The sequence below is a fragment of the Methylotetracoccus oryzae genome, assembly GCF_006175985.1.
In the GTDB taxonomy this organism is placed as follows: Bacteria; Pseudomonadota; Gammaproteobacteria; order Methylococcales; family Methylococcaceae; genus Methylotetracoccus; species Methylotetracoccus oryzae.
Genome location: NZ_SRSH01000007.1, coordinates 57672 through 115342 on the forward strand (window position 1 = coordinate 57672; position 57671 = coordinate 115342).

The 57671-nt window shown below is 62.6% G+C and carries 45 protein-coding genes and 1 tRNA gene (2 of these 46 cut by a window edge); 19 read left to right on the forward strand and 27 right to left on the reverse strand.

Features of this window, described 5'->3' with window-relative positions; genetic code table 11:
* The 5 genes from BWR02_RS08595 to queG all read right to left on the reverse strand — a co-directional run.
* Positions 1 to 821 carry the 5' end (the start) of an Hsp70 family protein gene (locus BWR02_RS08595; RefSeq protein WP_139557344.1) on the reverse strand. It extends 1984 nt beyond the left edge of the window, so the window shows 821 of its 2805 coding nt (coding positions 1-821); the start codon lies at positions 819 to 821; its stop codon lies beyond the left edge, outside the window.
* A 37-nt stretch (positions 822 to 858) separates the two neighbouring features.
* Positions 859 to 2739 (reverse strand): Hsp70 family protein, encoded by a 1881-nt coding sequence (locus BWR02_RS08600; RefSeq protein WP_139557345.1) that lies wholly within the window; start codon positions 2737 to 2739, stop codon positions 859 to 861.
* A complete protein-coding gene (locus BWR02_RS08605; RefSeq protein WP_139557346.1) occupies positions 2736 to 3359 on the reverse strand; it encodes a DUF2760 domain-containing protein in 624 nt (207 codons plus the stop codon). Before BWR02_RS08605 ends, BWR02_RS08600 begins: the two co-directional genes overlap by 4 nt.
* Before the next feature lie 73 nt (positions 3360 to 3432).
* Complete coding sequence (locus tag BWR02_RS08610; protein WP_139557347.1) at positions 3433 to 3741, reverse strand: hypothetical protein; 309 nt, start codon at positions 3739 to 3741, stop codon at positions 3433 to 3435.
* A 215-nt stretch (positions 3742 to 3956) separates the two neighbouring features.
* Positions 3957 to 5078: a tRNA epoxyqueuosine(34) reductase QueG gene (queG, locus tag BWR02_RS08615; protein WP_139557348.1), complete on the reverse strand. Its 1122-nt coding sequence runs from the start codon at positions 5076 to 5078 to the stop codon at positions 3957 to 3959.
* A gap of 117 nt (positions 5079 to 5195) precedes the next feature.
* On the opposite strand from queG, the gene BWR02_RS08620 reads away from it, so the two are divergent.
* The 5 genes from BWR02_RS08620 (at position 5196) to bstC (ending at position 12136) form a co-directional block, all read left to right on the forward strand.
* Positions 5196 to 6671: an NAD(P)H-hydrate dehydratase gene (locus tag BWR02_RS08620; RefSeq protein ID WP_139557349.1), complete on the forward strand. Its 1476-nt coding sequence runs from the start codon at positions 5196 to 5198 to the stop codon at positions 6669 to 6671.
* Positions 6668 to 7141 (forward strand): tRNA (adenosine(37)-N6)-threonylcarbamoyltransferase complex ATPase subunit type 1 TsaE, encoded by a 474-nt coding sequence (tsaE, locus tag BWR02_RS08625; protein ID WP_139557350.1) that lies wholly within the window; start codon positions 6668 to 6670, stop codon positions 7139 to 7141. Before BWR02_RS08620 ends, tsaE begins: the two co-directional genes overlap by 4 nt.
* Positions 7142 to 7807: 666 nt before the next feature.
* Complete coding sequence (gene bstA, locus BWR02_RS08630) at positions 7808 to 10498, forward strand: sterol transporter cytoplasmic membrane protein BstA (RefSeq protein ID WP_139557351.1); 2691 nt, start codon at positions 7808 to 7810, stop codon at positions 10496 to 10498.
* Positions 10495 to 11328 (forward strand): sterol transporter periplasmic substrate-binding protein BstB, encoded by an 834-nt coding sequence (gene bstB / locus BWR02_RS08635; RefSeq protein ID WP_139557352.1) that lies wholly within the window; start codon positions 10495 to 10497, stop codon positions 11326 to 11328. The genes bstA and bstB overlap by 4 nt, the downstream gene beginning before the upstream one ends.
* Before the next feature lie 4 nt (positions 11329 to 11332).
* Complete coding sequence (gene bstC, locus BWR02_RS08640) at positions 11333 to 12136, forward strand: sterol transporter outer membrane protein BstC (RefSeq protein ID WP_236102054.1); 804 nt, start codon at positions 11333 to 11335, stop codon at positions 12134 to 12136.
* Between the two features lie 264 nt (positions 12137 to 12400).
* Here bstC and cysK read toward each other — a convergent pair whose 3' ends face one another.
* The gene (cysK, locus tag BWR02_RS08645) at positions 12401 to 13321 is read right to left on the reverse strand and encodes a cysteine synthase A (RefSeq protein WP_139557353.1); all 921 of its coding nucleotides are present in this window, start codon (positions 13319 to 13321) and stop codon (positions 12401 to 12403) included.
* 591 nt (positions 13322 to 13912) lie between these two features.
* Between cysK and BWR02_RS08650 the strand changes: the two genes are divergently transcribed.
* The gene (locus tag BWR02_RS08650) at positions 13913 to 15520 is read left to right on the forward strand and encodes a right-handed parallel beta-helix repeat-containing protein (RefSeq protein WP_162560079.1); all 1608 of its coding nucleotides are present in this window, start codon (positions 13913 to 13915) and stop codon (positions 15518 to 15520) included.
* Positions 15521 to 15901: 381 nt separating this feature from the next.
* Here BWR02_RS08650 and BWR02_RS08655 read toward each other — a convergent pair whose 3' ends face one another.
* Both BWR02_RS08655 and BWR02_RS08660 read right to left on the reverse strand, forming a co-directional pair.
* Complete coding sequence (locus tag BWR02_RS08655) at positions 15902 to 16684, reverse strand: class I SAM-dependent methyltransferase (protein ID WP_139557355.1); 783 nt, start codon at positions 16682 to 16684, stop codon at positions 15902 to 15904.
* 214 nt (positions 16685 to 16898) lie between these two features.
* Positions 16899 to 18551, reverse strand: coding sequence for an alginate export family protein (locus BWR02_RS08660; protein ID WP_139557356.1), 1653 nt, complete (start codon positions 18549 to 18551; stop codon positions 16899 to 16901).
* Between the two features lie 357 nt (positions 18552 to 18908).
* On the opposite strand from BWR02_RS08660, the gene modA reads away from it, so the two are divergent.
* The 4 genes from modA (at position 18909) to modE (ending at position 22334) form a co-directional block, all read left to right on the forward strand.
* A complete protein-coding gene (gene modA / locus BWR02_RS08665; protein WP_456237928.1) occupies positions 18909 to 19655 on the forward strand; it encodes a molybdate ABC transporter substrate-binding protein in 747 nt (248 codons plus the stop codon).
* Positions 19656 to 19679: 24 nt separating this feature from the next.
* Positions 19680 to 20351 (forward strand): molybdate ABC transporter permease subunit, encoded by a 672-nt coding sequence (modB, locus tag BWR02_RS08670; RefSeq protein ID WP_139557357.1) that lies wholly within the window; start codon positions 19680 to 19682, stop codon positions 20349 to 20351.
* A gap of 28 nt (positions 20352 to 20379) precedes the next feature.
* On the forward strand, positions 20380 to 21450 hold the full coding sequence (modC, locus tag BWR02_RS08675; protein WP_201276213.1) for a molybdenum ABC transporter ATP-binding protein: 1071 nt from the start codon (positions 20380 to 20382) through the stop codon (positions 21448 to 21450).
* Between the two features lie 68 nt (positions 21451 to 21518).
* Positions 21519 to 22334, forward strand: a complete 816-nt coding sequence (modE, locus tag BWR02_RS08680; protein ID WP_139557359.1) for a molybdenum-dependent transcriptional regulator ModE — start codon at positions 21519 to 21521, stop codon at positions 22332 to 22334.
* Between the two features lie 150 nt (positions 22335 to 22484).
* Here the strand turns inward: modE and BWR02_RS08685 are convergent, their stop codons facing one another.
* Positions 22485 to 23243 carry a hypothetical protein gene (locus BWR02_RS08685; protein WP_139557360.1) on the reverse strand — a complete coding sequence of 253 codons (759 nt, stop codon included), beginning with the start codon at positions 23241 to 23243 and terminating at the stop codon, positions 22485 to 22487.
* Positions 23244 to 23832: 589 nt separating this feature from the next.
* Here BWR02_RS08685 and BWR02_RS08690 point away from each other — a divergent pair.
* Together BWR02_RS08690 and BWR02_RS08695 are read left to right on the forward strand one after the other, a co-directional pair.
* Positions 23833 to 24309: a hypothetical protein gene (locus BWR02_RS08690; RefSeq protein WP_139557361.1), complete on the forward strand. Its 477-nt coding sequence runs from the start codon at positions 23833 to 23835 to the stop codon at positions 24307 to 24309.
* A 148-nt stretch (positions 24310 to 24457) separates the two neighbouring features.
* The gene (locus BWR02_RS08695) at positions 24458 to 25060 is read left to right on the forward strand and encodes a peroxiredoxin (protein WP_139557362.1); all 603 of its coding nucleotides are present in this window, start codon (positions 24458 to 24460) and stop codon (positions 25058 to 25060) included.
* Between the two features lie 105 nt (positions 25061 to 25165).
* Here BWR02_RS08695 and BWR02_RS08700 read toward each other — a convergent pair whose 3' ends face one another.
* The 3 genes from BWR02_RS08700 to BWR02_RS08710 all read right to left on the reverse strand — a co-directional run bounded on the left by BWR02_RS08700 (position 25166) and on the right by BWR02_RS08710 (position 28006).
* Complete coding sequence (locus tag BWR02_RS08700) at positions 25166 to 25450, reverse strand: hypothetical protein (protein ID WP_139557363.1); 285 nt, start codon at positions 25448 to 25450, stop codon at positions 25166 to 25168.
* Between the two features lie 97 nt (positions 25451 to 25547).
* Positions 25548 to 26582 (reverse strand): M14 family metallopeptidase, encoded by a 1035-nt coding sequence (locus BWR02_RS08705; RefSeq protein WP_201276204.1) that lies wholly within the window; start codon positions 26580 to 26582, stop codon positions 25548 to 25550.
* Positions 26579 to 28006, reverse strand: a complete 1428-nt coding sequence (locus tag BWR02_RS08710; RefSeq protein ID WP_139557364.1) for a glutamate-cysteine ligase family protein — start codon at positions 28004 to 28006, stop codon at positions 26579 to 26581. The genes BWR02_RS08705 and BWR02_RS08710 overlap by 4 nt, the downstream gene beginning before the upstream one ends.
* Before the next feature lie 223 nt (positions 28007 to 28229).
* On the opposite strand from BWR02_RS08710, the gene BWR02_RS08715 reads away from it, so the two are divergent.
* Positions 28230 to 28303 (forward strand) — tRNA-Gly (locus BWR02_RS08715).
* A gap of 232 nt (positions 28304 to 28535) precedes the next feature.
* Here BWR02_RS08715 and BWR02_RS08720 read toward each other — a convergent pair.
* The gene (locus BWR02_RS08720; RefSeq protein WP_139557365.1) at positions 28536 to 30116 is read right to left on the reverse strand and encodes an OpgD/OpgG family glucan biosynthesis protein; all 1581 of its coding nucleotides are present in this window, start codon (positions 30114 to 30116) and stop codon (positions 28536 to 28538) included.
* Between the two features lie 281 nt (positions 30117 to 30397).
* Between BWR02_RS08720 and BWR02_RS08725 the strand changes: the two genes are divergently transcribed.
* From BWR02_RS08725 to BWR02_RS08750, 6 genes are all read left to right on the forward strand, one after another.
* Positions 30398 to 31180 (forward strand): ABC transporter ATP-binding protein, encoded by a 783-nt coding sequence (locus tag BWR02_RS08725; RefSeq protein ID WP_139557366.1) that lies wholly within the window; start codon positions 30398 to 30400, stop codon positions 31178 to 31180.
* A complete protein-coding gene (locus BWR02_RS08730; RefSeq protein WP_139557367.1) occupies positions 31177 to 31962 on the forward strand; it encodes an ABC transporter permease in 786 nt (261 codons plus the stop codon). The genes BWR02_RS08725 and BWR02_RS08730 overlap by 4 nt, the downstream gene beginning before the upstream one ends.
* Positions 31963 to 31967: 5 nt before the next feature.
* Positions 31968 to 32933, forward strand: a complete 966-nt coding sequence (locus tag BWR02_RS08735; RefSeq protein WP_201276205.1) for an ABC transporter substrate-binding protein — start codon at positions 31968 to 31970, stop codon at positions 32931 to 32933.
* A gap of 567 nt (positions 32934 to 33500) precedes the next feature.
* Entirely contained in the window at positions 33501 to 34622 is a 1122-nt protein-coding gene (locus tag BWR02_RS08740) for a hypothetical protein (protein ID WP_236102056.1), read from the forward strand.
* Between the two features lie 798 nt (positions 34623 to 35420).
* Positions 35421 to 36893, forward strand: coding sequence for a glycogen synthase (locus BWR02_RS08745; RefSeq protein WP_201276206.1), 1473 nt, complete (start codon positions 35421 to 35423; stop codon positions 36891 to 36893).
* 19 nt (positions 36894 to 36912) lie between these two features.
* Positions 36913 to 38172: an alpha-amylase family glycosyl hydrolase gene (locus BWR02_RS08750; protein ID WP_139557369.1), complete on the forward strand. Its 1260-nt coding sequence runs from the start codon at positions 36913 to 36915 to the stop codon at positions 38170 to 38172.
* A 62-nt stretch (positions 38173 to 38234) separates the two neighbouring features.
* Here BWR02_RS08750 and phoU read toward each other — a convergent pair whose 3' ends face one another.
* From phoU to rplK, 14 genes are all read right to left on the reverse strand, one after another.
* The gene (phoU, locus tag BWR02_RS08755; protein ID WP_139557370.1) at positions 38235 to 38930 is read right to left on the reverse strand and encodes a phosphate signaling complex protein PhoU; all 696 of its coding nucleotides are present in this window, start codon (positions 38928 to 38930) and stop codon (positions 38235 to 38237) included.
* A 20-nt stretch (positions 38931 to 38950) separates the two neighbouring features.
* Positions 38951 to 39697, reverse strand: coding sequence for a phosphate ABC transporter ATP-binding protein PstB (gene pstB, locus BWR02_RS08760; protein WP_236102079.1), 747 nt, complete (start codon positions 39695 to 39697; stop codon positions 38951 to 38953).
* Between the two features lie 172 nt (positions 39698 to 39869).
* Positions 39870 to 41174, reverse strand: coding sequence for a phosphate ABC transporter permease PstA (gene pstA / locus BWR02_RS08765; RefSeq protein WP_139557371.1), 1305 nt, complete (start codon positions 41172 to 41174; stop codon positions 39870 to 39872).
* Complete coding sequence (pstC, locus tag BWR02_RS08770) at positions 41167 to 42546, reverse strand: phosphate ABC transporter permease subunit PstC (protein WP_139557372.1); 1380 nt, start codon at positions 42544 to 42546, stop codon at positions 41167 to 41169. The genes pstA and pstC overlap by 8 nt, the downstream gene beginning before the upstream one ends.
* Before the next feature lie 257 nt (positions 42547 to 42803).
* Complete coding sequence (locus tag BWR02_RS08775) at positions 42804 to 43757, reverse strand: alpha-L-glutamate ligase-like protein (RefSeq protein WP_139557373.1); 954 nt, start codon at positions 43755 to 43757, stop codon at positions 42804 to 42806.
* Entirely contained in the window at positions 43754 to 45292 is a 1539-nt protein-coding gene (locus BWR02_RS08780; protein WP_139557374.1) for an inactive transglutaminase family protein, read from the reverse strand. Before BWR02_RS08780 ends, BWR02_RS08775 begins: the two co-directional genes overlap by 4 nt.
* 50 nt (positions 45293 to 45342) lie before the next feature.
* Positions 45343 to 45927: an ATP-dependent zinc protease family protein gene (locus tag BWR02_RS08785; protein ID WP_328591511.1), complete on the reverse strand. Its 585-nt coding sequence runs from the start codon at positions 45925 to 45927 to the stop codon at positions 45343 to 45345.
* A 99-nt stretch (positions 45928 to 46026) separates the two neighbouring features.
* Positions 46027 to 46644 carry a c-type cytochrome gene (locus BWR02_RS08790; protein ID WP_139557375.1) on the reverse strand — a complete coding sequence of 206 codons (618 nt, stop codon included), beginning with the start codon at positions 46642 to 46644 and terminating at the stop codon, positions 46027 to 46029.
* Positions 46645 to 46940: 296 nt separating this feature from the next.
* Positions 46941 to 51305 carry a DNA-directed RNA polymerase subunit beta' gene (gene rpoC, locus BWR02_RS08795; protein WP_201276207.1) on the reverse strand — a complete coding sequence of 1455 codons (4365 nt, stop codon included), beginning with the start codon at positions 51303 to 51305 and terminating at the stop codon, positions 46941 to 46943.
* Positions 51306 to 51536: 231 nt separating this feature from the next.
* On the reverse strand, positions 51537 to 55613 hold the full coding sequence (gene rpoB, locus BWR02_RS08800; protein ID WP_139557376.1) for a DNA-directed RNA polymerase subunit beta: 4077 nt from the start codon (positions 55611 to 55613) through the stop codon (positions 51537 to 51539).
* Between the two features lie 185 nt (positions 55614 to 55798).
* Positions 55799 to 56179: a 50S ribosomal protein L7/L12 gene (gene rplL, locus BWR02_RS08805; protein ID WP_139557377.1), complete on the reverse strand. Its 381-nt coding sequence runs from the start codon at positions 56177 to 56179 to the stop codon at positions 55799 to 55801.
* A gap of 43 nt (positions 56180 to 56222) precedes the next feature.
* A complete protein-coding gene (gene rplJ, locus BWR02_RS08810; protein WP_139557378.1) occupies positions 56223 to 56750 on the reverse strand; it encodes a 50S ribosomal protein L10 in 528 nt (175 codons plus the stop codon).
* 212 nt (positions 56751 to 56962) lie between these two features.
* A complete protein-coding gene (gene rplA, locus BWR02_RS08815; RefSeq protein ID WP_139557379.1) occupies positions 56963 to 57658 on the reverse strand; it encodes a 50S ribosomal protein L1 in 696 nt (231 codons plus the stop codon).
* A protein-coding gene (gene rplK, locus BWR02_RS08820) for a 50S ribosomal protein L11 (protein ID WP_139557380.1) crosses the window boundary here: on the reverse strand, positions 57658 to 57671 show its end. The gene runs 418 nt beyond the window's last position; only the last 14 of its 432 coding nucleotides appear in the window; its start codon lies beyond the right edge, outside the window; the stop codon is at positions 57658 to 57660. Before rplK ends, rplA begins: the two co-directional genes overlap by 1 nt.

The following is a 57671-nucleotide window of genomic DNA, read 5'->3' on the forward strand; positions in this document are numbered from 1 at the left end:
TCGATGTTGTCTCCGCCGAGCATCAAGTGGTCGCCGACGCCGATCCGCGTCAAGGTCGGCTCGGATCCTTGGTGATCGACACGGATCAGGCTGAAATCCGTGGTACCGCCCCCGACGTCGCAGACCAGAATGACGCGCACACCTTCGAGCTGGCGGACCAGTTCGGAGCGGTGGACCCAGAGCCAGTCATAACAGGCGGCCTGGGGTTCCTCCAGCAGGCGAACCCTCGGCAATCCGGCCAACCGAGCGGCTTCCAGCGTCAAGGCTCGCGCGCCCTCGTCGAACGAGGCAGGGATGGTCACGATCAGATCCTGGTGCTCGAGTGCATGCTCCGGGTAACGGAGGTTCCATGCGTGACGCACATGGCGCAGATAGCTCGCGCTCGCAGCAACAGGAGAAACCTTGTCGACATCCGGCGCGGCGCCCCAGGGCAGGATGGCTGCCGTGCGATCGACGGATGGGTGAGACAGCCAGCTCTTGGCACTGGCGACCCGGCGGCCATGGCTCCTGCCACCCAGCCTGCGGGCCCATTCGCCCAACACAGCGGTGTCGGCCGCTTCAGCTGGATCCTGGTGCCAGGGCAGTCTCACGTCAGCAGCCGGCAGTTCCCCTTCTGCCGGGTGATAGCGGACCGAGGGCAGACAGTCGCGAGCGGCCACCTCTCCGGGCCCCACCAACTGTTCGACACGGAAGAGTTCGATGCTCTCCTCGGCGCCCTGCACCATGTCCGTGAACGCGACAACGGTATTGCTCGTGCCGAGGTCGATGCCGACCCGATAGCGCGCCGCGCCTCCGGTGGGGGATGATGGCAGATGACTCATGCCGTTGTTCCGGCAATCCGCTCAGTCCAAGCCAACGTCAGGCGAGCGCGCGTTCCGCCTCCGGCACGGCTCCCGCCGCACCGTCGCTGGCTCGGACATCGAACTCGACCTTCCATCGCTGTTCACTGTCCCGCGCCACCGCTTCCAATTGCAAGGTGCCGACCTCAGTCACCTTGGCCGCCAGACAGACCGGCACGACCTGCCCCGCAGCATATTGCTCGGCCTGCAAACTGACCTCGATCTCCTGCAACTCATCCAGTTCGTCCTGGTGCCAGTCTTCCAGCCTTGTTCCGACCGGATCATCGCGACGTACCGTCGATGCGAAGAAGCGGAAACGCACCGGCTCGCCCACGATCAACCCGAACTCATGCGGAGGTAATTCGGCCTCCGTGCCCTCCTCCATACCGAAGGGCGCGATGCACAGGGCCTGCATCGGCGGCGGGAACCCGGGCACCGCCGGCATCGCACTTTCGACGCCGACATAATACGCGGCAGCGATGCCGCCACGGATCCGCACCCCTTGTCCTTGACGCACGTAACCGTAATATGCAGCGCCGCGCGCAACGGCCAGATCCAGATCGGCGCCCTGCAGCAGTCGCGCCGGCGGAGCCGACTCTTCGTTCAGCCACGAACCCAGGACCTCCAGCAGCCGCTGACTCAGCTGCTCCGCCTTGAATACGCCGCCGTTCAGCAGCAGCGCCGTGGGGCGGATCATCCGTGCGTCCTCCGGCAGATCGAAGCCCGCCAGTTCGCTCGCCGCACTGACCTGACGTGCCAGAAAAGCCGCGAGATGACAGGTGATACGGGCATCCTTTGCATAGGGCAGACCCAGCGTGGTCAAGCCGGTGCGGGACTGCGCGGCAGGCCTGGCATCGATTGCCACCTTGGGGAAAAAGCCATCCATCAATGTGCGAGTCACGTCATCCCGCGTCAGCGCCGTGCGCAGCGACCCACCGATCAGTGACGAGCCCCGACTGGGGACGACGACTGGCACCTCCTGGACCTCGGAGTCGGCAAGGAGTGTCTCCTTGGCATCGCGACAACCGTGGGTCAGCGCCTGAATCTGCCACGGCTCCAGGCGTTTGCCTTCCGCCTCCAGCTTCATCTTCAGGGCATAGGCCAGCGCCAGATCCATGTTGTCGCCGCCGAGCAGGATATGGTCGCCGATCGCGACGCGGTTCAGCAGCAGGTTGCCGTCCTCTTCGGTCACGGCAATCAGCGACAGGTCGGTCGTGCCGCCGCCGACATCCACCACGAGGATGATATCGCCCGGTTTGACCTGCTCGCGCCAGCGTCCTTCACTGCGCTGTATCCAGCTGTACAGAGCGGATTGCGGCTCTTCCAACAATACCGCCTGCCGCAGCCCCACGGCATGCGCGGCCTCCACGGTCAATTCGCGTGCCGCGGGATCGAAGGAGGCCGGGACAGTGATGACGAGTTCCTGTTCACTCAGCGGCGACTCGGGGAAACGCGCATCCCAGGAATCACGCAGATGCCGCAGATAGAGCCTGGAGGCTTCCAGCGGCGACACGCGCGTCACCTCTTCCGGAGCCTGGATCGGCAAGATTGCGGCCCGGCAGTCCACGCCGCTGTGGCAGAGCCAACTCTTCGCGCTCGCAATCAGGCGGATCGGCGTCTTGCTTCCAAGGGTTCGTGCCAACTCGCCGACGATGGCCCGATCATCGTTACCCCAGGGCAGTTCCAGATCTTCGGGCCGCACTTCGGCCTCGTGCGCCTGGTACAAAAAGGACGGCAATTGCGGCCGCTCGGCAACCACACCCGGCGAGGTAAGTTGCGGGATTTCCAGAACTTCCAGCGCTGCCTGTTCGCCTTCGCAGGCCCCCAGCTCGACGTAACTCAGCACACTGTTCGTCGTGCCGAGATCGATGCCGACCGAAAAACGGCTGGAGTCGCTCACAGCTCCACCTCCGCCGGCGCGATGATCCGCGTGTCATGGCTTTCGACAAGCTTCGGCAACTTGACCTGTACCGCTCGCCAGCCACGATGCACCAGCGTCCCGCTGAAAGGTGCCTGCCCGACGATATTGCCCGTGAGGCGCACGCTGGCGGCGTCGAAGCCCTTGGGCAAGGTGACCCGGCTGCTCTCGGCCTCCCTGCGCACCGGTTCGAGTTCGAAGTGCTGATGAATCACCTTGCGACACCCTTCATGCACGATGCGTGCAGCGGCGCCGATCTCGGCATCGGAATAGCTCGTGACGTTCTCCTGCACGAAATCGATGAAGCGCGCCTCATTCTGCAGCAGGCTGAGCAACTGCAAGGCCGAATCGGGTGCCGCTTCGCGCAAGGGTGACGGAACCGCCTCCACCGAGGTCTCACGGGCTTCGGGAACGTTCGGGGTCGCTACGGCTGCAGGAGGGGCGGCGCCGACGGATTCGGCGACCCGACCACGCCGCAGCAAGGCGACGATACCCGCCGTCAGCAGCAGAACCTGGAAGATCAGCAAAACCAGAACCAGGGCGGCCAGCAGGGCGTGACCGGCGTCAAGGGTGGTCGGCCAAATACTCGTATCTAGATGCATGGTGTCGTGTTTTTGTTGGACTTAGAGAGGGCAACTGTGAAAGGAACGAGCCACGACTCGTTCGAACACGCCTTCAGGGCTGCTTCGCGGCGTCCCGCGTCGCCTGTCGCATGGCCTGCGCACCCATGACCTCGCGCAACACAGCCTGAGCTGCGCGCGAACGCTGCTGGCGCATATAGCGGTCGATGATGCCATCGGGAACCTTTTCCGCGACCAAGGCCGTCCTGATGGGGGCTAAACGATCTTCGCACGCCCGCAGTATGCCGTCGGCGACGGCCCGCGAATCGGCCTCGCTGCTGATCGACGCCTGCAGTTGCTCCCCAAGACAGCGGTCGTACGCGACCTTGGCGTCCTGCGTAGCCTGCATGGTTTTGTCGGACAAGGTGGAGGGCTCCCATTCGCCCCCGGCGGCGGCGCCGGAGCTAACCAGAACGCTCACTATGGCAAGAAGGATGCGGCAATGAGATGACATATTCATGGTATGGGGATGCCTGGGCGTGGTTTCAACAAAGCGCCCGATTTTACGACACTTTGCTCAGCACAACAGAAATGGCCATCACCCGTATCCCCAGCCTAAGGCGCCGTCCGCCTGCGCAGTCACGCGCCCTCCGCGGCATCGGACACACCCTCGCTCGTCTGGCTCGCGCGTTCCCGCTGGCGAGCAAGCGCCCAGCCGACATGCTCGCGGACCAGCGCGGAAGAATGGTCCCGGCGACTTTCGAGCGCGGCGACCACCGCCTCCGAGCGCGGCGCGTTGCCCAGGGCAATGGCCACGTTCCGCAACCAGCAAACATATCCGATGCGCCGGATCGCCGAGCCCTCGGTCATAGCGAGAAAGGCCGCCTCGTCCCAGGAGAAAACCTGAACCAGCGCGGCACTATCCAGTCCATGCCGCGGATGGAAGTCACGTTCGCGCGTCAACTGGGCGTAGCGGTTCCACGGACATACCAGCTGGCAGTCGTCGCAGCCATAGATCCGGTTGCCGATCGCGGCGCGAAACTGCTCGGGAATCGAACCGCGTAATTCGATCGTCAGATAGGAAATACAGCGCCGTGCGTCCAGGCGGTAAGGGGCGATGATGGCCTGAGTCGGGCAGATTTCGATGCACGCAGCGCAGCTCCCACAGTGATTTTGCACCGGGGAGTCGGGCGGCAGCGGCAAGTCGGTGTAAATTTCGCCGAGAAAGAACCACGAGCCGGCGTGGCGGTTGATCAGGTTCGTGTGCTTGCCGATCCAGCCCAGACCAGCCCGCTCGGCCAGCGCCTTCTCCAGCACCGGTGCGCTGTCGACGAACGCGCGATGTCCGAAGGGACCGACCTCGCCCTCGATACGCGCGGCCAGCTTCGCAAGCCGCGAACGCACGACCTTGTGGTAGTCCCGCCCCAGCGCATAGCGGGAAATGAAAGCCCGCGCCGCATCCTCGAGCACGGCGCCGCTGCGCTCTCGCGGCTCGGGCAGGTAGTCCATTCGCCCGCTGACGATACGCAAGGTGCCCGGAATGAGTTCGCCCGGGCGGCTGCGGCGCGTGCCATGACGGGCCATGTAAGCCATCTCTCCGTGGCAGCCCGCATCCAGCCAGCGCATCAGATGCTCCTCATGCGCCAGCAGATCGACATCCGCGATGCCGATCTGCTGGAAACCGAGTTCCCGGCCCCAGTCCTTGATGCGCCGGGCGAGCTGCGAATAATCCGGAGACCCTGTCCCGCTGGTCGTCCTCATGACGCTTTCCGAATCTTCCACCGCACCGATTTGCCCTCGCTTCATGCCCTCGGCGAGAATAGCAGAAGCTGCCCGACGGTCCCGCAGCGAGTCCGACCGTTTTCGATGTTCACTGCGATGCACGCTGTCCTGCCCAACGATCTGTATACAGCCGATCAGGTCCGCGCCATGGACCGCCACGCGATCGAAGACATCGGCATCCCAGGCCTCACATTGATGGAACGCGCCGGTGCGGCGGCCTTCGCGACCCTGCGCCAACGCTGGCCAGCGGCCAAGTTCCTGTCGATCGTGTGCGGCGGTGGCAACAACGGCGGCGACGGCTACGTGATCGCGCGTCTGGCGCTGGAAGCGGGACTCGACCCCCGCGTCTACGCCCTACGTCCGCCCGAGTCGCTCCGCGGCGATGCCCGACTCGCCTTCCAGGCGTATCGGGATGCCGGCGGCTCCTGGCTGGACTACGTGCCGATGCACCTCGAACACGCCGAGGTCATCGTCGACGCCCTGTTCGGAACCGGGCTCGACCGCGAGGTTGGCGGCAGCGATGCGGCCGTCATACGCGCCATCAACGGCACTTCGGCTGGCGTTCTGGCGGTGGATATCCCGTCAGGATTGCACGCGGACAGCGGTGCCGTGCTGGGCAGCGCCGTGGAGGCCGATGTTACCGTGACATTCATCGGACTGAAACGCGGCCTGTTTACCGCTGCGGGTCCGGCGCAGTGCGGCTCGGTCATCTTCGATGATCTGGACACACCCGCGACCGTCCGTCGGTCCACCCCGCCTTCCGCGCGGCTGATCCGAAGCGAGGACTGCCGGCTGCCACGCCGGACCGCGACTGCGCACAAAGGTCATTGTGGTCATGTGCTGGTGATCGGCGGCGACGCCGGCTACGGCGGCGCCGCATACCTGGCCGCTTCGGCTGCGGCGCGCGTTGGCTCCGGCCTGATCTCCGTGGCGACCCATCCGGCTCACGCACCCACGCTCAATGCGACCCGGCCCGAACTGATGTGCCGCGGAATACGCGAGGTGGCCGACCTTGAGCCACTGCTGGCCCGTGCCACCGTCCTCGCGTTGGGCCCCGGGCTGGGGCAAAGGGAGTGGTCTGTTGACCTGTTCCGGACTGCACTGGGCACAGGGCTCCCATTGGTCGTCGACGCCGATGCCCTGAATCTGCTGGCACTGCAACCGCGGCGCCGCGAGGACTGGGTATTGACGCCGCATCCGGGCGAAGCGGCTCGGCTGCTTGGGACCAGCACCGAAGCGGTCGCACGCGACCGCTTCGCTGCGATCACGGAACTACAGGCCCGTTACGGAGGTGTCGTGGTGCTGAAGGGCGCCGGGTCGCTGATCAGGGGCCCTGACGGACTGGTGCAGGTCTGCACTGCCGGCAACCCCGGCATGGCCAGCGGCGGCATGGGCGACGTGCTGACTGGCGTCATCGCCGGTTTGATGGCGCAGGGGCTCGACACGCTGGCTGCCGCGGGCTGCGGAGTGCAATGGCATGCGGAAGCGGGGGACCTCGCGGCAATCGATGGCGAGCGCGGCTTGTTGGCCGGCGATCTGCTGGGTCCGTTGCGACGGCTGGTCAACCAGTGAGACTTTTTCTGCCGGACGAGGCCGCGACACTCGCCCTGGGTCGCCGGCTGTTCGAATTCCTGAAACCGGGTTCACTGGTGTTCCTGCGCGGAACCCTGGGTGCCGGGAAGACGACTCTGGTGCGCGGCCTGCTCCGCGCAGCCGGCCATCAAGGGGCCGTGAAGAGTCCGACCTTCACGCTGGTCGAGGAGTATGCCCTGCCCGGTCTGACCCTCTATCACTTCGACCTGTACCGCCTGACGTCCCCGGACGAACTCGAATGGTTCGGCTTTCGCGACTATCTGCGCAGCGACTCGCTGTGCCTGATCGAATGGCCGGAACGGGGCGGCGACACCCTGCCCGCACCGGACTTCTCCATCGAGCTGGAGCTCGATCTTCCGGGGAGGGCGGCGACCATCGAAACCGCTCCCGGTGGCGATCCGGAGTTGCTGTCGGAGATCGGCTCAGCCGCACCCCCCGGAATTTCCTGAACGCTACCCACAGAACGGTTCCCTAAGGACAGGCGCGGGCGAACCGGACGGCCCCTGTACCGAATCAGGCCGTCCCGCACGGACTTGGCGCCGCTCGCGCGACCGCCCGCATTGAGCCGGCTGGCGAGATCACACTGGTGGCGACTTGCCATCGCGATCGTCCACGCAGCGAAGAGACGGCCGCGATAGGCGATCAGAACCCCTGTCCAAAGCGCGACTTCGTCTGTCGGGCACACCGCTCCTGCCCAGGCTTTCGATCCCGTGTTGACTTGGGCTGTCGTGCTATGCGAAGGTCCGCGCCACGAGTGGTATACGTAGCGATCAGGTTCAGGCGATCGGATGGGCGCCTCACGCATCTGCCTGCGTCTGAGAGGGCTGCCGCCGCATCGCCTGAGCCAACAGAGCCAGCCGGGCAACCACCGTCTCGCGAGGCGCTCTGCCGGTGTTTTGCGCGCTTCCAGTTGACGCCAGAGATAGCGCCCCAACACTCTCAATCGCTCCCGTCATCGCGATGGCACGTAGCCCACGTCGATGTTCCTCGCGACCAGACCGATCAAGCGGCGAAGCCACCGTCAAACCGTCACCGCTCTAAGACCAAGGTTTCCAAGCCTCGCCGTCTATAAGCGCAACGCATTTCCCGAATCCGAAGGCCCAAGGACCTGACCGATGAGCCAACGTGTGGCCAAGATTGCAGTTGCCAGCGCAAAGCACCCGCGCTGGGTTCTGGCGCTGGCCTTGGCCATTTCGGTCCTTGCCGCCTGGGCGACCGTCCAACTACCCGTATATACCTCCCGTCAGGCGCTGCTACCCCAGGATAACGAGGTCGCCCGGCGTTTGGACAACTTTCTGGTCAAGTTCGGCGCCGCCTCCGACCTCATCGTGGTACTGGATAACGCTCCCCGCGAGGAACTCGAATCCTTCGCGAACGAACTCGCCGCGAAACTGCGCCAGGAGCCCGAAATCAGGCAAGTCACGGAACGACTCGATATCCGATTTTTTATGGAACGCGCCTATTTGCTCGCTCCAGTTGAAACGTTCGACCAAGTCGATACCTACCTGAGGACCGGCGCGCCCGTCACGCTGCCTGGTCTCCCCGTCGCACTGAAACGGGCCCTGGACTGGATCGAGGCTCACCCTCCGGTGTCCGGAATCGACCTTGCCACGGCCGAACAGAGCGTGGCAGGGTTTGGTCTCTTCCTGAACGAGTGGCAGCGGTGGCTCGAAGCGGACACCGCCCCTGCCGGCCTGGACTGGAAACAGCTGCTCGCGACTCAGGGGGCCAGGGGAATGGGCGACGGCTATTTCGCTTCCCGTGACGGACGGATGCTCTTTCTGTTCGTGCATCCGGAGAACCCTTCGGGCGCGTTCGAGGCACGCAGGCCGTTTATCGAAAAGGTCAGGGCCGTGGCGGGCGAACTCAGCGGTCAAGCCAAGGCTGCGGGGCGCACTGCGCCGACCGTGGGGCTCACCGGCCTCCCGGCCGTTGAATACGAGGAATACCTCGACATCGAGCACGACATCGCGCTGGTGATATGGACCGCCGCGGGCTTGATCGGCGCGCTGATCGTGTTGGTCCTCCGCAGCTTCCGCTGGGCACTGGCGATTTTCGTACCCATGGGGCTGGGGGCACTGTGGAGCCTGGGGCTGGCGTTCCTCACGGTCGGGCATCTGACGATCATCACCTCCAGTTTCCTCGCCATCCTGTTCGGCCTGGGTGCCGACTACGGCATCTTCACTTCGTCCCGCATTGCCGAGGAACGCCGAGCCGGAAGGCCTCTGACGGAGGCTATCGGCCTGGGGATCGGTTCGTCCTTCACGACGGTGCTGACCGCAGGCGGCGCTTCCTTGCTGATCTTTAGCGTGCTCGCCACCCTGGACTTTCCGGGTTTCTCCGAATTGGGCCTGATCGCGGCCGGGGGCGTCCTGCTGATCCTGATTAGCACCTGGATGATTCAGCCGGCGCTCTATGCTCTGCTACCGCCCCGGCTGACGGAGTTGTCATGGCGCGCCGCCGGGCCGACCCAGCGGCGCGGTTCCTTCCCGCTGCCGGTCGCGGCCATCCTGGTACTTTTGGCTTTGGGCAGCGCCTTGGCTGGCGCGGCCAAAGGATTCTCCATTCCTTTCGATTACGATGTGCTCGCTCTGCTTCCCAAGGATTCGGAAGCGGCGCAATATCAACGGCGGATGCTCGCCGAGAGCGACTACCAGGCAGAAGTGGTGATCTTTACTGCCAAGGATCTGACCGAGGCGCAGCGGATCACCGACCAGGCACGGCGGCTGGAAAGCATCGCCACGGTGCAATCGCTGGCCAACCTGTTTCCCCCTGATGGCGACGAACGCCTGCGCAAGGCGCGGCGCCTGGGTGAAGAGACGGTTCGCCGCGACTACGCGGGGCAGCTGGCGAAACTGGACCATGCCGGCCTGAACAGCGCCAATTTCGATCTGCTGCGGACGCTGCTCGCTCGCCTTCCCCACTTCATCGACGACGCCGAGGAACAGGCTTTCTCCGCCGGGCACTCCGAACTGGTCAAGGGCTTGGAAAAAGTGCGCGGGCAGATCGGGGACCTTCGAGAGAGAATCGACCGCGATCCAGGACATGCCCGCGAGCGCACCCAGGGCTTCTATCGAGCCTTGCTGCAGGCAGGCCTGACGGGGACGGAACTCGTCAAACAATGGCGAACGGCCGAACCGCTCACACCAGATCTGCTACCTCCGGCTCTGCGGGACCGCTTCTTCGCGGCCGACGGCACCGTCGCGGTGTACGCGTTTCCGAAGGAAACTGTGTATGATCCCGCGAAGTTGGATCGCCTCATCACGGACGTCTACGGGGTCTCACCCGACGCCACCGGCTTTCCGACCACACACCAGGTGTTTTCCCGATCCGTCGTCGAAAGCTTTGCCCGGGGCACCGTTCTGGCTGTGGCGGTGTGTCTGATCTGGCTGATTCTGATCTTGCGCGATGTGCGCGGCGTAGTGCTGGCCGCGCTTCCGCTGGTCATAGGTGGGGGCTGGATGTTGGGCCTGATGTGGCTGGGTGGACTGCGGTACAACTATGCCAACATCATCGCTCTGCCCCTGGTCATCGCGCTGGCAGTGGACTACGGGGTCTGGTTCAGCCATCGTTGGAGAGATCTGAAAGGCCACACCCCACTGCAGGTTACGCTGATCGCCGGGAAGGTCATCGCGCTCGCGGCCGGTACCGAACTGGCCGGCCTGGGCGCTATCAGCCTCGCCCGCTATCGCGGAATTTCCACGCTGGGTATCGCCATAACGATCGGGCTCGTGTGCTGCCTCGCGGCAACGCTGCTTGTCGCCCCAGCCATCGGCCAACTGATTGATCGAAAAAGGAACTCATGACTCGCAAGCTTTCTTTGCTGTGCCTTCTAGCCGGATGGCTATCCTACGCGGCCGCCGGACAACCACCGATCGTCGTGTGTTACCCCGGCGGGCCGGTCAGTGAGGACGAGGCAAATGCCGCGATGGAATCCATGCTGCGGGTGGTCGAAAAAGCGGGCCAGTGGCCAGAGCATAGCCTGACCAGTGTGTTCACGTCCCGGGTGGACGAATGCCGAAAGCTGCTGGCTGCGAAGAAGCCGCGCTTTACGATCACCTCCCTCGGCCAGTTCCTGGAGCAGCGGAGGACGCACCATCTGGTGCCGCTGGTCCAGCCCCGTATCAGGGGCGCCACCTTCGAACGCTACCAGGTCATCACCCTCAAGAGTGGGCCGGACAGCCTCGACAAGCTTGCCGGGAAGTCATTGGGGGGCACAGTTCTGGAGGAGCCGGAATTCGTCAGGAAAATCGTGTTCGCCGGGAAACTCGACCCGCAGAACACCTTCGATCTGAAACCCTCGCGACAGGCCCTGCGCGCCCTGCGCGCCCTGGACAAGGGAGAGTTGGATGCAGTGCTCCTGAATGGGCAGCAGTCGGCCGCACTGACCGCGCTCGAACTGAAGAACCCGATCGCCCCGGTGTTTACCTCGGCCGATATCCCGCTGATGGGAATGTCGGCCAACAGCATCACGACCACACCCGAGGAACGCCAGCGCTTTGCGAAAGCCCTGCAGGGTATGTGCAGCGACCCTGACGGCAAGAAGCTCTGCTCCCTGTTTGGCGTGGAAGCCTTCGTCCCGGCGGACCCGGCCGCCTTCAAGCCGCTGATCGAACGCTGGGATCAGGGGAAATAGACTCTTGCGCAACCCTTACCGCATGATTGCCCTGCCGCTCCTTGCGGGATTGGCCGGCTGTCCGCAACCAGACCACAGCCTCGTACGGTTCGAAAAGCTGTCGGATTGTCCCGCACAGACGACCGCGGGCCTCTCCGCCCGACAAAACGAGTTGGGCCCCCGCAGCACCACTCACGCCTTGGAGTGCTCGCTCGCGTCGCTGCGCCGCACCGGTGATCAAGCCTTGCTGCACACTTCGCTCGGCAGCCGAATAGCGCTACACCTCGCCGAGCGCAGCACCGAGCCGGAAGTGCGAGAAAACCTCGCCGCAGAAGGGGTGCGCTTCGCCGAGACCGCGCTCGCGCTGGGCGCGGACGGGGACGCCGCCGTGCACTACTACCTGGCAGCCAACCTGGGCCTGGTAGTCCGCGGCCACGCTGCCCTGGCGGCGGACAGCCTGCCGCGGCTGGAAGCGGAGATCAAGCGGAGTGCAGCTCTCGACCCCGGTCTGGACGACGGGGGCCCGCTGCGGCTACTCGGTATGCTTTATCTGAAGGCCCCTCCGTGGCCCACGGGTATCGGCGACGGGGACAAGGCGCTGCAGTTGCTGCGCCAGGCCGCGGAGCGCTATCCGCGTCATCCCCTGAACCACCTGTTCTATGCCGAGGCGCTCTGGGAGTCGGAACAGGATGAGGCCGAAGATCTCGCCAGAAACGAACTGGTCATCGGGAGGCAGCGGCTCGCCGAAGGCGACTGGGGCTACAGCAAGGAACCGTGGCTGAAGGAGTTTGCCCGTTTCGAGAACGAGATCAGCCCATCATCGACGTGACTACCCTATTCCAGGCTGTTTGACGCCCTTTACGCATTTGGCGAGGCGCTGGCCGGAACGGGGTCCGGTTTTCGGCAAGCGCCTCAGTGCACTTTTGGCTGTGGCCGGAGGAACTCCAACGGCTTGGTTGCGCAGAGGGCCATCCCAGGACACCGCAGGACCGATGCCTGTGAACCTCGGCCCCGTGCGGTGGAAAGCTGCAGCGTGAGATCGGAACCTGCGGCACGCGGCGATGGAAACCTCCCTGACCGGTAGGGCTCTTGATCAGGTCGCCGGCAAGAAACCCTCGATCGACAGGTAGCGTTCGCCGGTATCGTAGTTGAAACCCAGGATGCGGCCGCCGGCAGGGATTTCCGGCAGCTTTTGTGCGATCGCGGCCAGCGTCGCGCCGCTGGAGATCCCGACAAGCAGCCCTTCCTCCCTCGCCGAGCGGCGCGCCATTTCGCGCGAGGCCTCCGCCTCGACCTGAATCACTCCATCGAGCAACTCGGTGTGCAGGTTTTTCGGAACGAAACCCGCGCCGATTCCCTGGATCGGGTGCGGCGACGGTTGGCCGCCGCTGATCACCGGGCTGTCTTTCGGCTCGACGGCAAAAACCTTCAGATGCGGCCAACGCTGCTTCAATACCTGGGCACAGCCGGTGATGTGACCACCGGTCCCGACCCCGGTGATCAACACGTCCACGCCCTCCGGGAAGTCCCGGGCAATCTCCTCTGCCGTCGTCTCCACATGCACTGCAATATTCGCGGCGTTTTCAAACTGCTGCGGCATCCAGGCGTCCGGCAGCGACGCGACGAGTTCCTCCGCACGGGCGATCGAACCCTTCATGCCCTTCTCGCGAGGTGTCAGCTCGAAGCCGGCACCATAGGCCAACATCAGCCGCCGCCGCTCGACACTCATGCTGTCCGGCATCACGAGGATCAGCTTATAACCCTTGACCGCCGCGACCATCGCCAACCCGATACCGGTATTTCCCGAGGTCGGTTCGACGATCGTCCCCCCGGGCTTCAACGCGCCGGAAGCCTCCGCTGCTTCGACCATGGACAGCGCAATCCTGTCCTTGATCGAACCACCGGGATTGCTGCGCTCGGACTTGATCCAGACCTCATGGGAGGCCCCGAAAAGGCGGTTGATGCGGATATGCGGCGTGTCGCCGATGGTGGCCAGGACATTCTCAGCTTTCATCACGGACTCTCCATGGATCTGCCAACGCGCAGCGTACCAGACTGGGCTTACCACCGAACAGGCTAGTGGCCCCTACGCAAGCCAGTTCGATCGCCGGCCGGAGCCATCGGGAACAACGGCCTGGCTCCGGCCGCCATCACCCGTCGGCTTGGCACCCAGCCGGTTGCCACCGCACGCGGGAGCGCAGGCTGGCCACCGTCGGCGGCAGTGGCAGCGCCGTTCGTCGTCCGCACCCAGCCCCATCGGATGCGGGCTGCTTGACCCAGGGCTTGTGTGATGAAGGTCACGATCACGTCAGGCAGATGTATCCGAGCGCAACAGGCGCAGAGGATCGCGGCCAACCGCTTGCGTGGCACACCATCGCGAAGCCGACCGAGCACTACCTAACATCAGGATGCGGTTGTGCGCCGCGGACATCAGCGTTAACTTATGGATAAGGGTCCACCAACGGACCTCAATTCTTTCCTCATGCGTCGTGTCGCTACACCGCCTTATGGCCGCTCCGGGCGAGCGGATGGCGCCATCTACCGTGTGTCGTTGCCTCCCGTTACACGAACACGGTCCCTTGCGGAAGCATCAATGACCAATGTTATGACCCTATCTCCTCGCGGTAAATTTGTCCTTAATCCGCTAACCTCGGCCCTTTTGGTCGTTCTATCGAGTCCCGCCGACGCCCAGTCGGGCCTCGTGGTCGATGGCCGCAAATGCACACTCGCGGAGGCGATCACCGCCGCCAACACCGACACCGCGACGGGGGAATGCCCCGCGGGCCACGGCGCCGATACCCTGCAATTGACGGCGGCCACCTACCGTCTCGCGGCGGCGCTACCACCCATCACGTCGACCATCACCTTGTTCGGCGACCCGGATCATGACCGCCAGAATGCCGTGATCGAGCCCGAGCCCGGCGGCCATTCGCTTCCGTTTTCGCTGCTGGTTGTAGGGCCGGGCGGCGACCTGACGGTCAAGCGCATAAATCTCCAGAACGCTGGAGTCCATGGCATCGTCGTGGATTATCAGGCTCTCAACCCCGACGACTGGTTTCCGTACTCCGGTACCGACGCGCGGCTGCAACTGGTGCAGAGCAAGGTATCCGGAAACGCCCGGAGCGGAGTCCTGGTTGCCAACTACGCGCGGGCCGAGATCAGACATTCGACCATTTCGGGCAATGACCGCGGCATCAGTTGCGATGGATATGCGGCCCAGTGCACCATCGACAACAGCGTCATCTCCGGCAATACCTCGTTCGGGATCTATAATCGCGGGTCCGTCAAGCTCAACGGAAGCAGCGTGATCGGGAACGGGGTCGGCCTGCGGGGCGAGGCTTTTCGAGGCGATCGCACGATCATCACGAACTCGACGATCGCGAATAACCTCGGGTCTGGTCTGGAACTCACACGGGAGCCGCGCGCTTCACTTTCCAACTCCACCGTATCCGGCAACGGCGGCATGGGCGTCGACGCGAGCGGTGTCTTCGACTATGGCGGCGAGACCCTGGCATTCGAAAGCAGCACGATCTCCGGCAATAGGGCCGGCGGGGTCCGCGTCGGAAAGCCCGGGCAAGGAGTGTACGGTTTGTCGTTGCGCAATTCTGTCATCGCCGGTAACCCGGGAGGCGACACAGATTGTCGCAACGCCTACGTCACTTTCCTGAGCGGCGCGGTGATCGGTGACGGCAGTTGCAATGCGGCTGCAGCGGGCGCCTCCGTAGGAGACCCGGAACTCGGGCCCTTGCTGGACAATGGAGGAAACACCCGCACGCTGGCATTGGCGGATGACAGTCTGGCCCTCCACGCCGGCGATGGAGCGGAATGCGCCGGCACCGATCAACGGAACGCGTTGCGTCCTCGAGATCCCGCCTGCGATAGCGGCGCGTTCGAACGCATCTCAGCGGTCGCTCCGGCGATTAAGCCCACACTGGAATTTTTCGATGCCGAGGTCAAGGCCGGCCGTTTGGTCGGCGCCCGAGCCCCGGGAAAACCGTATCGCGTGCAGGCCGTCCGGAATCAGCTTTTGCTCGTGGGAGACTTCACGCTAAGGGGCGAAAATCCGAGCGCGTGCGCCCAAATCGCGCGCACGCTGCATCGAGTGGACCAGGATGGGATTGGGCCCGACGGTAACGACTATGTCACCGGACCCTCATCACCTGAGTTGGTTAGCCGCTTGGCCGCATTGCGCTTAGACCTGGGCTGCAAGTAGCGATTTTCCGGGCGATGGCTCGGTAGGCAACAAGGATCCGCCGTAGCCGACCTGCTAGTCATTGCGCTTCGGCGACTCATGTTGTTATTCGGCGCTCGGCCGCCGAAAACCGCACTGTCGTTGCCCGTTCGGGAATGAGCCCGATCACCGAACTTGGCGGGTCTTGTTCGGATAGGCGTTCTTGCGGGGGCCGGGCGGACTGTCCAATCGTGGCCCTGTTTGGGTGCCGCACCGCCCCCCCCCTTTAAAGTGAACCCGGTGCCGCGGGCACGTCCCATCATGCTCGCGACCCGCACTGTCTGCGGCCCGTTGCACCCCCGGCGCAGCACGACAACCAGAACCCGCAGAGGATCTCCGGCGGCGGCCGCATGCCTTCGTCCCTTAATCCCGCTGTGCCAGTAGCACGATCTGTTCGGTGCGCAACACGGCCTCCCGATAGACCGCCAGCAAGGCGGCGGGCGGTTCTGCGGCACACTGCGTCGTGTAACGCCTCAAGATTCGGAAGCCACCTTGGACCAACAGGGACTCGAGTTGGTCTGCCGTGATCCGGTTCAAAGTGTTGAACGTCGACCACAAGCGTTTGAATTCATCTGAAGTGGGGCAACTCCGGTGGAGCTTCATGCGGTAGATGTTCGACTGATTCGTCAGGTGCCCCCAGGGCTCGGAGATCTTGTGGGACAGGTGGGAGCCTTCCGCCGAGTAGTAAAGTGGGGCAATCTGGACGAAAAGGAAACCGCCGGCCTTGAGCGCGGTCCGCAGCGCCTCGGTCGTACCGTCCAGCAACCGTTGGTCGACGTGTTCGAGCACCGACCAGGAATAAATCAGATCGAAACGATCATCCGTTGAGTCGAGCCTGCCGGGTGAGGTCCGACGAAAAACCAAATTTGCCGGCAACTCCGTCAGGCCCAGATAAGCCGCGGCGCGCCGCCGACAGTCCCTGAACTCCGCTCCGATATCGGTGCCCACGACCCTGCGGCAACCGAGTTGCGATGCTACCCCAAGTGCCATGTCGCCTTGTCCGCAACCGAAGTCCATGACTTCGGCCTCCGTCCATGGAAAATCCGCACCCATCCAGTCACGCAGGACTCCCGGCAATTCCTCGAACTTGACCCGAAACGTTTCGTCCGGACAGGTCTTGTTCGGATGCTGTTGCTGAGCGTTCATGTCGATGTCGCGACCCGGGGTTGGGGACCTTCTGCCGTTGCCATCCTACGCGGTGAACGTGCGCAGCGCCCAACTGTATCGGCAGGACGCTGTGATTGTCGAGCCTGCTGCTGCCGCCGTGCACCGTGCCAGCGGCGCCGCCAGCGAACGTACCGCAACCCAGGGCTTGGGCCGGGCCTAAGCCCTTGCTACGCTCAGGTGATCGCGCATCCTGTCAAAATCGCAGTTCCGTCTGGGCGTAGAAGTAATTGACGTTATCGTGGTTGGTTGGCGCCCCGGGCGCGTTGCGGGCGAAGTCGCCCTTGATCAGGCAGTTCCATCCGCCTTCGAGCGAGATGTTGTCGTGGGCATCCCAGCGAATCGCGAACTCCACCGTCTGCCCCATGAAATCGCCTGAGCGCCCGGTCGGATCGATCAGGCCGGCCGGCTGCCACAACGCCTTCGAGTCCGCCATCCACCACGCGCGATAGGCCAGAAAGCTCGTGACGTCGCGGTGCGGTACGACGAACAGCCGGGCACCGGGAGCATTGATGTTGTTGCGCGCGAACGGCCCCCAGATACCGGTAGGCCCGTATTCCCAGCGCCGCGCACCGTACAGGGTGTCGAAGGAATTCGTCGTCGTGCCGCTGCCGTTCGTGCCGCCGGTCGCATAGTCGTACTGCACCACGAAGCGCGGGTCCCAGGGCAGGTCGAAGGTATACCCGAACTGGATGTGCTGCATGTAGGCCTCGTGATCGAGCTGGCGCGACAGCGCGTTGACGCGGGAGGTACCGGTCTGCGCGATGCTCTCGCCCTCGAAATCAAATTCACCCTTTTTGGCGTTGCGGAAGACCCGGAAACCCGGCGTGAACAACTGCCGGTTGCGCGCGCTCCGTTCGTCCTCGTCGAGGTAGTAGAGATAGAGCTCGCCCCGAATATCCCACGGTAGCGCCTGGGTGTCGGCGAAGAAGCCCGTGAAGACCGTCCCCTCCTGTTCCTGATCCCAGGCCCAGTCGTTGTTTAGAAGCTGGGCCTTGTCTTCCGGGAGGCGCACGACCGGCACCATCGCAAAGGGGTAGATTTGCCAGGCACCCTCGCCTTCTCGTATCCGTAGCTTGAGGCCGGTGAAGGCGTTGGTCGTGTTCCGGAACACGTTGCGCGCGACGAGTCGCCGGCTGCCGAACTCCATCGTCTGGCGACCCGCGATCGCCTCGAAGCCCAGCCCCGTGTCCGCCAGGTTCTGGGTCGCATAGGCGCCATAGATCTGCGTGAAGTCGGCGACATTGACCATCGTGTTGTTCAATGTGTAGGTTGGCTCGGCGCCGAACTGCCGCGCATCCCAGAACTCGAACCCGGCCCGGAGGCCGGCATAGTTCGCTTCCAGCCACAGCACGGTCTGCAACGGAATCTGGTGCTGGCCACCGGTCTGGCCGCGCTGCCACGGCACGTCGAAGGTTTCGTACCGCGTCCGCTGCTCCAACATGCCGTTCAGCCATTCCGGCATCCCGAGCATCTTCTTCGCGTTGTAATGCTCGTGTAAGTCCCAGCGATTCTTGCCGGTGACCCAGTCCTTGCGCTGGCTGCCGCCCGCGGTCAAGCCCCAGCGGTTGGGGCGTTTGTACTCCGGGGGTGTCGTGCCTTTCTTGTCCTCTGCGGGTGTCTTGCCCACACCAGGGTCGGTCGTCTGGCTGTCCTTTGCGGTTGCCTTGTCCTCAGGGGGCGGAAGGGCCTTGGCTTTACGCGCTGGCGCCGCGGCATGTTGGGTGGCATCCGTGGGTGCTCCGGCCTTGAGAGGGGCAGGACTTTCCACTGCGATCGCGACCCCACTGGCGAGTAATCCCAGCAGCAACGCCATCATCGGGACTCGGTAGCAGGCATCGTGTCGCATCGCGCTTCCTGAGGTCGGCCTATCGTTATGGTGACACTACAATAATGCCAGCTGTAACCGAAACGCAACTCACATTTGCAATTCAGACACACCATTTCCTGATCGTGCAAAGATCGACACTAACGGAGCCGTTTTCGCTACGGGATTGACTCCCGAAAAGGCCAAACACCCTAATCAAGGCTGGCCGGCACAAGCCGGTTTTGGAAATGCTCCGTCGATGAACGGCAGGTGGAATGCCCTTAAGGCCTAAGGTACACTGCTTTACGTCGCCCGGTATATAACGACTGCCCGCCATCGACGCGACCCCCGGATTTCGGCCCCCTCCCTGGGCCACGAACCAACGAAAGGTGATCCTGAATGATGCGAAATGCGCTGCTTCTGCTGGCAAGCCTGAGCCTGAGCGCCGAGGCGCTGGCCGAAACCGTTCAGGTGGCCGTCGCTTCCAACTTTGCCGGACCGATGGAGTTAATTGCCGTGGCCTTCGAAAAGAGCACTGGGCACAAGGCGGCGGTCTCAACCGGAGCCACTGGCAAGTTCTACGCACAGATCCAGAACGCGGCGCCCTTTGAGGTCTTGGTGGCTGCGGACGACACGACGCCGGCCAGGATGGAAACCGAGGGTCTGGCCGTACCGGGTTCGCGCTATACCTACGCCATCGGCAAACTGGTCCTGTGGAGTGCGAAGCCCGGCTTTGTCGACAAGGATGGCAAGGTCCTCAAGAACGGCAAGTTCGCCCATCTGGCGCTGGCCAATCCCAAGACCGCGCCCTACGGCGCAGCAGCCGTGGAAGTACTGAACAATCTGGGTCTATTGAAGGCGCTGGAGCCGAAGTTCGTGCAGGGTGAGAACATTGCCCAGACGCAGCAATTCGTCGCCACGGGTAATGCCGAGTTGGGCTTTATTGCCAAATCACAAGTCATCAAGGATGGCAAGCTGACCGGCGGCTCGGCCTGGATGGTTCCGGAGAAGCTTCACGAACCGATCCGACAGGATGCGGTGCTGTTGACCAAGGGAAAGGACAATTTGGCTGCCCTTGCTTTGCTGGCATACCTGAAGAGCGAGCCGGCCAAGGCCATCATCAAGTCGTTCGGCTACGAGTTCTGAACCTTCACCTAAGGCGACATTCACATGGATGCGGCCAGCCTAGGCGCCGTGCAGCTCACGCTGAAACTCGCAACGGCGGTAACGGCCCTGCTGCTGGTGATCGGGACACCGATCGCCTGGTGGTTGGCCCGGACCCGGTCGAAGCTCAAGGCGTTGGTCGGTGCCATCGTTTCCCTGCCGCTCGTTCTCCCGCCGACGGTCCTGGGCTTCTACATGCTGCTGGCGATGGGGCCGCACGGAGCAATCGGCCATCTGACGCAGTTCCTGGGACTGGGCCTGTTGCCCTTCACATTCCCCGGCCTGGTGATCACGTCGGTCATCTATTCGATGCCTTTCGTCGTGCAGCCGATACAGAACGCTTTCACTGCGCTGGGGGAGCGGCCGCTTGAAGCCGCTGCGACGCTGCGAGCGGGGCCCTGGGACACTTTTTTCTCTGTGGTCGTACCCTTGGCGCGACCGGGGTTCATCACCGCAGCCATTCTCGGCTTCGCCCACACGGTCGGCGAGTTCGGCGTGGTGCTGATGATCGGCGGCAACATACCGGGCAAGACTCGCGTGATCTCGGTCCAGATCTACGATCACGTCGAGGCCATGGAATATACGCAGGCGCATTGGCTGGCCGGTGGCATGGTGCTCTTTTCCTTCCTCGTGCTGCTGGCGCTCTACAGCCTGCAACCGGCCACGCGTGGACACTGAAGCCGCAGAATCGGCCGCCGGTGGCGGCATCCGCATCGCCCTGCGCCAGATCTATCCCGGGTTCAGCCTGCAGGTGGATTTGCACCTTCCCGGCTCCGGCGTGACCGCGCTGTTCGGCCATTCCGGGTCCGGCAAAACAACCTTGCTGCGCTGCGTGGCGGGCCTGGAGCATGCACCAGCGGGCTTCCTGAAGATCAACGGGCAGGTCTGGCAGGACGACGCGAAAGGCGTTTTTCTCCCGACGTATCGGCGCCCCCTGGGTTACGTCTTCCAGGAAGCCAGCCTGTTCGAGCACCTGACGGTGACGCGGAACCTCGACTTCGGCCAAAGGCGGGTCCCGCGCGAATCCAGAAGAGTGTCGCTTGATCACGCGATCAGCCTGCTGGGCATCGAGCACTTGCTCGACCGCCGACCGGCCAGCCTCTCCGGGGGTGAGCGGCAGCGCGTCGCGATTGCCCGGGCGCTCCTGACGAGCCCCAGCCTGTTGTTGCTCGATGAGCCACTGGCCGCGCTCGACCTCGCGCGAAAGCGCGAGATCGTGCCCTACCTGGAGCGTCTGCACGACGAACTGGATATCCCCGTGCTGTACGTGAGCCACTCGCCCGACGAAGTCGCACAACTGGCCGACCATCTGGTACTGATGGCGAACGGATCGGTGGTCGCGCATGGCCCCCTGCAGGAAACGCTGGCCCGGCTGGATCTTACAGCCGCGTTCGCGGACGATGCCGGCGTCGTGTTGGACACCATCGTCGCCGCCCACGACGACAGCGATGAACTCAGCCGGCTCGACTTCGCCGGCGGCAGCCTGTTCGTCGCCCGCCGCCCGGAGGCCATCGGGCGAAGACTGCGCTGCCGGGTGCACGCCCGTGACGTGAGTCTCACACTGGAGCGCGCCGGGCACACCAGCATCATGAATATTCTGCCGGCCACGGTGGTCGACATCGGACCGCTCGAAAGTCCGGGGCACGTGCTGGTCCGGCTGCAGGCCAACGGCACGCCCTTGCTCGCCAGAATCACGCGGCGTTCAAGTCGCGCGCTGAACCTCGGGCCTGGGCTGCCCGTCTGGGCGCAGGTCAAAGCGGTTGCGCTCCTTGATTAGCGATGGACGGTATGGGAGCACCACGACTACTATCCGGCGTTGTCCTAATCAGACCCACCGGACGTGGCATGCGCAAATCCACCAGACAACCCCCATCCCCAGTGCAGTTGATCGATGGCGAACTTCGCATCGGCGGCCACCTCAACGCCCGGCTTTTCAACCTGCTCGAGGCGGTCGAACGCATCGGCTCGATCAACCGCGCGGCCCGCGAGGTCGGGCTCAGCTACAAGGGCGCGTGGGAGATGATCGAGCGGGCCAACAGTTTGTCCCCGCGCATGCTGATCGAAACCGCGACCGGCGGTCGCGACGGCGGAGGCACGAAACTGACCGAGACCGGACGCAAACTGTTGTCCCTGTTTTCACGACTTCAGGAAGAACACCGCCTATTCCTGGACGATCTCAATCGCAATCTGGCGGATGATCCCGAACTGTTATTGTGGCTAAGGAGACTGTTCATGAAGGCAAGCGCGCGTAATCAATGGTTTGGTACGATCGCCGATGTGGATATCGGCGCCGTCAACGCTGAAGTCTATGTGGAACTGAAAGGAGGCGCGCGCCTGGTCGCGGCAGTGACCAGAGAGTCGGTCGCCTCGCTGGGTCTCGCCAAGGGCAAAGAAGTCCTGGCGCTGGTCAAGGCGCCGCTGGTGATGGTCGTGGCCGACCTGGAAGGCTATCGGCTTTCGGCCCGCAACCAGCTGTCCGGCACCATCACTCATCTGCAGAAGGGTGCCGTCAATGCCGAGGTCGTGATCGGCCTGCCCGGTGGCGACTCGGTCGCGGCGACGATCACCAATCAAAGCGTCGAATCGCTCGGTCTGGCGACCGGCATCCCGGCCACTGCCGTTTTCAAGGCCGGCGCGGTCATTCTTGGCGTAACCGACTGATGTGCTGCCCGGGCGGCAGCTCCGATCCCGGGGCTTCCCGCCCTGCGCATACTTTGGCAGGGCCCCGAGCCACGGAGGAGATTCGCAAGTTCGGACAGCTGGCGGCCACGACCGGCCTCAGGTCCGAGGACCCCAGCGCCCGAGGCGCGTTCACCGCCGGATACGGTCAGCCCATTCCGCAGTCACATCGGCCGAGTCCAATTCGAAGACTGTCGTGGAATCAGGACATAGCGCGACGTCTTCGTAAGCCACGATGCGGACATCGCTCAGGCCGATCACCAGTTCAAACGGTTCGGCCGAAAGCATGTCGCGCAGCTGCGCTCCAAGCAGAGCGTCGACCTGTTCCAACTCGGCGCTTGCGGCGCGCGTCGGCGTCTCGGGTCGTTCCAACACACCCAGAACCATGAAGAAGTCATTATCCTCTCGATACTTGTGCGCCATCCCGCAGACTTCCTCGAGTTCGTCGCGCAAAGCACGGAGTGCGCCGTAACCGACAAAATCCCCCCCGCAATGGGGCCAGCCGATCAACGTAGCGCGCCGGTTCGACCACTGCAGCTGAAAACTCCGTTCATAGGGCGTGCGACCGGAACTGAGGAACGGCGCAGCGCCGCGGGCGAAACCGCCGAAACGAATGCTCAGCGGCAGATGCCGTTCAAGCGTCGGCAACAGCCGGTCAAAACGCATGACCGTTCGTTCTCCGGTTCGAGCCAGCAGATTGGCATTGATCAACGCCCCGTCGTCGTCGAGGTATTCCAGCCCGACAACCGTGGCGTGTATCTGTTCCAGTGCGTAGGGCCGGAAGAACGGCTGCAAAGGCGATTTTCGGATCGATTCCAGGCAGCGCGACAACAGCGCGGCGTAGGCTACCGACTTCGCTCCATAACAGGCCACCAGCGACAACTGCTTCATGGTCGAGACCTCTGGACCGTGGGATCGTGACGGACGGCACGGATCGATGCGGCGAGAGACAACATCAAGACTCCGGGTTCAGGGCACAAGGCCGCGAATACACCCAAATCGGTGCGCGAAACAGCCCACTCTTGCGTCGCGGAGAACGGGCCAACGCCTTCGCATCCGCCAGTCGGCTGCTGAGACCTTTGGCAACGCTAGCCCGCGTGCGAGCGGGCCGCCCTGTCGTCGTTTTCACAACAGCCCTGCTCCGACGGCGGTGCACTCCGGCGTCATCGTCCGGTCATGACGCCCTGCTACTTTACCGCGCTTGGGCGGACGGGGCTCACCGTAACGGATAGCGCCTCCGGCTCCGGACTCGCGTCACCGAGCTGACGTTGTCCAGACGCCACAACGGTGACGCCCAGACGGTGCTCATCGGATGCTGAACCGATAGGAAACGACACGGAAGCCTGCCGCACCGCTTACCGGGAACGTTGGCGCGTGGCTTGCATGCTTTTTGGGGAGGAAGTGCTTGGCAAGGCGGAGGCACCGAGCCCCGCATTGACCCACGCCGCATCAGGACAGGAACCAAAGGGGGGACCCCATCATGCAAACACTCTCGCACCACTCACGCTGGACCGAACGGGTTTCCCACCGCGACACCGTTCTGGCGCGTTCCGTTGTCGGTTCACGTCCAACCGAGACCGCGATCAGCGCCGATATGCGCCACATCATCCCATTGTCCGCGCTGATACAACGACTGTCATTGCTCGCCAGCATCGAATTGCCCTGCGTCATTCAGACGGGGAATGTCGCACGGGAACCGACAGGAAACGGCCCCGTGAAGGGCTGCGGTCGCCGAAACGGGCGTTTTTGGCTAACCATAGGCAACCTGACGCTCGAACTCCAGGAAAGCATGATCGAAACGGTGCGTCTATCCACGCCGATGACCGGTGGCCGGCCCGACACCGGCATCGACATCGTATCGGTGAACGGCAACGTGGTCGCGCGAATATCAAGCCTCCCGGATCAGGCGAATAGCGCGGTATGGCAGGACATCATGGACACCTTCGACTGCGCCTGACACCCCGCAACGGCGAGAATTTCCGACTGATTTGGTGTAAGCTCTCCGCGACTGTCCAGTCCCGCCCCGCCAGATCCTACCCGGCATATGCAGCCGCTTTGCGCGGGGTTCAAAACCATTTTCCGTAGTCAACCTGAGGAGAGATTCCATGAGTGTGTTAGTCGGCAAGGCCGCGCCCGATTTCACTGCTGCCGCGGTGTTGGGCAACGGATCGATCGTAGACTTCACCCTGTCCAAGGAGACGAAGGGCAAATACGTCGCCATCGTTTTCTATCCGCTTGACTTCACTTTCGTCTGCCCGACGGAACTGATCGCGCTGGATCACCGTCTTGACGAGTTGACCCAACGCGGCGTCGAAGTGCTGGCCGTATCGGTCGACTCGCAGTTCACTCACGCGGCATGGCGCAACACGCCGATCGAGAAGGGCGGCATCGGGGCCGTACGCTATACGATGATTGCCGACGTCAGCCACGCGATCACCAAGGCCTATGACGTGGAAGTCGAAGGCGCTGCCGTCGCGTTCCGCGGCACCTTCCTGATCGACAAGAACGGCGTTGTGCGCCATCAGGTCGTCAACGATCTGCCGCTGGGCCGCAACATGGACGAACTGATCCGGATGGTCGACGCGCTGCAGTTCTTCGAGGAACACGGCGAAGTGTGTCCGGCCGGGTGGAGCAAGGGCAAGGCAGGCATGTCGGCCAACGCCGAGGGCGTCGCCAGCTACCTGGAAAAGAACGCCAAAGACCTCTGACGAGGTTGCCGGCCGCAGGCGCACCGCAAATGGTGCGCGCGCGGCGGCGAGCGAAGCGCGGGCCGTGTCGCAGCGGTCCGCGCTTTTTTGTCCGGCCTACCTTGGTCAGACGCTCGGCTTTGCCTTCATCAAGGCGAACTGACGAGCCAGCACCGCAAACGCCAGTCCGACGAAGATGGACGAATGCCCGACCAGACTGGACATGACGGCGGCATTCTGGGCGTGCAGCGTCGTCAGCCAAGGCTTGGCGACCATCAGGCTCCAGATGAAATTCGGCACATAATAGGCGATGACCCCGGCCATGGCCCATGGCACCGATGGCAGGCCGCGCCCCTCCGCACTGCGATAAAACCAGATCGCGACGACTAACGCGACTATCCCACCCAACATAAGCGCATCTCCCGTTCCGACTCGTTGTTCTGTAATCGATGTATGCGGGGACCAAGGTTACCCGCGGCCGCTACGATACAAGACCGCCGCGCCGCGGTCATCCCCGCCGCGCGCCGGGATACTCAAGCGGCTCCATCAGGTACCCCAGGCAATCGAGGCGGACCGCGCGACGATCCAGGGTCAGCATGGAGGGCATCACCGGCCTGACCGACCGTAGATACCCATCCTCGACATGAAAATACCTTGCGGCCACGTCATCGCCACAGCCATTGATCACCTGCAACGGAAGTCGGTCGGTGTGAACGCGGGCCCATTTGAAGCCCGCTGGCACTGGCGTGAAGTTCAATCGATCCAGATCGGGTATCAACTCGAGCGCGGCGTCGCCGGCCCCGAACCCGAATTCGATGTCGGGCGGGACCAAGACCTGCGCGACGGACTCGTACAGGTCGAGATCATGACGAGCCACCGGATGCTCCGGAATATGGTCGAGGTGTAGGCAGGCATCCAGGTACTCCAGCGCATGCTCGGCGCCGAAATCCGTCCCCGGCTTGCCGCATTCCAGGGTCACTGCCGGACATACATCCGCGAACGCGGCCGAGCAGGTGCCGGTGGGGCGCGTGGCATAGATACATAAGCGACCGAACAGCGCAGCCAGTTGGAGCGTCGGGTGATCCATACGGTCAACGCAGGCATAGTGCGGATTCAGGCCGGTGTTGTTGTGCACATCCACGCAGGCCAGCACACCGCGCTGCGTCATCAACCCGACGACCTGGCGAGCCAGCTTCGCTTCGTTCCTGTCGCCGAGTTCCGTACCCGGCCATATCCGATTGTAATCGGGTTGATCGTCACGACGCCGAACGCCCAGGCGCGCCGCCTCGAGGTTCCCGAAGAACAGCGACAAGGCGCGCGGCAAGGGGCGCGCTTCGTAACGCCGCAACAGCCCTTGCACGGCCTGCAGGCCGGTCGTCTCGTTGCCATGCAGCAGGACTGCCACAAACAAGGGTTGCGGACGCAGTCCGGGAAGATGCAGCAGGGAGCAGGACGGCAACACGGCGTGCAGCGAGTCCGCGGACGCGTCCAGCAGACCCTCCGGAATACTGTCGTGCTGTGTCAGCACAGTCCGTTCATTCATATGGCCCACTCATGGACGGGGAGCCCACCCTTCTGGCGCCGCAGGTACTCTCGTGTCATCGCAGTGAATTGGCCAGGATATCGCCGGAGAAAACGCCGCTGCCAATCACTCCCGGTTTGGCCTGTGACACAGCGTGCTTCGATGATCGCAAGGTATCGGTCGCTTTCGTCCGACTCAAAACCCAATGTCGTCAGCCCGCTCCGTGCCGCCTCAATCATCTGCCGCACCACATCGCACGCCGCCACTTCACGCCCCCCGAACCATCGCAAGCGGGCGCCCAGGCCCTCACGCGCCGCCGCATAGAAATTGGTCGTCACGTCCCTGAAACTCGGCTCGGGCCCTGCGGGCGGAGAGACGACCAGACTTTCGACCAGACCAAAAAACAGCGCGGCACTCGCCACCATATCGACGGTCGTCGGCCCGGCCGGCAGCACGCGATGCTCGAGGCGCAGATGCGGACGCCCGTCAGGGTCGAAACCGACCACGGGCCGGTTCCAGCGCCAGATCGTGCCGTTATGCAGCCGCAAATGGGCAAATCGTGTCGCTGGCTCATCGCAGAGCATGGGCAGCAACACCGGGAATTCATCGCGGTTCTCCTCGAACAATTCGGAAATCGATGCGCGAACCCAACCCCTGCCGAACCCGACACGCGCCTGGCTTCCGCCGCCCGCGCCATCGTAACCGGGCACTGCAACTGCTTGTTCGAACAGCGGGATCCGGGTTTCGGCCCAAAGATCCCGCTGGAAGAGATAGGGAGAGTTGACGCTGACTGCGAGCACCGGCGCCGACGCCATCAGCGCCGCATTGTAATGCCGCACGGCGTCCGCTACCGACAACTGCCAGTGCAGTTGAAACGAAGTTGCCGCGGCTTCGAGCATGACATCGGCATGCTCGGAGCGGAGCGCCTGCTTGCCGGCGATGTCGAGCCGTATCGGCTCGCCGTGGCGCGCAGCGAACACCTGTTCATTTAGTGCACGGTAACGGTTGAGGGGGGACAGATTTCTCAGATTCAGCTGGTCATCGCGCAGAGTGGGCAGGGTGCCGATCATCAGGATATCGAGATCCAGCCCGTCAGCCGTCTCGCGTGCCCGCGCCAGAACGGCGTCCAGTGCTCGCTGCAAGCCGCTCAGGAACCGCCCCCGCAGCGGTGCCGGAGGCGTATTGAACTCAATATTGAAACGGCCGAGTTCCGCGCCGCATGCCTCGTCCTCGAAGCGCGTGAGGAACCGGTCGTTCAGCGGCGCCGGATCGAGCGCCTGATCAACCAGCCAGGCCTCAAGCTCGGCACCGCCGACATGTCCTACCGTGGACAACCGTCCTTCGGCAATCTGCTGGACCAGCAACCGAGTCTCGTCCTCGAGTCGGAGGCGAAATGCCTGACACTCCGCCCTGGAGAAACTGGCGCTGCCGATTTCCTGTCCCATGGCTGCCTCCTACGAGTTGGTGGGAAAACGCCGACTCGAGCCGGTCGCGCCACACCCTATCCCGGTCAGTACACACCAGATCGAATCCTGTACCGGGTTTCATCTGGAACCGGCATGCGAGGCGGCAACTTGCGGTGAGTCCCGCGGAATGCGTAGAATCGGCATGACGATGGCCGCCCGGGTTGCGCTTCGCGCGAGGCCGCGGCTCCATCCGCACGCCCCAGCGGGTGTAGTTCAATGGTAGAACTTCAGCTTCCCAAGCTGATAGCGTGGGTTCGATTCCCATCACCCGCTCCAACTGCCTCACGACCAACCGATCGCCGTTCAATCCGGCCGAAGTGGCCCGACGAACGACGAGCAGCGGTGATCAATACCCGTCAACAGCGGGACCGGCGCCGCGTGGTTCTTACTCCGTCCATCGCCAACCCCAGTCGTTTTTGCTCTGTAACTTGGCGCAACCAACGCCCGCACGGCACAGCGCCCTCGTTCAACGCTGACGCAGATGCCCAATGCGGGTCCCCCCACCTGTTCAAAACGGGTGGTACTGGAACAGCCAGGTTTCGGACATAACCTGATCCTTGAAGCGCAGGAAGCACCGCATCTCAACGGGTTCCGGTCCGGACACGGCCAAGTCGAAGTGAGTGCGCCAGTGACCGGGGACGTCGTCCGGAACGGCCTCGATCTCGACTCGGGACAACTCGCCACGCGACACGGTAATGACCGGTTCCGGCTTCTCACCGAACGGGATCTTCTCCAGCGGCTTCCCGAGAAACTCGATCATGAACTTACGCACGCCCTTGGGTCGGGGCTTTCCGGGCTGCCCCCCATTGCCGAGTCGAGTTGCCACGCAACGCGCCAGCGGGCTCGGATAGGGCTCGTCGGCCAGCCAGTGCAGTTTGTAAGCGAAGTCGTAACTCTGCCCCGCCTTGGCCGGCTCGGCCGGCACCCACATCGCAACGATGTTGTCGTGAATCTCGTCGTCGGTCGGAATCTCGGTGAGTTGGATCGCGCCCGCTCCCCAGTCACCCCTGGGCTCGACCCAGGCGGAGGGCCTGAGATGGTAACGAACCCCATCATGATAGTGATCCAGGACGCGATCACGCTGCAACAGTCCAAAGCCGCGGGGCGTGCGGTCCTGGAAGCTGGACACCGAAATATGCGGTGGATTGTTGAGGGGACGCCAGATGTGCTCCCCAACGCCATTCCAGATGGCCAGCCCGTCCGAGTCGTGGACCTCCGGACGCCAGTCGACCGCCGTTGGCTTGGACGTCTCGGAAAACCAGTACATGGACGTCAGCGGCGCGATGCCGAGACGGTCGACATCCTTGCGCAAATAGAGCGCCGCCTGGATCTCCATCATGACGCCTTTGGTCCGATGCAGCGCGAACCGGTAAGCACCCGCCAGGCTGGGACCATCCAGCAAGGCGTAGACGATCAGCGGATCACTCGCCTTGGCAGCGCCTTCGAACCAGAAGGCGGTGAAGTCCGGAAATTCCTCCGGGTTGGATGTCCCGGGAGCAATCGCGATTCCGCGGGCCGATAACCCGACCTGCCCCAGCGCTCCGATGGCGCGGAAATACGAGGCGCCGAGGAAAGTCACCCAGGGCTCCAGCTTCTTCCAGTCCGGACCGTCGCGCCGCTCCTGGACCCAGAAACCCGCGAAGGCCGATGGTTCGGGCTTGAGCCCGCGCGCGACGTGATCAGGCCCGGCATTGAAAAGGCGAGGGTCGTAGGCGATTTCTCGCGCCTGGCCCTTTTCCACGACATGCATCCTGACGGTCTTGGGAAAGAACATGCCGACATGCTGAAAAGTGACCGGATAGGCACTACCCGAGTCCGCCCACAAGGCGGCCTCCTTTCGATAGGTCAGTTTGCCGTGCGCGTCGTAGTCGATCTGCTTGACGATTTCCGGGTCAGGCTGTGGCGGCGGCACGTAGTCACGACTGGCCCGTTCGCGGGCCATGGACTTCAATGCGTCAAAGCTGAACGGGCCCGGGGCACCCAGAGCCAACCGGACTCTGGGCTCGGATTCCGCACCGGCCACCCGCAGCGCCGAGAATGCGCTGGCAGCCAAAGTCAATTGCATGAAATGTCGACGCGTGAGGCTCATGATTGTGGTCTTGGTCGTCCGTTGATGTTCTTCGCGGGCATGGGCCCGCTCCGCCCTTTTTACCAAAAGCAGGTCGCCCGCTGCCAGTTTTGCATCCCGTCCGTATTACACTAGGCGACATGTGTGACGCCCCCGGCAACAGCCACACGCCAGCCGAGTGGGTTCACTGCCCGGTGTGGGCGACCGCACGCATCGGTGAGGCTGCCGCGACACGGCGAGCCGCGATTCGACATGAAGCCCCGCTACCGTAACGAACATGGCGCCCGCCTGATCCCGCTAAGATGAGCCATTCTCCGCCCAGGCCACACACCCCAGAGTCCGGGATAGGCGTCGCGGTTTCCATTTCAAAGCTGTCACGCCACTTCGGTGGGCGGCAGGTACTCGCGGATTTCCATTTGCGCATCGATGCCGGCGAGTTTCTCGCCGTGCTCGGGCCGTCCGGTTGCGGCAAGTCCACGCTGCTGCGGTTGATTGCGGGACTCGATCGACCCGACGCCGGGCGGGTCGCGATCGACAGCAATCCCTGGCCTATTGCCTATGTTTTTCAGGACCCTAGCCTCCTGCCCTGGCGCACCGTTCTGCATAACGTCGCGCTACCGCTGGAACTGACTGGGGTACCGAAGGAGCAACGCCTGCACGCTGCAGCCAAACTGCTGGCTACCGTGGGACTCGGCGAGGCGGCCGGGCGCTTTCCCGCGCAGTTGTCGGGTGGCATGCGCATGAGGGTCTCGCTGGCACGCGCGCTGATAACCGAACCCCGGTTATTGTTGCTCGATGAGCCCTTCGCCGCCCTGGATGCACTGACCCGCCAGCATCTGGATGACTACCTTCAAGGACTGTTCATGGCACGCCGGATGACGGTCGTATTCGTGACGCACTCGATCGCCGAAGCGGTTTTCCTTGCCGATCGTGCGCTCGTGCTGTCGGCGGCAGGCGGTACGATCCTGACGGACCGCCCCATCGCCCTGCCCCGACCGCGGCGAGAGGCCGTGCAGACGACCGTCGAGTTCGCCTCCGAATGCGCGGCGCTGGCGCAAGTCCTGGCTCAGGGCCATTCGGCATGACGCACGGCTCACGCCTGTCTGCCATCGTTCCGCCGCTCGTCAGCCTTCTGGTGATCGGAGCGGGCCTCGAACTGGCCTTGTTGGCCACGGCCACACCGACCTACCTGATGCCCCGGCCATCCGTGGTCCTGTCGGCCCTCGCAGACAATGCCGGCGAACTGTCGCGAGCGACCTTGCAGACTGCGCTGGCCGCATCGCTGGGCCTTGTGTTCAGTGCGGTGTTCGGAGGCACGATCGCGGTCGTACTCTCCATGCACCCCTGGGTCCGGCGGGCCTTCTATCCCTACGCCGTGTTCTTTCAGACGGTGCCCGTCGTAGCGATTGCACCGATGCTGGTCATCTGGTTCGGCTATGGGATCAGGGCCATCACCGCCGCGGCGTTCATCGTGTCGGTGTTCCCCATCATCGCCAACACGCTCAGCGGGCTGCTGTCGACCGACCCGGCACTCTGCGATCTTTTCCGCATCTACCGCGCCGGGCGGTTGGCGACCCTGCTCAAGCTCCGACTCCCCAGCTCGATTCCCCATTTCCTGACCGGTCTGCGGATCGCCTCCGGACTGGCGGTGATCGGCGCCATCGTGGGTGAGTTCGTCGCTGACACGTATCAGGCGGGCGGCGGCATCGGTACCGCGATCGAGGTGGCGATCAAGGAACAGAAAACCGACAAGGTATTCGCCGCCGTGCTGATGGCCTCGCTGCTGGGCCTGGGTTTTTTTGCACTGGTCAACCTGGCGAGCTTTCTCAGCATGCGCCACTGGCATGTTTCGGAAACCAAGGAGTAGACGGGATGCATATGAGGTATTCAGCGGGCTTCCTGCTCGCGCTGGTGCTGAACCTCACCGGCTGTTCGGCAGGCGGCGACGCGCCCGCAGCGGATGGCCGCACTCCGGTTGCCCTGCAACTGAACTGGGTGCCGGAACCCGAGTTCGGAGGCTACTACGCAGCGCTGCAGATCGGGGCCGATCGAGAAGCAGGCTTGTCTCTCGACGTGCGCGGTGGAGGTCCGGGAACGCCCGTCGAGCAGATGGTGGCCGCGGGCCGTATCGATTTCGGAGTCTCGAGTGCCGACAACGTGCTGATCGCGCGTTCGCGTGGCGCCGATCTCGTCGCCATCTACGCGGTGTACCAGACTTTTCCGCAGGGCATCATGACCCACTCCGGGCGAGGGCTGAAGTCGCTGGCCCAGGTCTTCGAGAGCGGTACCATCGCGATGGAACCGGGGACACCCTACGAACGGCTGCTTCGGCAGCGCTTCGGGCTGGACAAAGTGCGCGCCGTACCCTACACCAACAATCTGGCACCGTTCCTTCACGATCCCTTGTTCGCCCAGCAGTGTTTCATCACCGCGGAGCCGATAGCGGCGCGGCGCGCAGGTGCCGATCCCCAGGTGTTCCCGTTGACCGACGTCGGATATAACCCCTATGCCGGCGTGATCATCACCCGCAGTAAGGTGATCGCCGAAAACCCCGAACTCGTGCGCTCCCTGGTCGCCACGGTGCGCCGCGGCTGGCAGGCCTATCTGCAGGACCCGCGGGCCGCCAATGCGGAGATGCACCGACTGAATCCGACCATGGATTTGGAAACGTTTGCCGCCGTTGCGGCGGCGCAAGAGCCGCTGATCGCCCCTGCCGATCCAAGCGAGAGCGAACTTGGCACGATGCGCCTCGAACGCTGGGAAGCGCTCGCCGCGCAACTCACCGAGTTGGGCATCATCGATAGAGCAGAACCGAGCAACGCCTTCCACAACCCATGAGCAGCAGGTTTCAGGCCGGCAAATCAAGTGCTCCGGCGCCGCCTTGGCGACAGGACAAGCCGTAACGGTTGAAATCACGCGCCGCATCCCCAACGTGGGGTGTGAGGTGGCAGTGCGCTGCACCAGATTGCTCTCGCTGTTAGCGAGGCTCTTTCCTGCGTCACTGCCGCCGTCTCGTGGCTTACGCCTTTAACCCTGGAGTGACTGCAACGTGAAACGTGACTACCGCAGCCAGCGCTGGCTGATCAGAACTGCCGGCGGCTTCATCCTGGCCGGCATCGGACTCGTCTTCATCCTCTTGTAAACTGTTCGGGCCATCATCGGAGCGGGTGCCTCGGCTACTCGCTCCAACCCTCTGCCAAACGCACCCCTCGCCCAGCCTCCCCGTGGCCTGACAGTATATTGCGGCCCCGCACCATGGGAGAATGGATACGGACGGATTCAAGCAACAGGAACGGCATGGGTCGAGAGAACGAACGGTGTGAAGCAACATGCAAGCCGTCGGCAGCGCTGCATCGAATCTTTGGTATCCCGGTACTGTCGGCCCTGCTGATGCAGCCAGGGTGCATGTCGGCAATCTCCCTGAAACAGGCAGTCCAGGGCTATAACACCGCGACGACCGACATCCTCGCGGAGCAATTGCTAGCCAATATCGTGAGGGTCGGTCAACGTCAAACGGCACACTTCACCGGCGTCACGAGCATCGCCGCCACCTTCAACTACACGGTCAACGCCGGCGCCACCCCGGCACTGACAGGCGATAGTGGCGGCATGATTCTGCCCACATTCGGGGGCAGCGCCTCCGACAATCCAACCTTCAGCATCGTTCCCATCGAGGGCGAGGACTTCTCCAAGCGGCTGCTCAATCCGATGGATGAAGGGAAATTGACGCTGCTGCTGCGCCAGTACACCGACATTGATCTGGCACTGCGCCTGATGGCAGGCGAGGTGCGCATCGAAGAGCAAGGACAGGAGCGCTCACATCTCAATCGCCCCTCCCATACGGCGGGCTATCCGCTGTTTCGCCGTATCGTCTTGCATCTGTCCTCGATCCAGGATCGCAACCATCTTTACGTGGAACCCCTGACCTTCGTCCGCGAGTGGACGCTGCCGGTCGAATCCGTCACAGCGGAAGGCTTCCAGGCGCTGGAACACGAATACGAGGTCAGCTACGACGCGAACGCGAAGGCCTACCGGTTGCAGAAGCAGGAGGAGGGAAGGCTGATGATCACGAACTATGACCCGGACGCTCTGACCAACGACGAACGGCTCCGCCTGAACGATGTGATCGAGCACAACGCACCAAACGAGATCGCCATCGACATCCGGCCCGGCTTTCCGGGCGGCGAATTTCCGATCGTCGGCAAATTCCGGCTGCGCAGCTTCATGAATGTGCTCGCCTTCGTCGGCCGTGATCTGACCGACGAGCCCGAGTACGATGTTGCGCCCGATCCGCGCACGCCGCCGGTGCGGGAGAACCCGCCGCATACACTGGAGCTGATGTCGTCGGCACTGCCTATCCTCGATGCCGAGCAAACCGCCTATCTGAATGGCCGGCACTACGCATTGAAGCCGGATACCGGTTACCCGTGGAACCGAGCCGCCTTCCAGCTGCTCACGACCCTCTACCAGATGACGGTCGTCGATCTACCGCGTTTCAACACGCCGGCCATCACGATTGCCAAATAGGCGGGAAAAAGAGCAGCTTCCGAAATCAACGACGATTGCTGGTCACTGCGGTCATTCGCCGCACCTTATCCCGGATTTCCTTTGACCCAGGCATGACTTACACTTAGCGCCCATACCTGGGTGACTGACAGACGCTCGCCGATGACGACGAAGAAATCGAAAGGACCGGCAGGGAGCGGTAAAACCCCTCCCTCGCGCAGCCCACATACAACCGACAAGAACCGCGAGGATCAGCCGGCCGTGACTGAGCGGCGCGCTGCCGCGCCCAAAGCCACGAAGAGCGGCCAGGCGGCCGGCACGGGTAGCCCTGCAGAGAAGCCGACGAAGCGTGAAGTGGTTACCCCCTCGATGCAGGACAAGGCGGCGCCAGATCAGAAAGCGGGTACCGACAGCTCCCCGCCCCCGGCCGACTCATCGGTAGGACCGGCCACCCAGCCTCCGGCAAAGGCCGCGTCGACGCCCGACAAACCTGCCGACGTTTTGGCAAGCGTGGCAGTCGCTGCGAGGGAACCGCTGCAGGCCGCTACAGGGCCAACCCCGACGGAAGAACGGGTGAGCGCAGTTGTGGCGACCGAATCCAGTTCGCCCCAAGCAGTCGAACCGGAGGCGGTGGCGGCCCCGGAGCCTCCGGTTCTTTTCGAGCCCCTATCTGCCCCAGCACCTGGCCCCGAAAATGTTCCCGAGCCGGAAACGGAACCGGGCCCCTCAATCGCGGGCCGTCTTGAACCCGAGAGCGAGCCCGCAGCGGGCAACGCGCCCGACGCCGTCGCGGCGCCTGAGCCGACGCCTCGGCCATCCATGTTCATCGTCCATGTCACGCCGGAAATCGCACCCGTCGCCAAAGTCGGAGGCTTGGCCGACGTCGTGTTCGGTCTGGCCAAGGAACAGGAGATTCGCGGCAATCACGTCGAGATCATCCTGCCGAAGTACGATTCGCTCCGCTACGATCAGGTCTGGGGCCTGACGGAGACCTATAACGATCTCTGGGTGCCGTGGTACGGCGGTTCGATCCATTGCACCGTCTATTTCGGCTTTGCCCACGGCCGCAAGTGCTTCTTCATCGAGCCGCATTCCGCTGACAACTTTTTCAACCGGGGTTGCATCTACGGCTTCAACGACGACATCCTGCGCTTCGCGTTTTTCTCGCGGGCAGCACTCGAATTCCTGTGGAAATCGGGGAAACATCCGGACATCATTCATTGCCATGACTGGCAGACCGCGCTGGTACCGGTATTCCTGTACGAAATCTACCAGCACCTGGGCATGACCCACCCGCGGGTTTGTTTCACGATCCACAACTTCAAGCATCAGGGCGTTACAGGGGCCAACCTGCTCCACGCGACCGGTCTGAACCGGCCCGAATACTACTTCCACTATGATCGCCTGCGCGACAACAACAACGTGCATGCCATCAACCTGACGAAGGGCGGGATCGTCTATTCGAACTTCATCACCACGGTCTCTCCGCGTCACGCAGTGGAAGCGAAGGACCATGGCGAGGGTTTTGGGCTGGAACCAACCCTCCATATACATCACCAGAAATACGGTGGCGTGCTGAACGGGATCGACTACGAAGCCTGGAACCCGGAAATCGACCGCTATATCCCGTTCCACTACACCGCCGACACAATCGAGGACAAATACCGTAACAAGATTGCGTTGCGCGACCGCTTGTTGTTGTCGGACAACGAGAAGCCCATCGTTGCCTTCATCGGGCGTCTGGATCCGCAGAAGGGTCTGGAACTGATACGGCACGCGATGTTCTACACATTGCACCGAAACGGGCAATTCGTACTGCTCGGCTCAAGCCCCGACAGTCAGATCAACAATTATTTCTGGGGCCTCAAACACCAGCTCAACGACAATCCCGACTGCCATCTCGAGATCGGCTTCAACGAGGAGTTGTCGCACTTGATCTACTCGGGCGCCGACATGGTCATCGTCCCCAGCCGCTTCGAACCCTGCGGCCTGACCCAGATGATCGCCATGCGTTATGGCACAGTGCCCGTGGTACGTGAGGTGGGCGGGCTCGCCGACACCGTGTTCGACAAGGACTATTCACACCGCCCCTTGCATGAGCGGAACGGCTACATCTTCCGCGACTACGACTTCGGCGGGCTTGAATCGGCCCTCGGACGCGCCATCAGCTGCTACTACGAGTATCCCGAGCACTTCCGCGAACTCATGAAGAATGCCATGCGTTATGACTACTCGTGGAACCATCCGGGGCAGCACTACATGAACATCTACGACTACATTCGCGAGAAGTAAGGCCGCAGTAACCGAGTCGATGCGCATCTACAATCTTTTTCCGCTGCTGGCGGGCCCTCTGAAGGACTGGAAACCCCATCTGGAACGCGCGGCCGATCTCGGCTTCGACTGGGTCTTTGTGAACCCGATTCAACAGCCTGGCAAGTCAGGCAGCCTGTATTCGATCAGGGACTATTTCGCGATCAACACGGCGCTGCTCGATCCGGCCTCGACCCAGACGGCCGAGGAGCAGATGCGCGACATCGTGCGCTATGCGTCGGAATTGGGACTGTCGATGATGGTGGATCTCGTCATCAACCATTGTGCGTATGATTCGCGGCTACTGCAGGACCATCCCAAGTGGTTCGTACGGGAAGGCGGGAAAATCGCTCATCCGCATTGCCTGCACGAGGGCCACCTTGTGGTCTGGGAAGACCTCGCGCGCTTCGATTTCGGAACCAGCGAGCGCGAGCCGCTGATCCGTTTCTGCAAGGAAGTCATCGATTACCTTGCCGGGCTGGGCTTCCGCGGGTTCCGCTGCGACGCCGCTTATCAGATTCCGCAGTCCGTATGGTCCCGGCTGATGAATGACACGCGGCGCGATCGGCCCGATACCGTCTTTGCCGCCGAGACACTGGGGTGTTCGGCCGATCAGACCAAGGAGACGGCGAGGGCCGGCTTCGATTACATCTTCAACAGCTCCAAGTGGTGGGACTTTTCCAGTCCATGGCTGATGGAGCAATACCATCTGACACGCGACACCTCACCGTCGATCAGCTTCCCGGAAAGTCATGACACGCCACGGCTGGCTGCCGACTCTCAGGGCAATCAGGACCTGATGAAGCAGCGTTACCTTTTTGCGGCGCTGTTCTCTGCCGGCGTGATGATGCCGATGGGCTATGAATACGGTTTCGCCCGCCCATTGCACGTCGTGAACACACGGCCGTCGGACTGGGAGGAAACGCCGATCGACCTGACGGACTTCATTCGCAGCGTCAACCAGATCAAGGCCAGTCACGACGTATTCCAGGAGGAAAGCCTTACCGAGGTACTGCCGCACCCCAACCCCGGCGTCCTGGTGCTGTGGAAGGCGGCCCCGCGATCCGGCCGCGAGGCTCTGCTCGTCCTGAACAAGGACCCGTGGAACCGCCAGACTTTCCATACGGAAGACCTCTACCAGTATGTGCAAAGTCCGCCGCCGTTGACCGATGTATCACCCGAGTGGCCGATGAGCTTCCTGCCCACGCCTTTCGTTTACGAACTGCCGCCGGGCGTTGGGCGCGTCTTGGTGTCTGCCTAGGTCGGAACCCGAGCCCACCCAAAACAGGTGACACTGACACGCACGAAGACGCCGCAGATGGATCACGGCTCGACGCGATGCCGAATGTCCCTGCCGGCGATCTGGTAGAGAACGTACTCGGCCAGATTTTGCGCGTGCTCCCCGATACGCTCGAAGGCCTTGATGATCAGGACGATATTGACGGCGAAGCCGATGTTCCGGGGGTCCTGCATAATGAAGGTCACCAGCCGGCGAAACGCGGCCTGGAACTCGAAATCCAGTTCTTCATGAGCCTCCAGGAGGTCCTCGGCGAGATTCCGGTCCCACCGGTCCACGACTCGCAAGGCGTTCTCCAGTTGGCCAACGGCAAGAGCGCCCATGCTGGCGATGTCATGCAGCAAAACCGGGTTGGGATCGGCACCTTCACTGCCTAATAACTGCAGTCCGAGGTTAGCGATTCGCGCCGCTTCATCGCCGACCCGCTCCAGATCCGTGATGCTCTTGGATACCGCGAAAACCAGGCGCAGATCGCTGCCGACCGGCGTCCTCAAGGCAATCAGCTGGACGATTTCGGAGTCCGCGCGCAATTCACAGGCGTCGACGTCTTTTTCGCGTGCAATCACACGCTGGGCCAGTGTCAGGTCGCGGTCGCACAGGGCGTCTCTCGCATCCTTGACCTGGGTGAGCGCCAAGGCACCCATTTCTAGAACCAGATAGTGGAGGTGGCTGAGTTCACCGTCGTAACGGCGAACGATGTGGCCTTCTCTAGGTACCGACATGGCCCTTCCTCACGCGAGATTTAGCCGAATCGGCCGGTGATGTAATCTTCAGTCAGTTGATGACGGGGATTCGTGAAGACCTGCGCCGTTTCGCCGACTTCGATCAGTTTCCCGAGATGGAAATAGGCAGTCCTCTGCGACACGCGGGCGGCCTGCTGCATCGAATGGGTGACGATGGCAATCGTGAACTGCATGCGCAATTCGTCGATCAACTGTTCGATTCGCGCGGTGGCGATCGGATCCAGCGCCGAACACGGTTCGTCCATCAGAATGACTTCCGGGTTCACTGCGATCGTCCGCGCGATGCACAGGCGCTGCTGCTGTCCGCCGGAGAGACTGGTACCGGGCTGGTCCAGGGAGTCCTTGACCTCATCCCAAAGGCCCGCGCGTCGCAAGGAGTTCTCGACCACTTCTTCGAGTTCCGCCTTGTTCTGCGTCAAGCCATGGATGCGCGGTCCGTAGGCAACATTTTCGTAGATCGACTTCGGAAACGGGTTGGGCTTCTGGAATACCATGCCGATCTGCGCCCGCAGCGGCACGACGTCCATCTGCGGGTCGTAGATGTCTTGCCCGTCAAGCTGGATGGAACCCGTTACGCGACAACCAACGATGGTGTCGTTCATGCGGTTCAGGCAACGGATAAAGGTCGACTTGCCGCAGCCCGAAGGGCCGATCAGAGCGATGACCTCATTCCGGCCGATATCGAGGTTAACCCCATGAATCGCCTGTTTGGGCCCATAAAACACGTTCACATCCCGACAGACCATTCTTGCGTTGGATGCCGTGACTTCGCCTACGGTGTCGCCGTAGTCACGATCGAACGAGACGTTCGTACCTAGCCTCTTGGCCGGCTTCACCTCGGTCCTTTCGTCTCTCATAGCCGTTTTCAGTTCCAGCAAGCTGTTCATGGACGTTTTTATCTCCTACCTCGACGCCTTCCTACCAGCGGCGCTCAAAGCGCCGCCTCAGGTAGACCGCCAGGCCATTCATCAATATTAGAAACGCCAATAGCACCAGAATGGCGGCGGACGTGCGTTCCACGAAGGCGCGTTCCGGACTGTCCGCCCAAAGATAGATTTGCACCGGAAGGACAGTGGCCGGATCCATCACACTCCCCGGCACATCGACGATGAAGGCAACCATGCCGATCATCAGCAACGGCGCACTCTCACCCAGAGCCCGCGCCATACCGATGATGCCACCGGTCAGCATGCCCGGCAGAGCCAGCGGCAAGACGTGATGCAACACGGTCTGCATCGACGACGCGCCGACGCCAAGCGCTGCTTCGCGAATCGATGGGGGTACCGCCTTGAGCGCCGAGCGGCCCGCAATGATGATCACTGGCAAGGTCATCAGCGTCAGCACCAAGCCACCGACGAGCGGGGATGACCGAGGCAGTTGAAAAAAGTTGATGAATACCGCCAGACCAAGGAGACCGAACACGATGGACGGTACCGCAGCGAGGTTGTTGATGTTGACTTCGATGACGTCCGTCCACCGGTTGCGCGGAGCGAACTCCTCGAGGTAAATGGCGGCTGCGATACCCATCGGCAGCGACAAGGACAGGGTGACCAGCAGCGTGAAGAATGACCCCACGGCCGCCCCCCAGATGCCCGACTGCTCGGGCTCGCGGGAATCGCCCGCCGAAAAGAATTGGGTATTGAAGCGCTTCTCCAGCCGGTGCTCCTGCTTCAGGCGCGCCAGCCATTCGATCTGGTCGCTCTTCAGCCGGAACGAGTCCGTATCTGGCGCCCCGAGTTGGCCCTTCTCGAACATGTCCACGTCTGGCGAGGCGGTAACCCAGATTGGTATCGTCTGGCCGATGAGGGCGGGATCGGCGACGACTCGGTCGCGAAGTTCATATGGCGCGCCTCCGCTCAGCAGCGCGCCTAGCGAGCGCTTACGCCCGCGTTCGGTGACCTCGGGAAACAGTTTACCAAGGCCCTGCCGGATCATCCCTGAATAATCGGCCTCCATCAGGCGCGTCCGCTCATCGCTGGAAGCCGCCACCATGGCGGGGTCGACAAACACGTCGAGTTCAATGCGGGTCTGCCAGAACGCCGAATGTCCCTTGAACAGAATATCGAGCAGCAAGATCGCGAGGACGACCAAACCACCGACGATGGCCGCGAGACCATAGGCGCGGAAACGCCGTTCAGCCGCACGGCGCCGCGGCAGACCCGCCTTGACCTTGGCGAGTGTTTCGCCGGGCGTGATCGGACGCGATGAGGACGCACTATTCATATTGTTCCCGGTATTTGCGCACGATCATCAGCGCAGCGATATTCAACATCAGCGTGACCAGGAACAACACCAGACCCAGAGCAAATGCAGCCAGCGTCTTGGGGCTATCGAACTCCTGGTCACCGACCAACAATGTCACGATCTGCGTGGTCACCGTCGTCACTGCGGCCAGTGGATTGGCAGTGAGGTTGGCGGAAAGCCCAGCGGCCATGACGACGATCATCGTCTCGCCGATCGCGCGCGAAACGGCCAGCAGGATACCGCCAACGATGCCGGGAAGCGCTGCCGGAATGATGACTTGCCGGATGGTTTCGGATTGCGTCGCCCCCAGGGCATAAGCCCCGTCGCGGAGCGATTGCGGCACGGCATTGATGAAGTCGTCCGAAAGCGACGATACGAAGGGGATGATCATGACGCCCATGACCAGACCGGCCGCTAGCGCGCTCTCCGACGAGACGTCGAGCCCGAGCGACTGCCCGAGATCGCGGATATAAGGGGCCACGGTCAGCGCGGCGAAGAAACCGTATACCACGGTCGGTACGCCAGCCAGAATCTCCAGCAGCGGCTTCGCGACCGTGCGCACCCGGGGACTGGCATATTCGGCGAGGTAAATGGCCGACATCAAGCCGATCGGGACCGCCACGACCATTGCGATGAAGGAGATCAGCAGAGTGCCCGTGAACAGGGGAACGGCCCCGAAGGCGCCGGAGGAACCCACCTGGTCAGCGCGGATCGCCATCTGTGGACTCCAGCGCAACCCGAAGAGAAAGTCCGTTACGGGCACTTTCTGGAAAAACAAAACGGATTCGAACACGACCGAAAGCACGATGCCGACCGTGGTGAAGATCGCGATCGTTGAGCAGGCGATCAGAAAGACCATCGTGCCCTTCTCGACCTTGTTGCGGGCGCGCTGCTCGACCTCGATTTGCCGGTGACCGAACCAGCCTCCAAGCGCGGCCAGAGCGATTACGCCAAGGCTCAACAGCCAGTCGCTGACAGCCTGCAGGTGCCGGTAATGATTGGCTGCTGCCTGAATGGACGGATCGCCACTGCCGGACCCCGCCCCGGCCATGGTATTCCTGATCTCGTTGATCAGAAGTGCAGCGCGTTCGCCGGAATCGCCCTGTAGTTCGCCCGGCAAGTCAGCCACGACGAGACGGCTCAGCACCGCTCCCTCGAACCCCAGCCAGATGAGCAGCAGCAATAGCGTGGGCACGCCGACCCACATCGCAAGGTAGTAGCCGTAGTAGCTGGGTAGCGAATGCAGTTCCTGGACCTTGCCGGACACGATGTCCAGCGAGCGCTTGCGACCGAAATAGTAGCCAGCGGTCGTCAGAACGAGGATCAGCAAAAGGAGAGTGGGCTTGTCCACGCGGTGCTATCCGGGGGAGGGTTCCAGGGCGACCGACACGTGTCGGTCAAGGTTTCGTTGGTTCGAGGCTGGTGTCGCCTTCTCGGCTTCGGCCCGCGCGGTTCGCCGCCGTCACTCCGGGTCGCCATTGCCATGCGCACGCACGCTCCCATCGGGGCAAGCGCCTCTCGCGGCGTGAATTGTATACCCGTAGATCGGCATCATATAGGCCAAGTGTTACAGAAACATGTCGACGGCGCGCCCGTGTTCTGTGCCCTCTAGCGGCACAAGGCCTTGGCCAGCGCGACCCGCTCCCCAAGCGCCTCGGGCACGGCACGCAGTCCTTCGACGGTCCGCAGACGTTTCAAGAGGCCGGTGCGGTTCGCCAATTGAATCGCCAGTCCGGGGCGCGCATTCATTTCCAGCATCAATGGGCCTAGTTCGCCGTCCAGCACGATATCCACTCCGAGATAACCCAAACCGACCAGATCGTGGCAGCGCGCCGTGAGGGCGAGGATATCCTCCCAGTGAGGAATCTGCACACCCTCGATCTCACCGCCCGTGTCGGGATGCTCGCCGACCAGACTGTCATGCCACACGCCGGAGAAGGTCCGCCCTGTTGCCAGGTCGATCCCAACGCCAATCGCGCCCTGGTGGAGGTTGGCTTTGCCATCCGAGGCGCGAGTCGGAAGCCGCAACATGGCCATGACCGGGATCCCACGAAATACGATGGTCCTGATGTCCGGAACGCCGAGATAGCTGATATCGGTAAAGATCGGGTCGAACTTCACGCGATATTCGATCAGCGCGCAGTCGGGCATGCCACCCAGGCTATACATGCCACTCAGGATATTCGAAATGTGGTGTCCGAGTTCCTCCTCGGATGCGACTGAGCCGCTGGCGCGCCGATATGCATCGTTGACTCGCCCCGTGATCACCAGAACACCCTCTCCGCCGCTGCCATGCGCCGGTTTCACGACGAAATCATCGTGCGGGGACAACTGCAAGCGCAGTTCTTCGATCTGGTGTTCGATTTCCACGACCCCGTACAGATCCGGTACCGGGATGCCGGCTGCGAGTGCGATGGCTTTGGTCTTCTGCTTGTCGTCGACCAGCGGGAAATTGGGCCGCGGATTGTAGCGCAGAATGAAATCACCGTTCCGCTCGTTCATGCCCATGATGCCGTGCGCGCGCAAACGTCGCCAAGGCAACCATTCCCAGGCGCCGCTCATGCTCCCGGGCGCGAAAACAGCACGGCGCGGAAGCGCCAGAGTTCCAACAGTCGGTAGCCGGTATAGCGGCCAATCAGCAGTGTTGCCGCCAGCACGATCAGCAGGAGTTCCGGAAACACGAACACGAGATGCCCGAGGTAGACGCTGCTCATCGACAGATAACCGAGTGCGGCTACGGAGAGGCTCCCGAAACCCTGCCGAAAGGCCGCCGCCGGGCCAAGCTCCTCCCAGACCAGGGACATGCGCTCGATGGTCATCGCAAGAATGACCATGGGGAACAAGGCCACGGACAGGCCGCGATCGATCCCCAGCTTATGGCTGACCAGCCCGACGGCAAGCATCAACATGACGACGATGATCAGCACGGCAGCGAGGCGGGGCACCAGAAGCAATTTCAAATACTCGAGGTAGAACCGGATCACCAGACCAAGCGCAATCAATGTCGTGAAGAGGATCAAACCCCAAAGCAGTTCGGTTTCGCGAAAGGCCAGTGCAATCAGGATCGGCATGAAGGTACCGAAGGTCTGCACACCCACGATGTTGCGCAGAATCACGATCAGCAACGCACCAATCGGGACCAGCAGCAGCACGCGATAAACGTTCTGGGTCTGCACCGGAAGACTGAACAGCGAGAACTCCATCAGCCTTGAACCCATCTGGCGGGCTCGCTCCTCGGCGACGAGCGTCATTTCCTGCGTCTGCTGGCTGATCGAGTACTCGACCTTGCCGTGTTTGCCTCCCTGAAGGTCGAGCAGTTCCGCATCGCCCATCAACCAGACGACAGCGGTCTCGGGCAACCCTTGGTCACCGGTCTCCGGGTCGAAAGGCAACCAGGTCTGTCCGTCGTGAATTTCTATCCAGGGAATCAGGGAGCCGTGGCTGACCCCGTCTTTCAGCAGCAGCACACGCATCAGGCGTGCGGGGATCTGCGCCACGGCAAGGACATCGACCAGACGCCGCGCCCAATCCTCGTCGCTCTGGATGTCCTGATGCAGCAGCATGACGTTGCTGTCCTGCGAGGACACATGCAGGCGCGTAACCAGTTGCTTGGCGAAGGTGGTGGCATCGGCCGACTTACGCTGAACTTCGGCCAGGATCGCCCTTACCGCAGAGTGGATCGGCTCGGGAAAATCCGCGGACTCGGTAACGGGCGGCGGCGGCGCCGGCAAGGATTCGTGGGCGGGATCGCGCGCCAGTTGAATGCGGTAATAGAGAACCTGCCAGCCCCTCATTTTCCGGACCGCCCACTGCGCGAAGCGGTTGAGGCCATCGTCCTCGGTGGTCAACCCGTAGTTGCTGGCAACAAAGCTCTCATGGACCACCGTATAGCCATCCGGCGCTCTCGGAATCCCGAGACGCACCTTGACCGGCGTGTCGTGGCGGGCCTTGAACTCGACGCGCGCTTCGACGGTCCAGACTTCCGCATGCTGCGTGGGAAAGAGCGGCAAGCCCAGCCGCGTGACCTTGTAGTAACACAGGCCGGCGCCGACCAGAACCAGCACCAGTGCCAGTAGTTTGACGTGGAGATTGCGCACGCTGCTCTCGCTAGCCTCGGGCCCGCCGGGCGAGCGTCATGTTGCCGTGCTTACTCGGCGTCCGGCCTTCGGCACGGGTCGGTATCCGCCTTAAACAGGAAGGTGCTGCCGGCGTCGACCAAGGCGTTATCCTTCAGAAAACTGCGACCGAGAAGTACGGGGTAAGTGAAATTGCTCCGGTCGACCAGCGTGAATTCCGTTTCGTACTCCCTGCCGTTCTTGCACAACGTCATCTTGACGACTTCGCGCTGCGAAGAGCCCTTGCCGTGCTGCTTGATGTTGGCCATGCGGATGACCGGGCGCTCCACCGCCAATTTCTTGTGGTCGTCACCCCGGCCGAGTGCGAATCGCACCCACTTCTCTCCATTTCTAGAGAAGCGCTCGATGCGCTCGGCGTGGAGCGACGAGGTGTTGGCACCGGTATCGAGCTTCGCGGTCATCCGTACGTTCCACGGCCGGAAGAATACGGATTCGAGCCACCCCATAACCGCACGCTCTCGCGGCTGATCGCGATCGCGCACCGGCTCCGCCGTAGGCTTCGCCGCGGCCGTACCGCTAGCGGCAAGTCCCCATAACATGAGGAGCACCGCGCCGCTCGCAGCGCGCCGCCGCGGTGCAACGCACGATCTGATCATGTCACCTCGAATCCTTCGGGTATCTGTCGACAGGGCCGACGTTCGGGACGTGCCTGAGCGGAGAGTTGCCCCGCCCGTCGCGTCGGGCCGTTTCTAGATTCAGTCCTGAATGACCAGAAGGCCTCGGCGCTGGCTCGCATAGAACGCGGACAGATCCCGAATCTGCTCCGGAGAAAGCTGTCCCGCGATGCTGTTCATGATGGCGTGCTTACGTTCACCCGACTTGTAGGCTTCGAGCACGTGAGTCAGGTAGCCCTGGTATTGCCCGGCCAGTCGCGGAAAACCCGCCTTCGGATCGCTGTTGCCATCTTCGCCATGGCAACCCGCACACTCGGCTGCTTTCGCTTTCCCCGCGGCCACATCGCCATTGATGGGTAAGTCCACGGTGATCGAGCGGAAACCGGCAACGTAAGCCGCGACGTCCTGCATATCCGCGTCCGAAAGGCTCACCGCATTGCCCTGCATACTCCCGTGTTGGCGCTCACCGGAGCGGTAAGCCTTCAACGCGCTGACGACATAATCGGCGTACTGCCCACCAATTCGGGGCACCGGATACGAAGGATAGCTATTGGAATAACTGCTGATGCCGTGGCAACCAACGCAGGTATAGAACTTGGTCTTGCCCGCTTCGCGATCACCCTCTGCCTGGCTGGGCGCCGCCGACAGCGCGGCACCGAGTGCGGTTACCAACAAGGTCCAGTGGACGTTTTGTTTCATGTCAAAGTAGCTCCAAAGGATAAATCTCTCGCCGACAAGGTGCGGGTCGGGCAACGGGCAAGCCGTGCAAATCACAGGACCGAGCAAGACCGCGACAGCGCCGGCATAGTTTAGCGGGGGGCGTGCGTTTCACAACCACACTGGCAGGAACCAGCGCGTCACCATACGGCGCGCAACAGTCACGGATTCGCTCCGGATGCGCCGGGCGCCCAAGAAGATAGCTCTGGCCGGCGACCGCCACCCCTGCTGCGGCCTTCGGTCGCAGCAGGGGCGGTTCCGGGTTGCGGGAGGTCGCTTTACGACCCGGCCTCGGTTAGTGCCTGCTTCAGCGCTTCCTCGACGTCGGTCGTATCCGCGACTGCCGATTCAGATTCCTCTGCCTCATCCATCCGGCTGCGCAGCTTGCGCTCCAGATGATAGGCCAGCCCGGTACCCGCGGGAATCAGACGTCCGACGATGACGTTTTCCTTGAGCCCCAGCAAGCGATCGACCGAACCCCGAATTGCCGCTTCCGTGAGCACGCGCGTGGTCTCCTGGAACGAGGCCGCCGAAATGAATGACTCGGTGGTCAAAGAGGCCTTGGTGATACCCAGCAGCACCGGCTCGTAACAGGCCGAAAGCTTGCCCTCGGCCTCCAGCCGTTCGTTTTCCTCCAGCACACGCGAGCGATCTACCTGCTCGCCGGATAGGAAGATCGAGTCGCCGGCATCGGTGATCTCGACCTTGCGCAACATCTGTCGAATGATGACTTCGATGTGCTTGTCATTGATCTTGACGCCCTGCAGGCGGTAAACGTCCTGGATCTCCTTGACGAGATACGACGACAGCTCCGCAACACCCCGCAAACGAAGGATGTCGTGCGGCGTCAGATCACCCTCGGCAATCGTTTCACCCTGTTCGACGTGCTCGCCCTCGAACACCGTGATGATCCGCCACTTCGGAATCAGCAATTCGTGCTGTTCACCCTGTGCGTCGGTGATCACGACACGACGCTTCCCCTTGGTCTCCTTACCGAAGGACACCGTTCCGGTCGCCTCGGCCAGAATCGCCGGATCCTTGGTCTTCCGGGCTTCGAACAGATCGGCGACCCGTGGCAAACCACCGGTGATATCGCGCGTCTTACTCGACTCTTGGGGTATTCGGGCTACGACGTCGCCGATCTCCACCGAGTCGCCATCGCGAAGGCTGATGATCGCGCCTGCCGGAAGGAAGTACTGAGCCGCGATTTCGGTTGACGGAATGCGGATGTCATTGCCGGCCTCGTCGACCAGCTTGACCAGCGGCCGGAGTTCCTTACCGGTGGTGCCGCGCTGCTTCGGATCGATCACGACCATCGAGCTCAGACCGGTGACGTCGTCCGACTGCTCCCGGACGGTGATGCCGTCGATGAAATCGACCATGCGCACGCGACCCTTCACTTCGGTGACGACCGGATGGGTGTGCGGATCCCAGTTCACGACGATCTGCCCCGCACGGACCGGCGCGCCCTCCTTGACGGACAACACGGCCCCGTAAGGGATCTTGTAACGCTCGCGTTCGCGTCCATGCTCGTCGATCACGCTGATTTCGCCCGACCGGGAGACGGCCACGAGGTTGCCGTCCTTGTTGGTGACGGTCTTCAGATTCCCGAGTTTCGCAGTGCCGTTGGACTTGACCTCGACATTGCTGATGGCGGCAGAACGAGAAGCCGCACCGCCGATGTGGAAGGTACGCATCGTCAGCTGCGTACCCGGCTCGCCGATCGACTGCGCGGCGATGACGCCGATGGCTTCGCCGATGTTGACCTTGTGTCCGCGCCCCAGGTCGCGCCCATAGCACGAGCCGCATACGCCATAGCGGGTCCGGCAGGTGATGACCGAGCGGACGCGGACGTTGTCCACGCCGCGGCGCTCCAACAAGGCCACGGCCTGCTCGTCGAGCATCGCACCGGCCTCGAGGATCAACTCGTCGCTACCGGGGTCGATGATGTCCTCAGCCAGCACACGGCCCAGGACGCGCTCGGCGAGCGGCTCGACGACGTCACCACCTTCGATCAACGGCGCCATCAACAGACCATCCGTCGTGCCGCAGTCATGTTCCTTGATGACCAAGTCCTGCGCCACGTCCACCAGACGGCGGGTCAGGTAGCCCGAGTTGGCGGTCTTCAATGCCGTATCCGCAAGACCCTTCCGCGCGCCGTGGGTGGAAATGAAGTACTGCAGTACGTCCAGCCCTTCGCGGAAGTTCGCCGTGATCGGCGTTTCGATGATCGATCCGTCCGGCTTCGCCATCAGGCCGCGCATACCGGCCAGCTGGCGAATCTGTGCCGCCGAGCCTCGCGCCCCGGAGTCCGCCATCTTGAAGATCGAGTTGAACGACTTTTGCTCGATGACTTCCGGTCCAAGCTCATCATCCGAAACTTCGCCGGACGCTCGCGCCGTCAGGATCCGTTTCACTTCCGCCTCGTAGGCCGCGGGAGCAAGCTCACCGGTCTGCCTGCTGGCTTCCGCTGCGCGCAGCGCATTAACGACCCAGCGGTTCAGACGGCCCCGGTTGCTAACCCTGACCGGTTCAGTGCCGAGCCCCTCCATCATGACCTTGGCCACCTGGTCGTTCGCGTGCGACCAGATGTCGACGACCTTGTTGTAGCGCTCGCCGTCCGTCACCAGACCGGAGGCAAACTGGTTCTGGATTTCCTTCACCTCGCGCTCAGCGGCCTCGATGATCGCCGGCTTCCCCTCGGGGATCGCCATGTCGTCGATGCCGAACGATACGCCGGCACGGGTTGCGTAAGAGAAGCCCGTGTACATCAGTTGGTCGGCGAACACGACGGTCGCCTTGACGCCGAGCGTGCGATAGCTGTGGTTGATCAGGCGGGAAATCGCCTTTTTGTTCATGTCCTGGTTGATCATCTCGAAGGGAATACCCTCCGGCACGACCTTCCAGATCAGGGCTCGGCCAACCGTTGTCTCGACACGGCGTAATTGCGATACCGACTCTCCATTGGCGTCGGTGACCCGTTCGCGGATGCGCACTTGCACGCGTGCGTGCAACTCGACGGCCTTGGCAATGAAGGCGCGTTCCAGTTCGTCGAGGTCACTGAAGGCCAGATGCTCACCTTTGGCCAGCGGACGTTCCCGGCTCATGTAGTAAAGGCCGAGCACGACGTCCTGCGTCGGATTGATGATGGGCTCGCCGTTCGCCGGCGACAGGATGTTGTTCGTCGCCATCATCAGCGTGCGTGCTTCGAGCTGCGCTTCCAGCGACAAGGGCACGTGCACCGCCATCTGGTCACCGTCAAAGTCCGCATTGAAGGCGGTACAGACCAGTGGATGCAGCTGGATGGCCTTGCCTTCGATCAACACGGGCTCGAAGGCCTGGATGCCGAGACGATGCAGGGTCGGCGCCCGATTCAGCATCACCGGATGCTCGCGGATCACTTCATCGAGGATGTCCCAGACTTCCGGCGCCTCGCGCTCCACCATCTTCTTGGCCGCCTTGATGGTGGTCGCCAGACCACGCAACTGCAGCTTGCTGAAGATGAACGGCTTGAACAATTCCAGCGCCATCTTCTTGGGTAGACCGCACTGGTGCAACTTCAGCGTCGGGCCCACGACGATCACGGAACGGCCCGAATAGTCGACCCGCTTGCCCAGCAGATTCTGACGGAAACGGCCCTGCTTGCCCTTGATCATGTCGGCCAGCGATTTCAACGGGCGTTTGTTGGACCCGGTGATCGCCCGGCCCCGCCGGCCATTGTCCAGCAGCCCGTCAACCGCCTCCTGCAGCATGCGCTTTTCGTTCCGGACGATGATGTCCGGAGCGTTCAGGTCGAGAAGTCGTTTCAGACGATTGTTGCGGTTGATCACGCGGCGGTACAGATCGTTCAGATCCGACGTTGCGAAGCGGCCGCCGTCCAGCGGCACCAGCGGACGCAGATCGGGCGGCAGCACCGGTAGCACCGTCAGGATCATCCACTCGGGCCGATTGCTCGATGTGATCATCGACTCGATGGCCTTCAGGCGCTTGGTGTGTTTCTTGATCTTCGTTTCGGAGTTGGTCGCGTTGATCTCTTCCCGCAGTCGCGTGACCTCGGCACTGAGGTCCATCGTACGCAGCAGCTCGCGGATCGCCTCGGCTCCCATCTTGGCGACGAAGTCGTCACCGTGGGTCTGGGCGGCCTCCTGGAATTCCTCTTCATTCAACAGCTGGCCCCGCTGCATCGGGCTCATGCCCGGGTCCACGACGACGTGCGACTCGAAATAGAGCACGCGCTCGATTTCCCGCAGCGTCATGTCGAGCAGCAGCGCGATACGGGACGGCAGCGATTTCAGGAACCAGATGTGGGCCACCGGGCTGGCGAGTTCGATATGGCCCATACGCTCGCGCCGGACCTTGGACAGCGTGACCTCCACACCGCATTTTTCGCAAATCACGCCACGGTGCTTCAGGCGCTTGTACTTGCCACACAGACATTCGTAGTCGCTGACGGGCCCGAAGATCTTGGCGCAAAACAATCCGTCGCGCTCTGGCTTGAAGGTCCGATAGTTGATCGTTTCGGGCTTCTTGACCTCGCCGTAGGACCACGACCGGATCATGTCCGGCGAAGCCAGACTGATCCGGATCGCATCGAACTCTTCGCTTTGGGTTTGGCGCTTCAGAAAATGGATCAAATCTTTCACGTACGTTATCTCCCCGTTACCGAGCCTCGGCGGGATACTGCCCGACCGGCTTCGCAGGCCACTGCAGACACCCGCTGAACACCGACTCTGGACACACTCCCGGTACGACCCGGTCAAGAACCTTGCGAATCTGGGACAGACACGCAGTCACCATCGGCTGTACCTCCGGCTGCTTGGTCTGCCCGCCTTCTCCCCGAACGAAACACCCCGCAAACCGCGGGGCGCGGCACCTTAATCCTGCTCCAGTTCGATGTTGATGCCGAGCGACCGAATCTCCTTGATCAACACGTTAAACGACTCGGGCATCGCCGCTTCCATGCGGTGATCGCCATCGACGACATTCTTGTACATCTTGGTGCGACCGGTCACATCGTCGGACTTCACGGTCAGCATTTCCTGCAACGTATAGGCAGCGCCATAGGCTTCGAGCGCCCAGACCTCCATTTCCCCGAAACGCTGTCCGCCAAACTGGGCCTTGCCCCCGAGCGGCTGCTGGGTCACGAGACTGTAAGGCCCGGTCGAACGCGCATGCATCTTGTCGTCGACCAGATGGTTCAACTTCAGCATGTACATGTAGCCCACGGTGACATCGCGATCGAACATCTCGCCGGTCCGGCCGTCGTAGAGCTTGGTCTGACCGCTGGCGGGGAGTCCCGCCAACCGCAACATGCTCTTGATGTCGTCCTCGCAGGCCCCGTCGAATACCGGCGTGGCCATCGGTACACCGCCGCGAAGATGCCCCGCCAACTCCAGAATCTCGGCGTCGGACAGCTCGTCCAAGCGCTCCGTACGCCCGGTCCGGTTGTAGACCTCATCCAGAAACTCCCGGAGTTCCTGCATGCGGGCCTTCGCATCCAGCATCTCGCCAAGCTTGAGGCCGAGACCCTTGGCAGCCCAACCGAGATGGGTTTCGAGCACCTGCCCGACGTTCATACGCGACGGTACGCCCAGAGGATTCAACACGATGTCGACCGGAGTTCCGTCGGCAAGATGCGGCATGTCCTCGACGGGGACGATCTGCGAGATCACACCCTTGTTACCATGCCGTCCCGCCATCTTGTCGCCCGGCTGGACGCGCCGCTTCACCGCGAGGTAGACCTTCACCATCTTCAGGACACCGGGGGCGAGGTCATCGCCCATCGTGATCTTGCGGCGCTTCTCCTCGAGTCGCGTGTTCATCTCCTCGCGCTGCAGGGCGATCTGCTCCGCAATCGCCTCCAGTTGCAGGTTGGCATCCTCGTCCTGAAGCCGGATCTCCAACCACTGGGCGGGCTTCACCCCGTCAAGGTACTCGGCGGTAATCGTGGTGCCACGCTTCAAGCCGCCGGGTCCGGCATCGGCGACCTTGCCGACCAGCATCGCTTCGACGCGCTGATAGAAGTCCTTCTCGATGATCCGCAACTGGTCGTGCAGGTCCTTCTTGGCGCGCTCGATTTCCGCTTCTTCGATCTGCCGGGCGCGCTCGTCCTTTTTCACGCCGTCACGGGTAAAGACCTGAACGTCGATTACCGTACCATCCATACCCGACGGCACGCGCAACGAGGTGTCCTTCACGTCGGAAGCTTTTTCGCCGAAGATGGCGCGGAGCAGCTTCTCCTCCGGGGTGAGCTGCGTCTCGCCCTTGGGCGTCACCTTGCCGACCAGGATGTCACCGGCCTTGACCTCGGCACCGATGTAGACGATGCCGGATTCGTCGAGTTTCGCCAGTGCCGCCTCGCCAACGTTCGGGATGTCGGAGGTGATTTCCTCCGGCCCGAGCTTGGTATCGCGTGCGACGCAGGTCCGCTCTTCGATGTGAATCGTCGTGAAACGGTCGTCTTTCACGACCCGCTCCGAAATCAGGATCGAATCCTCGAAGTTGTAGCCGTTCCAGGGCATGAACGCGACCAGGAGGTTCTGGCCGAGGGCCAGTTCACCCATGTCGGTTGACGGGCCGTCGGCGAGGATGTCCCCGCGCGCCACAGTGTCACCGGTCCGCACCAGAGGTCGCTGGTTGATGCAGGTGTTCTGGTTCGAACGCGTATGCTTGGTCAGGTTGTAAATATCGACGCCTGGGATACCCGCTTCGGTTTCGTCGTCGTTGACTCGGACGACGATTCGCCCCGCGTCCACGAACTCGATCAAACCACCACGCCGCGCGATTACGGTCACGCCGGAGTCCTTCGCGACAATGCGTTCCATACCGGTGCCGACCAGGGGCTTCTCCGAACGCAGCGTCGGCACGGCTTGACGCTGCATGTTCGAACCCATGAGCGCCCGGTTGGCGTCGTCATGCTCAAGGAAGGGAATCAGCGACGCAGCCACTGACACGATCTGCTTGGACGAGACGTCCATGTAGTTGATCATGTCGCGCGAGGCCAGGCTGAACTCGTCCTTGTGCCGGCAGGATACCAACTCATCCTTCAGGCGTCCCTGCTCGTCCAGCGCCACACTGGCCTGAGCGATGTAGTACTGGCCTTCCTCAATCGCCGAAAGGTATTCGATCTCGTCCGTGACGACGCCATCGATGACCTTCCGATAGGGTGTCTCGAGGAAACCGTATTCGTTCGTCCGGGCGTAGACCGCCAGCGAGTTGATCAGACCGATATTCGGACCTTCCGGCGTTTCGATCGGGCACACGCGACCGTAGTGCGTGGTGTGCACGTCGCGGACCTCGAACCCGGCACGCTCACGCGCCAGACCGCCCGGGCCGAGGGCGGACACGCGGCGTTTGTGGGTGACTTCCGACAACGGGTTGTTCTGGTCCATGAACTGCGAAAGCTGGCTGGACCCGAAGAACTCCTTGATCGACGCGGCAACGGGCTTGGCGTTGATGATTTCCTGCGGCACCAGGCTGTCCACGTCCGGCAGAGAGAGACGCTCCTTCACCGCGCGTTCGACCCGAACCAAGCCGAGACGGAACTGATTTTCGACCATCTCCCCTACGGAGCGCACGCGGCGGTTGCCGAGATGATCGATGTCATCAACCGTGCCGCTGCCATTGCGGATGGCGATCAGTTGCCGCAATACGTCGATGATGTCCTCGTTGCTCAGGACCCCCGGCCCCTGGACCTCCTTGCGGCCCAATCGGCGGTTGAACTTCATGCGCCCGACCGGCGACAGGTCATAGCGATCGGCCGAGAAGAAAAGATTCTCGAACAGCGACTGCGCGGCATCCTTGGTCGGTGGTTCGCCGGGACGCATCATCCGGTAGATCTCGACCAGGGCGTCGAGCTTGCTCTCCGTGACATCGATCCGCATCGTGTTCGACATGTACGGACCGCGGTCCAGGTCATTCACGAACAGGGTCTCGATAACCTTGACGCCGGCGGCCATGATGCGGCCGATGACCTCGTCGGTCAGCTCTTGGTTGACCCGCGCGATCAACTCCCCGGTGCTTTCGTCAACGACGTTATGGGCGAGGATGCGACCCACCAGGTAATCGCGGGGCACCTCGAGCTGCTTCAAACCCGACTTCTCAAGCAAGCGAATGTGCCGTGCCGTGATGCGATGGGCCGTCTCGACCAGCAGCTCGCCGTTCAAATGGATGTCGAAGCTCGCGATTTCACCGCGAAAACGCTCCGGGATGAGGTCCCATAGGATACCCCGGTCGGTGAACTCGAAACGGTTCAGGTCGAAAAAGCGCCCGATGATCTCTTCGTTTTCCAAACCGAGCGCGCGCAACAGTACGGTGGCGGGCAGCTTGCGCCGCCGATCGATCCGCACGAACACGCAATCCTTGTGGTCGAACTCGAAGTCCAGCCAGGAACCACGGTAGGGAATGACGCGCGCGTTGAAAAGCAGCTTGCCCGAGGAATGTGTCTTGCCGCGGTCGTGATCGAAAAAGACGCCTGGGGAGCGATGGAGCTGCGACACGATGACCCGCTCCGTGCCATTGATGACGAAGGTACCCGTGTCGGTCATCAATGGGATTTCACCCATGTAGATTTCCTGCTCCTTGATGTCCTTGACCACCTTCGCATTGGCGGGCGCTTCGCGGTCGTAGATCACGAGCCGGACCAGCACGCGGAGCGGGGCTGCGTAGGTCGCTCCCCGTTGCTGGCACTCCTTGACGTCAAACGTGGAATCCCCGAGGCGATAGCTCACGTATTCGAGCATCGCGTGCCCGGAGTGGCTGGCGATGGGGAAGATCGATTTCAGGGCCGCGTGCAGCCCCTCGTCCAGGCGTTCCCGATGCGCGGTATCGCTCTGCAGAAAACGTTTGTACGAATCCACCTGCGTCGCCAAGAGATACGGCACATCGAGTACGTCCCGGCGCTGTCCGAAACTCTTGCGTACGCGTTTCTTTTCGGTGAAGGAGTAAGCCATAGTGATTCCCAAGCTGACTTGCTGCTCAATGCTGGTTATGCTGTAGGCATCGCTCGGGGAGATTGAGCACGGCCCCGAACCACCGCGGCGGCGCTCGGCGCCGACGCATCGTTAGCAACACCAAAAGGCCGGCGACGCGAGGTCGCCAGCCTTGGCTCAAAAACTGCCGACAGTGGAGTCGACAATTATTTGATGTCTACCGAAGCTCCGGCCTCTTCCAGCTGCTTCTTGATGTCGTCCGCCTCTGCCTTCGGCACGGCTTCCTTGACCGTCGAGGGCGCTCCTTCGACCAAGTCCTTCGCTTCCTTGAGGCCCAGCCCCGTGATCGCGCGAACGACCTTGATCACGTTGACCTTATTGGCGCCGAAGCTCGTCATCACGACGTCGAACTCCGTCTGCTCCTCTGCGGCCGCAGCAGCCGGACCGGCGGCTGCCATCGGCACCGCTGCGACAGCCGCTGCGGCGGAGACGCCGAACTTTTCTTCCATGGCGGAAATCAGGTCGACGACCTCGAGGACCGTCATATTCCCAATGGTTTCCAAAATGTCTTCTTTAGATACAGCCATTTCGCACTCCAACGAAAAATCGATTCACCAGTAGCCCAGGGACTTAGGCAGCCTGCTTTTGGTCCCGTACGGCCGCTACGGTCCGCACCAGCTTGGCATGAGGTTCCTGCAGCGTACGAGCCAACTTCTCGATCGGCGCCTTCATCACGCCCAGCAGCATGCTGAGGGCTTGATCCCGCGTCGGCAATTTCGAAAGTCTCTCGAGCTCAGACGCCCCGTACTGCTTACCGCCCACCGCCACCAATTTCACGGACAACTTGTCGTGAGTCTTGGCAAAGTCGCTGAACAAACGCGCCGCCGAACCCGGGTCCTCAAGCGAGAACGCGAGAATGAGCGGACCGATCAGACTTTCCTGCATACAGGCGAAGTCGGTCCCTTCCACGGCTTTACGCGCCAGGGTGTTCTTTACGACCCTCAGGTACACTCCCGATTCCCGCGCGGTCTTGCGCAAGGTCGTGAGGTCCGAAACGGTCAGACCGCGATACTCTGCGGCCACAGCGGAATGGGCTTTTGCGGCGATAGCGGCGACTTCAGTGACGACAGCTTTCTTGTCATCCAGTCTCAGTGCCACGTGCTACCTCCTAGATAAACCGAGCAACTCTATGAGTCGCTCAGAGCCTCAAAAAGCACCCCCTTTCCAGGGGGTGCGCTCTCAAAAACGGTTTCCGCGGCCGAAATGGCTTCAGTTACCGTCTGCGCAGGCAGATCATTAAGCAGCCATGCTGCACCTGCGGTCTTTGACGGCTACCGGGCTCACCCGGCAACCCAAAGTCTGCTATTGATTCAGGCCGACAGGCTGCTCTGGTCGACACAGAGGCCCGGGCCCATGGTCGACGAGACGGTGACCTTTTTCACGTAGACGCCCTTGGACGTGCTCGGCTTGGCCTTTTTCAGGTCGACCAGCAAGGCTTCAAGATTCTCCCGCAGGGCCGCCGGCGTAAAGCTCACCTTGCCCAGCGTGCAGTGGATGATGCCTTTCTTGTCGGTCCGATAACGAACCTGACCTGCCTTCGCATTCTTGACGGCAGTGGCCACGTCGGGGGTCACCGTGCCGGTCTTCGGGTTCGGCATCAAGCCGCGGGGTCCGAGGATCTGACCCAGCGTCCCGACAACGCGCATCGCATCGGGCGCGGCCACGACCACGTCGAAATTCAACTCTCCGGCCTTGACTTGTGCCGCGAGGTCATCCATGCCGACAATGTCGGCACCGGCGTCACGTGCGGCATCCGCCGCGGCGCCCTGGGCGAACACGGCAACCCGCACGGACTTCCCCGTGCCATTCGGGAGCACGGTGGCACCGCGCACGGCCTGATCCGACTTCCGGGGATCGACGCCGAGATTCACGGCCACATCAATCGCCTCGACAAACTTGACTTTCGACAGGCTGGCCAGCAGAGCGAATGCATCTTCGGCGGCGTAGACTTTGCCAGCCTCTACCTTGCTACGGAGTTCCTTCTGCCGTTTACTCAAACCGGCCATCACACGCCCTCCA

Bases quoted from the DNA above. Each gene is read 5' to 3' on its own strand.
- BWR02_RS08605 (WP_139557346.1), bottom strand. From the start codon at position 3,359: ATGCATCTAGATACGAGTATTTGGCCGACCACCCTTGACGCCGGTCAC.
- queG (WP_139557348.1), bottom strand. From the start codon at position 5,078: ATGAGGACGACCAGCGGGACAGGGTCTCCGGATTATTCGCAGCTCGCC.
- BWR02_RS08620 (WP_139557349.1), top strand. From the start codon at position 5,196: ATGCACGCTGTCCTGCCCAACGATCTGTATACAGCCGATCAGGTCCGC.
- bstA (WP_139557351.1), top strand. From the start codon at position 7,808: ATGAGCCAACGTGTGGCCAAGATTGCAGTTGCCAGCGCAAAGCACCCG.
- bstB (WP_139557352.1), top strand. From the start codon at position 10,495: ATGACTCGCAAGCTTTCTTTGCTGTGCCTTCTAGCCGGATGGCTATCC.
- cysK (WP_139557353.1), bottom strand. From the start codon at position 13,321: ATGAAAGCTGAGAATGTCCTGGCCACCATCGGCGACACGCCGCATATC.
- BWR02_RS08650 (WP_162560079.1), top strand. From the start codon at position 13,913: ATGACCCTATCTCCTCGCGGTAAATTTGTCCTTAATCCGCTAACCTCG.
- BWR02_RS08655 (WP_139557355.1), bottom strand. From the start codon at position 16,684: ATGAACGCTCAGCAACAGCATCCGAACAAGACCTGTCCGGACGAAACG.
- BWR02_RS08660 (WP_139557356.1), bottom strand. From the start codon at position 18,551: ATGCGACACGATGCCTGCTACCGAGTCCCGATGATGGCGTTGCTGCTG.
- modA (WP_456237928.1), top strand. From the start codon at position 18,909: ATGATGCGAAATGCGCTGCTTCTGCTGGCAAGCCTGAGCCTGAGCGCC.
- modB (WP_139557357.1), top strand. From the start codon at position 19,680: ATGGATGCGGCCAGCCTAGGCGCCGTGCAGCTCACGCTGAAACTCGCA.
- modE (WP_139557359.1), top strand. From the start codon at position 21,519: ATGCGCAAATCCACCAGACAACCCCCATCCCCAGTGCAGTTGATCGAT.
- BWR02_RS08685 (WP_139557360.1), bottom strand. From the start codon at position 23,243: ATGAAGCAGTTGTCGCTGGTGGCCTGTTATGGAGCGAAGTCGGTAGCC.
- BWR02_RS08690 (WP_139557361.1), top strand. From the start codon at position 23,833: ATGCAAACACTCTCGCACCACTCACGCTGGACCGAACGGGTTTCCCAC.
- BWR02_RS08695 (WP_139557362.1), top strand. From the start codon at position 24,458: ATGAGTGTGTTAGTCGGCAAGGCCGCGCCCGATTTCACTGCTGCCGCG.
- BWR02_RS08700 (WP_139557363.1), bottom strand. From the start codon at position 25,450: ATGTTGGGTGGGATAGTCGCGTTAGTCGTCGCGATCTGGTTTTATCGC.
- BWR02_RS08705 (WP_201276204.1), bottom strand. From the start codon at position 26,582: ATGAATGAACGGACTGTGCTGACACAGCACGACAGTATTCCGGAGGGT.
- BWR02_RS08710 (WP_139557364.1), bottom strand. From the start codon at position 28,006: ATGGGACAGGAAATCGGCAGCGCCAGTTTCTCCAGGGCGGAGTGTCAG.
- BWR02_RS08720 (WP_139557365.1), bottom strand. From the start codon at position 30,116: ATGAGCCTCACGCGTCGACATTTCATGCAATTGACTTTGGCTGCCAGC.
- BWR02_RS08725 (WP_139557366.1), top strand. From the start codon at position 30,398: ATGAGCCATTCTCCGCCCAGGCCACACACCCCAGAGTCCGGGATAGGC.
- BWR02_RS08730 (WP_139557367.1), top strand. From the start codon at position 31,177: ATGACGCACGGCTCACGCCTGTCTGCCATCGTTCCGCCGCTCGTCAGC.
- BWR02_RS08735 (WP_201276205.1), top strand. From the start codon at position 31,968: ATGCATATGAGGTATTCAGCGGGCTTCCTGCTCGCGCTGGTGCTGAAC.
- BWR02_RS08740 (WP_236102056.1), top strand. From the start codon at position 33,501: ATGTCGGCAATCTCCCTGAAACAGGCAGTCCAGGGCTATAACACCGCG.
- BWR02_RS08745 (WP_201276206.1), top strand. From the start codon at position 35,421: ATGTTCATCGTCCATGTCACGCCGGAAATCGCACCCGTCGCCAAAGTC.
- BWR02_RS08750 (WP_139557369.1), top strand. From the start codon at position 36,913: ATGCGCATCTACAATCTTTTTCCGCTGCTGGCGGGCCCTCTGAAGGAC.
- phoU (WP_139557370.1), bottom strand. From the start codon at position 38,930: ATGTCGGTACCTAGAGAAGGCCACATCGTTCGCCGTTACGACGGTGAA.
- pstB (WP_236102079.1), bottom strand. From the start codon at position 39,697: ATGGTCTGTCGGGATGTGAACGTGTTTTATGGGCCCAAACAGGCGATT.
- pstA (WP_139557371.1), bottom strand. From the start codon at position 41,174: ATGAATAGTGCGTCCTCATCGCGTCCGATCACGCCCGGCGAAACACTC.
- BWR02_RS08775 (WP_139557373.1), bottom strand. From the start codon at position 43,757: ATGAGCGGCGCCTGGGAATGGTTGCCTTGGCGACGTTTGCGCGCGCAC.
- BWR02_RS08785 (WP_328591511.1), bottom strand. From the start codon at position 45,927: ATGATCAGATCGTGCGTTGCACCGCGGCGGCGCGCTGCGAGCGGCGCG.
- BWR02_RS08790 (WP_139557375.1), bottom strand. From the start codon at position 46,644: ATGAAACAAAACGTCCACTGGACCTTGTTGGTAACCGCACTCGGTGCC.
- rpoB (WP_139557376.1), bottom strand. From the start codon at position 55,613: ATGGCTTACTCCTTCACCGAAAAGAAACGCGTACGCAAGAGTTTCGGA.
- rplL (WP_139557377.1), bottom strand. From the start codon at position 56,179: ATGGCTGTATCTAAAGAAGACATTTTGGAAACCATTGGGAATATGACG.
- rplA (WP_139557379.1), bottom strand. From the start codon at position 57,658: ATGGCCGGTTTGAGTAAACGGCAGAAGGAACTCCGTAGCAAGGTAGAG.